The following is a 57,671-nucleotide window of genomic DNA, read 5'->3' on the forward strand; positions in this document are numbered from 1 at the left end:
GGCTTAGGTGGCGTGATCGTACCCTTTATCGGGATTAAGCTGATCGACATGATCGTCCATCTGTGGATTTAGATATGATCATCGTAGCGGGCATATCGAGATAACTCGAAGATTGCTTTACGTGGAAGATATCAAGGGAAGGATTGAGGAATTATGAATAATCCATTGCAGCAATCATCACCGGCGCCTCATACTAAGGCGGGTTCCGCCCGTGTCTCCCTGGGCATTGCCGTAAGAACGAGTCTTGTATTTATCGTGTTATGTGGAGTTCTCTATCCGCTGGTTACGACAGGAGCGGCGCAGCTGCTCATGCCGAAGCAAGCCGGCGGCAGCTTGGTCACGGATTCCGGCGGAAAGGTGGTCGGATCGGAATTGATCGGCCAAAACTTTACGGAACCTCAATATTTTCACGGCAGGGTGTCCAGCATTGAATACAACGGAGCCGGCTCAGGCAGCAATAACTACGCACCTTCCAATCCGGATTTGATCGAACGAACGAAGGCTTCGATTGAAGCATGGAAGGAGAACAATCCGGACGTTCCGGTGAGCAAGGTGCCGATCGATCTGGTAACGAATTCCGGCTCCGGGTTGGATCCTCACATATCGCCTCAGGCAGCGAATATTCAGATTCCGCGGATCAGCAAGCTGACCGGAATCACGGAAGCGGAGCTGAAGCAGTTAGTAGAGGAGCATACGGAGGGACGGGATTTGGGCGTGTTCGGCGAACCGCGCGTCAATGTGTTGACGCTGAACCTGGCTCTTGCCGAGCTTCTTGATTGATTATGGACCCATTTCGGAGAAAATCGCCGGAGGAAATCTTAAGGTCGATTGCGAAGCTCCACCATGGGAGACTCAAGGTATATATCGGGGCTGTGAGCGGTTCGGGAAAAACCTATCATATGCTTCGCGAAGGACAGACTCTGAGGCTGCAAGGCATCGATGTCGTCATATGTGCCGTATCCACGATGCAGCGTCCGGAAACGGTGGAGCAGGTCCGGAATCTGGAGCGGGTGCCCAGCATTCATTGGGTGGAGGACGGCGTAGAAAAGAAGGATCTTGATCTGGATCTGCTGGTGCAGCGCAACCCGGAGGTGGTGCTTGTTGATGGGCTTGCTCATCGGAACCGGAAGGGAGCGCGGCATGCCACGCGACTGGATGACATCCGATTCCTGTTAAGTCGGGGGATCAGCGTCATCACGACGGTCAATGTGTATGAGCTGGAGGACGTGCAGGGCATTGCCTCCAAGCTGACGGGCATTAAAGCCAGCCATACGGTACCGGCCGATACGCTGGAGAGCGCCGATGAGGTGGTGCTCATTGACGTAACGCCCGAAACGATGCTGGAACGGGCACAGGATGGCCTGCTTGGAGGCGGCAGCGTATGGAAGCAGGGCAATCTGGCCGTGCTCCGGGAGTTGACGCTCCGTCTTGTTGCTGAAGGAGTGAGCCATTCGCTGGAGCGGTACCGCAAGGAACACGGACTCGTTGGTCCATCTGGAGCCCTTGAGCGAATACTGGTGTCCACCCAGTACCATTGGAACGGGTCTATCTATATGCGACGCGGGCAGCAGATCGCGAAGCGATTAAACGGCGAGCTGTTGGCCGTCACGTTTGTGAAACCGGGATTGGAGCTTACCAAAGAACAGGCTGCCTTTAAGCGTTCCATGGTTAAGCTCGCGGTGCGGATTGGTGCCAAGCTGGAGGAACTTCCCCTCCGTTCCCGGAGGAAGCTGGCTGACGTGCTTGTTCAGTATGCGGTGGAGCACCATGTTACACGCATTGTTCTTGGCCATTCGAAGCAGACGCGCATGCAAGAGCTGTGGCAGGGCTCGATCCTTCAGGATCTGCTGAAGAAGACGCGTGGGATGGATATTTTTATGGTGGCGGATCGGGCGGCACATGACGGAGAGCGGATCATCCCGGCTCGGCTCCATCCGCAGCGGCTCCCTTCCGAATCGTTCCATCGCTTGAATGAACAAGAGCTGGACCGGAAGATGGAGCAGGTCAAGCGGGGGCGGTTTAAAGTCTATATCGGGGCTGCCCCGGGTGTGGGCAAGACGTATGCGATGCTGCGCGAAGGCAACGATCTACTGAAGAAGGGATTGACGGTTCTGGCTGGATTGCTGGAGACGCACGGCCGGAAGGATACACGGGCACAGGTAGCTGATCTGGAGGTTCTTCCGCGAAAAAGGGTGGACTACCGGGGATCGCTCCTTGAGGAGATGGATACCGATGAGATCATTCGCCGCAGACCGGACGTGGTCCTCGTGGATGAGCTGGCGCATACGAACGTGCCTGGGAGCAAGTACAAGAAACGGTATAAAGATGTGCTGGACATTCTGTCGACCGGCATTTCCGTCATTACGACCGTGAACGTGCAGCATCTGGAGAGCTTGAATGATGCTGTCGAGCAGATTACAGGCGTCCGCGTCCGCGAGACGATACCGGATCATATTCTGCAATTGGCCGATGAGGTCCAACTCGTCGATGTGACGCCGGAGTCTCTGCAGCAGCGGATGAAGGACGGGAACATTTATGCGAAGGAGAAGGTGCATCAGGCACTCAGCCATTTTTTCAAGACGGGAAACCTTATTGCCCTAAGAGAGCTTGCCTTAAGGGAAATTGCCGATGATGTGGACGAGAGACTGGAATCCTGGCAGCGCAGCGGCTCGCTTCGGGGGCCGTGGCGGCGCGAGGAGGTTATCTATGTCATGGTTGGCAGGGGCCCGCAAGCGGAGCGGCTCATTCGACGCGGCTTCCGGATCGCTCATCGGCTAAAGGCGAACTGGTATGTGGCGTTTCCTCTGGAACGTCATCACAGTCTGTCCCATGACGACGAGCAGCGCCTGACGGCGATTCAGACATTAACGGAGCGACTTGGGGGAACCTTCATGATGCTGCCGGTAAAAAGGGGGCCAGCGCACGCCATTTCTTCTCAATTGGTCGCCGCAGCCGATGAGGCGAAAGCCACCCAGCTGATTATCGGCCAGCCGCAGATGGCCGGATGGAAGCTGTGCGCTCAGAGGAGAATGATCCGGGGCCTGCTAAGAAGCGCAAGGCATATGGATGTGCTCGTAGTTGCGGATTACGATCCGCATATTTGATGGTTGAACTGCCGGGAGCTGAATGCTTTGAGAGCACCGGTGAGTCAGGAAACGGTGGAAATGCTGAAAGTGCAGGAAGTGCAGGAAACGCGGAAAACGCAGGAATTGCAGGAATCGCAGTAAACGCGGATAACGCAACATTCCGGAAACAAGAACGCAGAGAACCCAACAAATGCGGAAGCGGAAAAACTCAAGCAATACGAGCGGGAAAATACTAGCGCAAATGACACGGATAACACCAAAAAGGGGCTGTCCCAAAAGTAAGTTTGCTCACTCGATAACAGCTTGATAGGTGAAAAAGCAGGGGGAATAAAAGAATGGCGGTGCCAGGGAGGTCATCCCTGCACCGCCATTTCTGTACCTCATCCGCAAATATCCTGTATTAAACAATCAACTCTGGAACCTCTTTTAGATTTGCAATATTCCTATATGCCCCTAGACGATTCCCACTATAGGGCTCGTACGGATTTGATTCCGTTCCGTCAAAAAGTAGGCGGAGTAGAAACTGCTATTAGCAACGTTTCGCCTTCCCAGATATTCTTATAACTATGGGGGATTCTGGCATCATAATAGATGCTGTCCCCTTCTTCGAGCCTATAACGTTCATTGCCCAGTACAAACTCCAAACGCCCGGAGTGAACAAATAGAAATTCCTCGCCATCACTATGGCCGACGCTGACGTCGCCGTAAGCTGCTCCTTCCTCCAGCACTCCCCATATCGGCCCCATTTTGTTGCTGCTTCCTTGGCTGAGCGCGTACCAGGTAATGCGGGAGCCTTCGGAATGCACCAAAGGTTTACGCTCATTTTTTCTAACGACAATGCTTCGATTCTCCTCACCAAACAAATCCGTAAAATTCACGTTTAATGCATTCGCTATGCGCTTCAGAACGCTGATGGACGGATTCGCCTTATCGCGTTCAATTTCACTGAGAAAAGACAAGGATATGGAGGCTGCATGGGCTACCTTCTTAAGCGTTAATTTCTGTTTTTTTCGTGTACTTCGAATTGCTTCTCCGATCGAATTCATGTGCCAGTCTCCTAAATTTCGAAATTATTTCGCTGACAGCGAAATTTACTATTTTATAATATGTGTAAATATGAGCAATATCAAGCTCTTTTACTAGGGCGGAATTACGGTGTAAAAACGTTGATTTGGCGCTATTATTGGACTAAGATTTAATCAAGGTTGACGATCGAATTTCACCCGGGTATCTGCACATCGTTCACTCAACAGAATAATTTTCATTTACAGCGAAACTTTTGAAGGTAACAAGATACTGATCACATGATTGCAACAGAAAACCGTTCCTTGTTACTCGAATTCATAGAAACGTGTCAGAAGGACGAAAGGGGCATAAAAGAATGACTACCGAAATTCCCAAAGTCTATCAAGTAGGTGATGTTACCGTTACGCGTGTCACGGAAATGATGCTTGGCGGTATTCCGCCAGAAGTGTATTTTCCGGGATCGTGGGACCGCATGTTCCTGGAGGAGAATCGGGACTCTCTTCCGTCTGGCCTGATCGATGGCAATTCTCAGCTTATCGTTAGCATTGGAACATGGGTGGTGAAAACCACGAACCATACGATCCTAATCGATACAGCTACAGGGAACGATAAAAATCTGCCTCTTAATCCGGACCTTGCCAATCTCCAGCTCCCTTATCTCAAGCGGCTGAAGGAGGCGGGGGTTACGCCGGAGGAAGTGGACTACGTTCTGCTGACGCATCTTCACGTGGACCATGTTGGTTGGAATACGAAGCTTGTGGACGGAAAATGGGTGCCGACTTTCCCAAATGCCAAATACGTATTTCCCCTCGCGGAGCAAGAATATTACTCCAGCGAGGCCAGCCACAACAAAGCAAACGAAGTAAACTTTAACGTTTACGAAGAAAGCGTATTGCCCGTTGTCGAAGCTGGCTTAACGCAAACCATCGGCCCTGAGGGCGGGCATTTTCTTGAAATTTTCAAATTCATTCCGACACCCGGCCACAGTATCGGCCAAATGTCCATCAGTCTCAAATCTGACGGAGAAGAAGCTTTGTTTGGCGCCGATGTGATGCACCATCCGTTCCAGGTTTTTAATCCGGACTGGAACTCCATGTACTGCGAATTTACCGATCAAGCCCGTATTTCACGGCTTCGGGTACTGGAATACATCGCGGATCGCCCGGTCATTTATTTCAGCACGCATTTTCCGGAAAGCGCGGCGGGATACGTGACTCGAAACGGCGACGGCTACAAGTGGGACTTTATTTAATACGACTTGACGCAAACAAAATACGAAAGGTGCTGAGCTTATGACAAACCATGATTTTCTTAACGATGTAACCATCTTGACCGAAGACCTTCGTATCGCGAGCGATACACCCGGGATTGAGCTTTATGTACGAAATAAACGGCCAGCCTCCATGAATACCTTCTCTAACGAAAAAACAATCGTGATGGTTCATGGCGCTACCTATCCAATAGGCAGTCTGTATGACGTGGAGCTAGACGGTTTCTCTTTCCTAGACTTCCTTGCCAGCCATGGCTATGATGTTTACGCTGTGGACGTTCGCGGCTACGGCAGCTCGACAAGGCCGCCTGAGATGGAGCAGCCTGCCGACCTTAATCCTCCGTTGGTCCGTACGGAAACGGGAGTCCGAGATTTTGGCACAGCAGTGGACTACGTTTTGAAACGCCGAAATTTAACGAAAGTCAATGTTTTGGGAATGTCTTGGGGAGGAACGGTTGCGGGAGCTTATACCAGTCAAAACAACGATAAAGTAAACAAGCTTTCGCTTGTTGCCCCACAATGGTTGAGCTCTAAACCGGTTCCTATCGATACCGGCGGTCCGCTTGGTTCATATCGCTTTGTTGCTGCCGGCGGCACGAAGGAACGATGGCTAAGCGCCGCGCCAGAACATAAGCGCGGCGATTTGATTCCGGATGGCTGGTTTGAACAATGGGTCAAAGCAACTCTTGCTTCCGACCCGGGGAGCCTAACCGATCATCCTGAGCATATTCGGGCGACCAATGGCCCTATCCTGGATATTCGCGAATACTGGACGGCAGGTAAAGCTTTCTATGAGCCAAAAGAAATCACTGTTCCCGTCCTTCTTGTCCATGCGGAGTGGGATATCGATGTGCCCCTTGAATTGGCTCAGAATTTCTTCACTTCCCTGACAGGAGCTGCCTATCGCCGCTGGGTCGAAATCGGAGAAGGAACGCATATGGTTTTGCTGGAGAAAAACAGGCTTCAGGCTTTTCAAGCCATCTGCGGTTTCTTGGATGAAACGTACGCGCCAGCGAAGTAAATATGCCACTGCAAGAGCGGGTTTTAGTTTTATCGCTTGCCTAATTTAGAGGCCCGCGGCATTGTCGCCTCGGGCTCTTTATTCACCGAATTTACAAAAGACGGAGAGGAACTTAATACAATGAGCCACACCGCAATAACAACAACGAAAGCACCTGCAGCTATCGGTCCTTATTCGCAAGCCATCGCTTTTGGAGATGCCATCTATACGTCGGGCATGCTTCCGATTGATGCTGAAGGAAATCTCAAAGAAGGCATCGTGGACCAAACCCATCAAATATTAAAGAACCTGCGGGCCGTCTTAGCCAAGGCTGGATTTTCTTTGGAAGACGTTGTAAAAACATCCGTTTTCATGACGGATTTAGAGCAATTTCAACAGATGAATGAAGCGTACAGCCAATATTTCATTGATCATCACCCTGCCAGAACAACCGTAGAAGTGTCCAGACTACCAAGAGATGCTGGGATTGAAATCGAGCTTATCGCAGTTAAACGCATTTAAATCTGCCCATTATCCGTATTTCTTTGAAAGAAGGCGCATCTGCTTGCGATCTTATTTGCTTCTCTTGTTTTGTGCAACACTTTACGGGAGCAATTTCGTATTAGGCTCGCTGCTACTGCAAGCATTTCCCGCCTTGCACCTGTCGGCATACCGACTTATGGTTTCATCGGTGTTCCTGCTTATATATTTGATTGCAACCCATCGCTTGACGAAGATTACGTTCCGTGACTCCGTTTATTTGGTACCATTCGCTCTTATCGGGATGCTGCTGCACCAAGTTTCTTTCTTTACGGGACTTCGGACAACGGACGCAACGACGGCTTCGCTCATCTTATCGTTAGCTCCGATTTTCACAGCGCTGTTTGCCCGCTTATTTTTGAGGGAACCGTTTACGATACGTATGACCGCAGGCTCGATTGTTGCCCTTGCCGGCGTCTTCTTCGTTGTTGGACATGGCGGAAGCTTAGGCATTGACATCACCGAAGGCATCTGGATCATGTTTATCTGTATGTTGGCATTATCGGGATCTATTATCCTAATGAAAAAACTGACCGAACGTATGGAATCGTTTGTCGCAACCGTGTACACCACAGTGCTGGGGTGTATTACCGTATACCCGGTAGCGGTCTGGAGCGAGCCTCACGTGCAGGTGGAGCCTGGCTTTTGGTGGTGGGTTCTCTTAATCGGATCAGCGCTGCTTATTCAAGGCTTATGCGCGATCATCTGGAATGCACAGATCCGCAAGGTGGGGGCTGCTAAAGCCTCCCTGTTTCTGAATTTGCAGCCGTTTGTCGCCATGGTTTTAGGTTATATCACGCTCGGCACCCCGGTTTCCTTAACGCAAGTGGGAGGATCTGTTCTAATTATTTGCGGCGTAGTTCTAGCTACCTTACAGGGGTACAAAACAAGGAAAACGCCTGACGATAAGCTGGAATTATCCCCTGCGGAGAGGTAATGGCCTATTCTTAAAAATTTATAGGTACGAAAGCAACATTATCGAAGCGAGCTAGAAGGCGGCAATTGACCAAAATACAGAAATGGTGGTGCCAGGGATGACCTCCCTGGCACCACCATTCTTTTATTCCCCTGCTTTTTCACTAATCAAGCTGTCTTATCGAGTGAACAAACTTACTTTTGGGACAGCCCCTTTTTTCTATGCTGCCAAACTGACAAATAGCTGATTCGCAGGCTTGTCCTATTCCCCCGACAGCGTGCGGTCGCCGGTCAAATATTTCTCGGTCAAGATGGAGAGCAGGCGAATGCCGACTTCATTCTCTCCGCCTTCGGGAATGATCAGGTCGGCGTATTTCTTGGAGGGTTCAATGAACGCCTCATGCATCGGCTTGACGGTTGTCAGATACTGATTGTGAATCGACTGGATGGTCCGGCCGCGGTCTTCGATATCGCGTACGACCCGGCGAAGCAGGCGTACATCGGGATCGGTATCCACAAACACTTTAATGTGAAGCAGCTTGCGCAGATTCTCATCGGACAGCACGTGAAGGCCTTCAATGATGACGATGTTGTTCGGCTTCAGTTCGAGGGTCTGATCCGTGAAGCGGGCATGGGCAGTAAAATCATACACTGGTGCGAATGCGGGTTGTCCGCTTTTCAAAATGCCGAGATGTTCGACGAGCAGCTCGTTGTCAAAGGCGAACGGATGATCATAGTTAATCGCTTCGCGTTCCTCGAAACTGAGTTCCTTATGATCCTTGTAATAGTTATCCTGCGAAATGAAAGTCACTTTATCTGAACCAAGACGGTCAATGACAGAGCGGGCAACCGTCGTTTTGCCCGATCCGGTGCCGCCGGCGATACCAATTATGAGCATGGCGAATCCATAACCCTCCCTAGAGTTTGCAATTTTATTATTGTAGCACAGCATGCGCTTATTTTCACTATGGGGACATAGAGCAAAAGATGGGATTTCCCGTATGTTCTTTATTCTTACCACGGAATAGCGAACCGAATCTGTATGTCTTATCATAGAGGATAGATTAACCATTGAATTTTTTCGGAGGGATGATCATGCATTATACGGCAATTTACCCATGCAAGCCCGTTATATACAAGCAGCAGGGAGAGCATCAGGGGAGCGTCGATTGGGACCGTTATGAAGCAGTGGCCTTAAGTGATACCGTGACCGGGCTTGCTACGAAAGAAGCGACCGAGGTTCGCGCCTGCTGGAGCTCCGAATGCTTCTATGTACGGTTTGTTTGCCAAGATTCTCATATCGTATCGGAGTATCAGCATCGGGATGATCCGCTGTATGAACAGGATGTCGTGGAACTGTTTATCGACGAAGCAGGAACGGGAACGGAATATATCGAGCTTGAGGTTAGTCCGAACAATGTGATATTCGACGCCCTGATCCGTAATGATGGAGGGAAGTCGATCACAAGCAGCGATATTCATTGGGATCTTACCGGTCTTCAAACCTCGGTAGAACATGACGGTAAGGGAAATTTGGTTTATGAAATTCGCATCCCGGCTGCGAACTTCAAGAACGCTCCGCAAGCGGGACGAAGCTGGGGCGTGAATTTTTACCGCATTGATGAGGACACCCAAGGAAACCGGGAGTATCAGGCATGGAGCCCGACCGGTGAGGTGAACTACCATATTCCTTCGCGTTTTGGGAAGCTGGAGTTTGTCGATGTCATTTAGCATATCAATGTAACCGGAATGCCGCATCGGTGGATTTTCATATCCGCTGTGCGGCATTCTTGTGTTTGCGAAGAGAATCATGTTGCAAATAAGATCATCCTGTATTATCATTCACTTACCGACCGGTAAGTAGAATTTTGAGGGGCTGTTCAGATCAAGATGAGTAATCCATCAACGTACGAGGTTATTTTAGATACAAGCTATCGCTTGTTTGCGGAACAAGGTTTTGAGAAAACGAGCATGGCGATGATCGCCAAGGAACTGGATGTATCCAAGCCTGCGCTTTATTATCACTTTTCTTCGAAGGAAGCTCTTATTGACAAGCTTTTTGAAGAGATTTGCCGCAGCATCGGCTTTCATGTTTATTTTCAACTGGAGAATTATACGGTGGAGAATTTCGGCGCGAGGCTTACCTATGACGGATTGAACATGATTCATAAGCAACAGGAAGATGAGCACTACACTCGAATTATGAATCAGTATCAGGCCTTGGGTTATCGCAATCCTAAATATGCACGGCAGCTAATCGGCATTCTGGAAGGGTTCACTTCCGGCTTTACGGAGCTGCTGCAGCATGGAGTTTCCATTGGAGCTTTGCCAGAGGGCAATATGGGAGTTCAGGCACAGATGCTAACGATGATCATTGACAGCTTGGATAACTTCATGAGTTACGGTCTTGAGTACGATTATGAGGTGATCTGGACGCAAGTGGTCAACCAGGTGATGTCAGGAGCTGGCGGGAAATGAGCTCTAAGACAACGCGTTTAACCGCACTCGATTATGCTCGCGCCTGGGCTATCTTTGGCATGATTATTGTCAATTATAAACTTGCCATGGAGGTGGGGGATCATGGAGCAATTTGGCTGCACACCATCGCCGGTCTTTTTGAAGGAAGAGCTTCTGCATTGTTCGTGGTGCTGGCTGGCATCGGAGTGTCCTTAATGACTGCGAAAGCCAGGTTATCCCGGGACCAACACATGATTCGAGAGAATCGGAAGACATTGGTGAGGAGAGCCGTATTTCTGTTTATTGCCGGGACAGTTCTGCTGCTGACCGGATGGAGCGCCGATATATTGCACTATTATGCGGTATTTTTGCTTCTGGCCGCGGTACTTATAACGGTATCGGACAGAACGCTCCTAATCCTGACTGGACTCGTTCTGATCGTATCGTCATCCATGTTGATCCTGCTGGATTACAGCAAGGGCTGGGACTCCGGTTTTCATCGATATGCCGACTTTTGGACCGGGGAAGGATTCATACTCAATTTGATGTTCAACGGATATCATCCTCTTTTTCCATGGAGCAGCTTTTTCCTCATCGGCATGTGGCTTGGAAGAAAGGGCTGGTGGGGCGGCAACCACAGACGGAAGCTCATGATTTATTCATTGTCCGGGGCGGTTATATTTGAGCTGTTATCGTATTTCCTCATTCACTGGACGTCCCCGTGGCTTGATGCCGATTCGGCGAGTTATCTGTTTACGACCAAGCCGATGCCGCCCACGCTGCTCTATGTATGTTCTGCCGCATGTCTGGCTGTTGCCGTGATTACGATCTGTTTTTATATCGTTGAGCGTTTTGAGAAGAACCGTCTGACAGGTTGGCTTATATGGACCGGGCAGCTCTCGCTCTCCCATTATCTCGGTCATATCTTCATTGGGTTGGGGCTGCTGGAAGCGGTCGGGTATTTGAACAATGGCCATCTGGGCTTTGCGGTTGCTTACGGCTGCGGTTACTTTGTGATGGCTGTCATCTTCTCTTGGGCATGGAGAAAGCGAGTGAAGCGAGGCCCCATGGAGCTGCTTATGCGAAAATGGTGTTAACTCTCCGGTAGGAGAGCGGGCTATCTCTATCCCACTTATCCCTGTATCGAATTAACTGATACCGCCATGAAATAGCTGTGCTTCAGCAGCCAGAAATTTCCCGGGGTGTTTTCATAAAAGAACCAAAACGAACATCTCAAGAGGGATTTTGTCCCTTTTTTTGCATGCCGCAGGACATGTTGTTTTCATTGCAGCGTTCTATATACTTTTTAGTATAGGGAAGCACTCCGCTTGGAGTAAGTGGACATGTAATAAACGGAGGTTATTGTATGAATGCTGTCATTGATGGACTGATGCTCGAGCTGGAGCAGCAGTTGGAGGAGAAGGTTGCCGAAGATCTTCGGGATCTGCTGGAGGAATATAAACAATTGGAGGGGGCTGCTCCTGCCCAGTTGCAGCTTTTCGAAGCGGAGTTCGGGATCAAGTTGCCGCAGGACTTTCGTTCGTTTTACAGTAAGAAGAACGGCAGCGGATACGGGTTTCACGTGCTCTATCCCGGTAACGAGGGGGATGGAGAATACCCGCCGTTTTACCTGATGAGCCTGGAAGAGATGAAGGAAGTCAAATCTTATTTTTGCGAGCGGGATGAACCACTGGATGCGTATTACAGTTCGGAGGAAATACAGCAGCTGGATCCGAAGATTAAACCGTATCTGTTTCACAAGGCTTGGTATCCATTTGCCACGATGGCAGGCGGGTCGCTGTATCTAATGCTGGATTTCGATCCGGCGGAGCCGGGAACGTCCGGGCAGATCATCATGTACGTGCATGATCCTGACTTTGTGTATTATATCGCGCCTTCCTTCATGGAACTGCTTCGGGCGTCCAATCGCAATTTGCGCACCGATATTGAAGAGGTGGACTACTGATGGAACGCCAGAAAGCGCTCTTGATGCTTACATACGATGTCGTTGTGCGTGATAATCAGAAGAAGAACTAGCGAGGGGGGTGGCAGCATGAAAGGCAGGCGGGTCCTCTGGGGAGTGATCATACTGGTGGCAGCCACGCTGTTGATACCCGGCTATTTTATTGCGCGCACGTATGGGCTTTTTCAGAATGAGGTGGTCCTGACCAAATACCAGCTGGCCGTTGATGTGGATGGTGAACAAGTGGATGTTTGGCCGCTGCTGGCCGGTTTCGCCGCAACTGATAAGCAAGGGGAACTTCGTCCGTTGTACTACAGGTTGGAAGGGTCGGATCTCAACATGCTGTATCAATTGGCATACGGGCAGTTCGAGGTGGAGGTTGCGGAGGACAATCCGTTCTTGGCAGGGCGGGTTCAGTATGGCCATCTGGAGAGCGACTATATCGAGACGCGAAAAGAGTATGTGAACGCAAAGGAATACCGGCAGGACATGATCTTTTATAATGACCGTAAAGAGCCCATATTTACATACGATCCGGACGCCAAAGCGGATGGGGATATGGTGAAAGAGATTATCACCGCAGGCATGACGCGTTCCAACGGCCGAGGAGGATCGGGAGTCGTCGAGGATAAGTATCTGAATGTCACCCGATTGTTCGAGGAGAAGCTGGGCATCAGCATGCGGGTTCAGGTGGATAAGGACCGCAGGCTGGCCACGATCCATATGGAGCGGCTTAAATAGAATGCAGATATCCAAAAAGCGAGGTGCTATACATATGCAGCATACAAAAATGACCCAAGAGGTGGACCTCACGATCTCGCACCATCAGATACAAGTCCGCTCACGGGACTTTGATGAGGATTTGTGCCAATGGGGAGAAACCAATATCAAGCAGGGCGTTGTCATTCATCCCGGTTATCTCACCTTTGATCCCATCCCTGACGATGCTTTCGGTGCTTGGGTGAAGCTGGCCTTGAAAGAAGCGTTCATCGAAGATCCGAACGCGCAGCGGCGGATGGTCGTGCCGTTTGATGTTCTGGATCCCGGGAAGCTGGAGCTGTTGTCCGTCATGTCGGACGCCGTTATTGAGCTGCCGCTGCAAAAGGGGCGATACGCACTGTATTTTGAGATTTGCGAGGATGAAGAAGTGTATTATCGTTTCACTTTTGTACATGAGGGAGAAGGGATTCATGCCCGGTATCTGATGGATGATGAATGGGGCGGCAAGGCTGGAGAAGCATTGTCGTTGGGGTATTGCTGACGGAATTTTGCGTTATAACAGGGACAAGGAAGGCCTAGTTAAGGTAAACGTTCTTCAGAGCTAACAGAAAATAAGAAGAGGCCGTCTCCGTGTTGGAGAGGGCCTCTTCTTTACCGCATGCTGTGCTGTCCCTGCTTTTGGAAAGATGGTGTGCAGGAGGCACAGGCTTTGAATGGAGTGGATCTATTATTTTGCAGCGGTCACCGTAATCTGGCCATGCTTGCTTTGATCTGCCTTCAGGTTCAGAACGTCTGTCAGGAAAGCAAGTGGAACATAGATGTGGCCTTTTTTCATTACAGGAGCCGAGCCCAGCGAACGTGGGGCCATTTTACCCAAAGTGTACGCATCCTTGTTCAGCTTCACCGCGCTCCAGACAGCTCCTTTGGAGATTTCGGTGGTTTTGCTCTTGCCGTTCCACTTGACATTGAATTGCAGCTGGCGCAGCACGGATACCTGAACCATGATCTTGCCGTTTTTATCTTTGTAATAAGCGCCTGATTTCACTACGGCTGCAGCAGGCTTTTTGTCTGATCCTTTACCCGGCAGCTTTATGGCAAATTCCGGTGTACCTGTGGATCCAGGGGCGATGCTGTATTTTTGGAATACGATATAGGCTTTTCCGTCCGCGACATAGAAGGATTGCTCCGCGTCTATGCCTTGAAATCCGTCTTCGTTCGCGAAGTATTGGTCCTGATCCGCGGCAATCGCGGTTTTGACAGCTTTATCCACGATGGATGTGTAATCTTTACCGAACAGGTCTTCGAGCGTCACGCGCTGTGCTTCGACTTCGTTCGTGAAGTTGTACGTATCCACACGAGGATCGCCATTGTTCATTCCGATGCCTTCGGTGATGACCTTAAGGGAAATCAAGCTGTCGTCTTTACCATCCGATGTGAGCTCATAATTGATGGTCAGCTGATAAGGGTGCATGGTATAGCCATTCTTTTGTGCATTTGCAGCCGCTTCCGCCGCTTCTTTCTCCCATTTGTCCATATCCTTGGAAGCATGGGATTCGATAATGTCATTCAACTGGTCTTGATATTTGGTGTCAGTCAGACCTTGGAATACAGGGATCTTAATATTGGTTTCCAGCCATTTTTCCTTGGATTGCAGTGTTTTGGATGTTACTAGTTGCGGGGCAACGGTTGGAGCGGTCACCCGATTCGTGCTCGCTGCAGCTTTGGTTTCGGCATGGACATGAGCGGATGGCAGACCCGAAGCGGAGATCATAAGGATGCCCGCTAATCCGGCAGCCGCCAGGGTTTTGGTTAATGGGGTTGTTGTTTTCATTGTTTTTTTCATTATATATTGCCTCCAGGTTTAGGGTTTAATATCTACAATTTGTGATCTGAAACGGAGAAGGCAGAATCGTTCTGGAGAAGCGAAGCGGTCCCCTTTGTCCCCGGATTTCCACTGACTCATAAAATTTCAAAAGAAAATCTGGGGGCAACAGGGATCGGAAGAACGATCTGCATTCCTAGTGATGAACGGCGGATCTATCGGATGTATTCGCTGCTGACGAGCTGGTCTGCGATTACTTCCGTTGGGATCGTAAATTCCACGACGCCCATATAGCCGGGTGCAACATCGTATTCATTAAAGCTGATGACCAGTTTGCCGTTTTGGTTGATGTAGAAGTTTTGGTCCTTGGCGATCGTTTGGAACAGATCCTCCGGTACATCGGACTCCACGCCGGGCTGCTCCACCCAGTAGATGTTGTCCGGATTATTCTGCATCTGCTGGCGCATCTGCTCCTTGATATTGTCACTGATGACTTGGATATAACGATCATCCTTGAACAGACTTGGCAGCGTGATCACCATCTGGTTCTTCTTGTCGATCGTATCGTATTTTCTGGATTCGGCAGAGCTTCCAGCAGATTCGACAATATAGCGCGAAAGCGTCAGCAGCTGTTCAGTGTCGGTGATTACTTCATAACCGCTAGCAAGACTCAGATGCGCGCCGCCTTCTTTATTTAGCAGGGCGACTTCGTCTTTGAAGTTCTCATACAGCTTTTTATTTTCTTCCAGGTATTTGTTATTCAGGGTTTGCTCAAGCTCTGTATTTCCTAAGTTGGCAATGCCGGGTGTTTCAATATGCACTTCCGTGTTATCGTCTTGCTCGGCATATTCACGGATGGTGATCACCTTGATGATATGGCCCAGAACCGGCACATCGGACATGGCCTGGGCAAAGGCAGGGCTGGTATTCACTCCGGCGAACAGTAGCATGCATGCAGCTGCGCTACTAGCGAGCCAGGGCAGCGCTCTATTTTTTTTTCTTCTGGTTGCTATGGTCTTGTTGACAATCGAGCTTAGTTCGTCAGGAATAGGAGTGCTCTCGTACTGCTCTTTCATCCTATTCAGCTTGTCATGCATTATCGTTGTGCCTCCTCTTGATCTTCCTCGCTTAAGTTCACCCGCAGTCTCTGTAGTCCTTGGTATAATCTCGTTTTCACCGTGCTGACGTTCTCGTTGAGCACTTCGGCAATTTCGTCAATCTTCATATCTTCAAAAAATCGGAGTATGATGACGACCCGATACTTGTCGGGTAATTCCTCCAAAGATTGGGCCAGATCCAGATTCGGATAGTGGTCATGGCTGCCGGGTAATATAACCTCCAGGTTCTCGTCATCCATGACATGGACTTTTTTCTGTTTTCTAATGAAATCCAGGGAGGTTGTTACAATAATTCGGAAAAACCAGCTTTTTATTGAACCCGTCTGCTTCAGCTTTTCCATGGATAAAAATGCTTTGTGGATCGCGTCCTGAACGATATCGAGGGCATCCTCTTTATTTCTAACGTAGCTGTATGCCAGCCGGTAGGCGCTGTCCTGATTTTCGGTTATACATTGAATAAGAAGCTTCTCAAGCTTCCGGCCGCCACTCATGTAAATATGACACTCCTTTGGGCCCGCGCGGGTAACCATCAATTGCAATTGACTTACGGAAGCAAGACGTGCGAGTCTTGTAAAAAGTTTGATTCTGCGAAAAAAAATTTAAAAAGTGTTTCTGTCTCATTATTCAGCCCATTCTTCCAGAATCGCAACAAGAAAAAGACCCCAGTTTTCACTGGGGTCTGGAACTCATGGTTATTCGTGCTCATATTTCTGGATAACAATCGCCGAATTATGTCCGCCGAAGCCAAAGGAATTCGACATGCCAATCCGGAGCTCGGCGTTTCTCGCCTGGTTCGGTACATAATCCAAATCGCATGCTGGATCGGGATGCTCCAGATTGATTGTCGGCGGTATGATGCCTTCTTGCAGAGATTTTACGAGTGCAATGGCCTCCACGCCGCCGCATGCGCCCAGCATATGTCCGGTCATCGACTTGTTGGCCGTTACCGGAATGCGATACGCCTCCTCGCCAAACACCTGCTTAATGGCCGCTGTCTCCGAACGGTCACCGATGACCGTGCTTGTGGCATGGGCGCTGATGATATCCACGTCGGCTGGAGAGAGGTTCGCCTCGGTCAGGGCCAGCTTCATCGCCCGTGCCGCGCCGTTGCCGTCCTCCGGTGTGGCGACCATATGATAGGCATCCGAGCTGGCGCCGTATCCGATGACCTCGCCCAGAATTTCAGCGCCTCTGCGTAAGGCATGGGAGAGGGATTCCAGAACGAGGATGCCGGCACCTTCCGCCATGACGAATCCATCCCGGTCTGTATCGAACGGCCGGCTGGCCCGGCCCGGTTCATCGTTACGGGAGGAAAGAGCGGTTGCATTCGCGAAGCTGGCTAGCGAGATGTCGGTCAATGCGGCTTCGGATCCTCCCGCGATGATGATGTCGGACCGGCCGGCTTGGATGTTAAAGAAAGCCTCGCCGATCGCCGTATTGCCGATCGAACATGCCGTAACCGGTGCCAGCGTGGAGCCCAGCGCCTTGTATTTAATGCTGATGAGCGCGGCCGCCATATTGGGAATCATCATGGGAACCAGTGTAGGACTGACCCGCTCGGGACCCCGCGACGACAGCGTGCCGCTCTGATTCATCAGGGTTTGGATGCCGCCGATGCCGGAGCCGACGTAGACCCCCATGCGCTCATGATCGATCTGATCAAGATCGAGTCCCGACTGACTTATAGCTTGATCCGCCGCTGCCAAGGCAAACTGGCAAAAGCGGTCCAAACGCCGAGCTTCCTTAACTCCAAACAGCGCGTTTGCGTCAAACTCCTTCACGGCACCCGCTATTTGTACCTTTTGTCTTGATGTGTCCAAATTTTCTATATGTGTAATACCGGACTCTCCCCGAACAAGCCGGGACCAGAACGTCTCAACATCATGGCCCAGCGGCGATATGACGCCCATACCGGTGATAACAACTCTTTCCATGGATCAACAGCCTCCTTAAGACTTTATAACTTGTCAATCTTAAGGTTATAATGTCACGTGTAGTATCCTATTACAAGATACCGTTTATCCTAGTATAAATACTGCTATCCTTAATGAGTGAAGGGGGCTTGTACAATGAATTCCCAGGTTAGGCTGCAAGCGTTGTCGGCATTCTTGAAAGGGCAGCGTGCCAAAATCTCACCCGAGTCGGTCGGACTTCCGCCCGGGACTAGACGGAGAACACCAGGCTTGCGCAGGGAAGAGGTCGCCCAGCTGGCGGGTGTCAGCACCACTTGGTACACCTGGCTCGAGCAGGGACGCGACATCCAGGTATCGTCGTCCGTGCTGGACTGCGTCGCCAATGCGCTTCAGCTAAATGCGGATGAGCGCAGATATCTGTATTCGCTGGCGCTGGAGAGCGGGGCGGAGCCTTATACGGTCAAACAAGAAGCGGTGCAGATCAGTCCGTCCCTGCAAAAAATCATCACCGAGCTGAAATATTGCCCCGTCATGATATCGGATCGGATGTGCAACATTGTGGGGTGGAACCGTGCAGCTGCATACGTGTTCCTTGATTTTGACCGCATTCCGCCCGAGGAGCGGAATATGATCCGGCTGCTCTTCACCCGCAGGGAGTTTCAACGGCTGGCGGTAAATTGGGAACAGTTCGCCAGCGGCTTCTTGTCGATGTTCCGGTCCTATTACGGTCAATACGTCGAGGATGAGTGGTATGACCGTTTTCTGGAGGAGATGAAGAACGGGCATCCCGATTTCAATCGGATGTGGGAGCAGAGCCAGGTCAGCTACGCCCCGGAAGTACATCTGGAGTTCAGGCATGCCAAGGCCGGGAAAATGGTATATGAGCTCACGTCGCTCAAAGTGTACGGAAATGATGACCTGCGGTGCAGCATCTATACCCCTGCCCCCGATTCGACTACGGAAGCGAAGCTGCGGCAGCTGATGGAGGAGAAGTAAGCGGAGGGGGGCTGGGTGGCGCAATCGAGGGAAGCGGCGGGGCTTGTACGTGAAGTAGAGGACCCGATTGCCGATTACACTTGCTGCACTAGAAGTATCGGACTCCAGTTCCGCTATATTGCGAGATAACGCCATAATTTCAAACTTAGAGGACACTAGGTACGTTATTGAGCTCGCTTACGGCATTTTTATGCTGTTTTGCACAAATAACAGATCCCATGTCCGTTCAGTATCTAAAAATGATGAATTTGTTCTAAATAACGTATTCTGTGTCCGTTAATGGTAAGAATCATTCTCCTCCTACCTAACTACCAGCAGGTTGCGGGACGTTCCGGTACCAGCCATCTTGCGCAGTTGAATCAGAGTTCTCCCCGTAAGTGAAGTACTTCAAGACTGCCCCAATTATTACACTCGTATAGCAAGTGTACCTCAAGTTGAACCGTATTACCCTCGAAAGCGGGAGTACCTTAAGTTGAACTGGATTGCCCTCGAAAGCGAGAGTACCTTGAGTTGAACTGGATTACCCTCGAAAGCGAGTACCTTAAGTTGAAACAGATTACACAAGTGAGAGTACTTCAACTGGTTCGAACCTTAGATCTTTTAGCCATACAAGCTTCATGTGCGTAAACAATTTGAAATTTTTCTAAACAACATTAACTTTCTCTAAGCACATTAAACTTCACCGAATAACAAAAGCCCCGTGTCCGCTCAGTGCCTCCGAAAAATCGCAAGTTCTTCAGTGGCCTCGTCCGCATAACGGGGCATTCTATTATTCAACATATGGTTATAGAGCGACACCTGGTGGCTGCCTAGGAGTTCCACAGGCATTCCGCTGTGCTCCACCTGTTGGGGCCGTATGCCCAGATCGAGGTCCTGATCTATGAGGAAGAATTGCCGCAGATCCGTCGAATGTCGCCTATCCGTGTACTTCTTGATCCGGCGATTACGCCCAGTCGCGCCGCAGCGTGAAGAGATCCTTCAGCTCATCGGTGGACAGCTCGGTAATCCAGCCCTCGCTGCTTGAGATCACCTGATCGCTCAGCTGCTGCTTGCTCTCCAGCATCTCATCGATTCGCTCTTCGAGCGTCCCCATGGAGATGAACTTGTACACCTGGACATCCTTGGTCTGTCCCATCCGATAAGCGCGGTCGGTAGCCTGATTCTCCACCGCAGGGTTCCACCAGCGGTCGAAATGGAACACATGATTCGCCGCGGTCAGATTCAGACCAACGCCGCCGGCCTTGATCGAGAGAATCATGACATTCGGTTGCTCTTCGGGCGGCAGCGTCTGGGATTGGAATTGCTCGATCATGCGGTCGCGAGTCCGCTTGGGCGTGCTGCCGTTCAAGTACAGCACGGGCTCCCCGAGCTCTTGATGGAGCACCTGCCGCATCATCTCACCCATACCGATATACTGGGTGAAGATCAGGCAGCGCTCGCCCTCTTCCCGCAGCTCCTTCACCATGGACAGCAGCCGCTCCAGCTTGGCTGAACGGTTGACGACAGCTTCGGTGTCGAGCAAGCCGCCGCCTCCCGGCAATTCCGGAAGCGGCTCCTTCGTAAGCAGAGCCGGATGATCGCAGAGCTGCTTGAATTGTGTAAGAGCTGCCAGGATGGCCCCTTTGCGCTCGATGCCCTCGAGCTTTTGCATGCGTTCCAGCAGGCTGTTCACGGTTTGATCGTAAAGCGCACCTTGCTCAGCTGTGAGATGGATATAGGTCTTCATCTCGTTTTTGTCCGGCAGGTCGAGCTGAATTGCAGGATCCTTCTTCTTGCGTCGAAGCATGAAGGGCTTGATCAGCTTCTGCAGATCAGCCGTGCGCTGTTCGCTCTTGTCTTTCTCGATGGCTTGGATGAACCGGAGATTGAACGCGCGCAGGCTGCCGAGATATCCGGGATTGATGAAGTCATAGATGGACCACAATTCGGACAGCCGGTTCTCAATCGGTGTGCCGGTTAGCGCGACGCGGTGTCTTGCCGGGAAACTTCGCACGGCGGCGGATTGCTTGGTGTCGGCATTTTTGATATTTTGGGCCTCGTCGATGCCGATCGCTTCCCACTTCATGTCTCTTAACATTTCTTGATCGAGCGTGGCCGTCGCATAGGAAGTAAGGATAATATCGGCTTGGTAAGCCTCTTTATAGAAATCCTCGCTGCTGCTTCGTTTGCCGCCGTAGTGAAGCATGACCTGGAGCGACGGGGCAAACCGTTCAAGCTCCTTCTGCCAATTGCCCAGCACCGAGGTGGGACAGATCAGCAGGGAAGGGAGGCGTCGCTCTTCCCGCTGCATCGCCGTCTCCTTCACGTGCAGCAGGTAGGCGATAAACTGCACGGTTTTGCCAAGACCCATGTCATCGGCAAGGCATGCACCAAGCCCGTAACGCCGCAAAAAGGCAAGCCAGGCAAAGCCGTCATGCTGATAAGTCCGCAGCTCGGCCTTCAGCCCAGCCGGGACAGGAAGGTTCGGCCATTCGCTTTGTCGGCCGAGCTGGCCGATAAGCTTCACGAGGTGCTCGTTCAGCTCCACCTCAAGCTTGATCCGTTCCGGATCCCGCGCTTCCTCCGCATCCTGCTGAGTCTGCTCCGGCTCATCGTTGTTCCCGAGCAGATGCAGGTGCAGAATATCCTGGAACGATAGGCCTTCCTCACGATCTACGCCCGCCATCATCTGGCGGATTTGGGCGACCAGAGCGGGATCCAGCGGAATCCACTGGCCCCGGAACCGTACCAGCCGTTCGTTCCGGGCAACAAGCTCCGCGAATTCCGCCTCGGAAAGAGTAGCTTCGCCGATGGCGATCCGCCAATCGAAATTGACCAGCGCATCCAGACCGAACAGGGAACCGCCGCTGCTTCGCTCGGCGTTCTCGCCCTCGCCCGAGCGTACCTTCGCCCGCAGTTTGGGTTTCTTCTTGCTGGCGGCTTCCCACCAAGCGGGCAGCAGGACCAGCCAACCTGACTGGAGCAGCCGCTGGCTGTCAACGGTCAGGAACTGCCATGCAGCCTCGTCGGACAGAGGCGTACCGAGTGCGTCTTCAGCTGGAGCGTGAAGCACCCTTGCCGGCAGTGCTGCCTGCAAGCCTTGGAGCCAGCCGGGGGACCGCTCCTTGATATGGGGTGTCCATGTCTCTGGCCATGATCCATATGCCTGCCCGTCTTCAGCCAGACGAACGGCTGCAAGCGATGCAGCGTCTTGCTTGTCTTGCAATACAAGCCGAAGGCGCCATGCGGCTTCTTCTTCGTCAGGCTCCAACAATTGCAGCAGCGGTCGGAATGGAGCGGTATCCGGCCGCCATCCGATGGCGATCAGCCATGACTTGTCGTCCATGCCCTCGGCTGCCGTGCGGTTCGGCGAGAAGAGAAGAGGGTATTCTCTGCGCAGGTCAGCCGCCGCCTCTTCGCTGCCGTAACACTGATCTTGAACGGCGGCAGAGAACGCCGCCTGTAAGCCCTCATTCCATATCTCGTCTGCATTCAGCAGGGAAAGACGGGACAACTCTTCCGCTGTGAACGCCTCCGGATCCCAAATCCATTGCAGCTTGCCTGATTTGAAGGCACTCAGGCTGGGCGCGTATTGCTTGTCCTGAATGCAAGCTGCCAGCGAAGGAGCAATTTCAATGAAGGGAAGACAATCCTCGTCCCATACCCATTCAATATGCTCGAGCAGTCGTCCATCCGCAAAAAACGGTATGACCTGCTCGGAAGGTAGGATGACCACTTCCATATCCTGAACGGATTGAACGGTGAGCTCTGTTCCGTAGAAGGAAGCTTCGTGCCACGCAAATAAACGGTGCTTCAGGTATTGTCCGGACACGTAACCCCGCATGACGGTAGAGCCGTATATGACGGCATCTCCGTATTCGCTTAACGCCATGTGGACCGTGATGGTTTCTGTGTGTCTGCTCATGATATCAGCTTTCCTCTCCGCAGCTCTTCCTGGAATGCACGAAGCCGGCTGTTTCGTACGGACAATGAGATAATGAACAGATCCCAGCGCTCCTGCTGCTTGAGCTTTTTATATAGCTTGGCCAACCGTTTGAGCAGCTTGACCGCTGCTTTATAGCCGGCTCGGTTCTTATGAAGGATGTACCGCTCGACGGCCTGATGGTAAAAAGGCAGCAGCAGCTCGGGCGCATTCTTCTCAATCGGCGCGAGCTCGCTGACCCGGAGCTCCAGCGGCTCCCGGCCTGTGCTTAATTGGTAGTCGATCCATTCCCGCCATCTGCCGTGCGTGATCAAGGCATTCTGATAGATGTCCTTCGCATAAGGAAGCATGTCGGCAAGACTGCTCCACATCTGTTCAGCCTCCTCGGGCAGGTGCTCTATGACGGCATCCCAATAGAACTGATAGCTGCTGAGATGCTCGTTGCGGTGACTGCCAAGCAGCGGGCCGATCTCCGGGAGCCAGTGAGCCAAGCGTTCCCATTGTTGCCAGGAATGCAGCATGTCGAAGAAGCCTAGGACGGAAGCCGGGGACAGACTGCTAACCTTGTCTGCTTCCTTGATCAGGCTCCAAGACGTTTTGTCTTGTCCGAGGTAGAAGGACATTAAGCCCTGCGCCATATACCACGAGGCACGCGAGAGGGTGCTGCCGAATTCGGCTTCGGCTGCCTGTAACTGCTCTAACTCTGCCTGGATTAAGCTGTTGTCCTTTTTGGCAAACGGATAGATCCAGTACATCCAGAGCTGTATATAGACCTGGGCGTAAAATTTGCGGTTCCGCGGCTCGCTCAGCATGCTCCGCCGGACATGCGAAATGGTCTCGGTCAGTCGCTGCTTGAATGCCTCTCCATGTTCGCTGCTCTCAAGCCCTTCATGGAAGATGCGCTCGATTCTGGCCAGGATATGATCCGCTGCTACCTGCGTATGATAGCCGATGTAGGATCCGGAGGAATTCCAGGCACTAGCGGGCTGCTTGACCAGCTTCTCGAGAATAAAGAGATGAGCATGAAGCTCGTATAATGATCCCATTTCCGGCGGCATCGGCGGTTTGATGTGATGGAGGGAGGCCAGTGCATTTTTGGCGTAAAATGAGTTCTGCGTATTAGCTCCCAGCGAAGCCGTGCAAACTTCGAACAGCTCATGCCATGCGGAGATCGGCAGCTCGGGCAAATGGTCCGCCTTGACTCTCCATTTTGATGCTCCGGCAGACGGCCGTTCTTGCGCTGGGCTGAAGTCGGACTCCTTTCGGTCATACGTAGAGGTGGGAGCATACGTGGTGGAATGGGCATTAACTAGGGCGTGAATGGAACGACCCTGAAGCTGGGCATAGTCAAGCAGAACAGCCACCATATGCTTGCAGCCTTCATTAACGGGACAACTGCATGTGCTGTCACTCAGCGAATGAAGATGGAGCTGGATACGGTAAGTTTCCGTTCCATCAACGGCAGCCTCAATTATCCCGGAAGCCTCTGTCAACTCGCTTGTGTGAACACGACCTTGCTTGTAATATTGAAACCCCCGTTTAATAGTCAAATCGCTGAAGTAACCGGCGGTTTGTTGAATGAGCGTCTGCCACTGTATATCATCTAACGTTTGGTTTGGGTTCATTATTGGACTCTCCTAAGAGAAATAATTCTAAGTATCCATTTAATCTATCATATTCGCATAGATGAAGAAACAAGCCGGGACAGCTTTGCACTGGAAAAGCCCGGCAACAGGCTGCTGAACGGGCTTTTTTATGGGTGGAGCAATATGTTGGCATCCTAAGCCTAATATTGAATCGTAAACCGTCCGATCTGATCGCATTCCTCGGCGAACCAGACCTCGCCGCCGGAATCCACGGTAATGCCATGTGGTTCCGCGGAGGGGGTAGGGATCGGGTACTCGGTAATGTCCCCGTTACAGGTAATTCGTCCGATTTGATTGGCTCCCCATTCGGTAAACCATAGATCTTCGCAAACCCCCGCCGTGATGGCATGGGGTCTGGCATTCCTGGACGGGAGCTTGAATTCAGTGAATTCCCCGGCCGTTGTGATCCGACCGATTTGATTGCCGTTGATTTGAACAAACCATAGGGCGCCATCGGCACCTGCCGTGATGCCGACCGGGCCGGATTGCTCTGTTGGAAAGCGGAATTCGGTAATCTCTCCGTCCACCGTAATCCGTCCGATGCAGTTGTTCTGGTTTTCCGTAAACCACAACGCGCCGTCCGGACCGGCTGTAATATAGGAAGGGTACGCCCCTTTGCATGGTAAGTCATATTCCGCGATAACGCCTGCCGGCGTTATATTTCCGATTCGGTTGCCGGTTAGCTCGGTGAACCATATGCCTCCATCCGGACCTTCCGTCAGGCCGTAAGGAGACGAGTTGGCTTCAGGTAGTTCGAATTCCGTAAATGTTCCTTCCACTGTCATTCTTCCGATTTTATTCGCTTTGTACTCCGTGAACCAGAGGTCACCGGTATGGGTAGACAGGATGGACATGACCCCTGCATCCGGAGTCGGCACTTCGAACGTGCGCATATCCCCATCCTTGGTGAGCCGTCCAATCCGGTTTCCTTTTTGTTCCGTGAACCATATGGTCCCATCTTGTCCTGTCGTAATACCATAAGGTCCCGACTCCCGATTCGCTGTCTTGTACTCCTGTGTTATGATCTGCATGCAAACATGCCTCCCTTGTTTAGAAAAGTTGTTAGGAATGCTTTAAGACGGACTCTTCATTTGTCTGAGCGTATCCAAGTCTCACGTTCCGGATTCCTGGAATTGCGTAAGGTTCTCCTGGATTCGGTGCTGTCATGGATGATCCATCCTCTCATATTAGGTTTTTAAATAAAAAAGCCTCCCACTCCGAGATTTCGGAATAGGAGGCTGAATACGGACAAAAGAAGATACCGGCTTCATGAATAAAGAAGCTTCAAGCATCTACCCGTCACATATAAAAAAAGCCGCACGAATCCTATCCCGAAAACCTCGTATCGAAATCGAAGTGTTTTCCAAATGCTTGGGACAGGATTAGTAGATCATTGGCTTTTAGTTCACCCTTTCATTTCTGGTTGCCTAGACTTTACCACAGGAGATTCAGTAGTTTCAATCCTAAATGATCTGAAGTTTACATTCACAACCGCCGGTTTCTTTTCTCATCGATGTAAAGCTCGACAGCTGTTATGGCGCGAATCAGAAGTTTAATGAGCAGATACAATGCATACAAACCAAGCAGCATAAAAAGTCCGTTTATGATTAAGATCAACATGGGCCATAAATGAAACATGGAACTGGAACTACCTATACTCATATGGCTCGCCTCCCTTCTACATTTTCCTTGCAGGGTTCTCCTGGAACCGGAATGATAACCTCGAACTATTTATTCCATAATATAACAATCATATCTGATTCTAACATAACATAAGGAGCGTAGTCATGATTTTTGCCATTGAATGGGGTGAATGATTGGATGCCTGGCAGGAAGGGGACGACAGAGGAAGTATTTTCATTATTTGTTGATATGGACTAACCAATCCCGGTCACGATGCGTTAAAGTGTATAAGGATTCATATTTTCAGCTAAGGAGATTTAAAGACATGACAACCCAGAAATGGACAAAACTGGCGGCAAGCGGCGCAATAGCGGCCACAATGCTGTTAAGCTCGATGGTACAGGCTCAAGCTGAGGCTGGGCACAAGAAGGAATTGGGATTAAATGTTAATCATTATGTTGTCACGATGGACGTTAAACCTGTCATCGTGAATGGTACGGCGCTGGTCCCTTTGAACACGGTGAGGGAATATTTGAAGCCTATGCACCTCCGCTGGAATAACAAGAACAAAACGCTAACTGTCAACACAGGCACCGATCAAGTCACCCTAAAGATGGGGAGCAAGGAAGCCAAGGGAAAGGGGAAGATCTACACCTTGTCTGTTCCCGCTCAACTAAAGGATGGGCGCGTCATGGTTCCTGCTCGATGGATGGCGGAGCTGTATGGTGCACAGGTAAGCTTGGATACAAAGGCCGGGATGGTCTACATCTATACACCGGAGGTTGACGTGTCGACGGCTGAGGAGAACCGGGATGTGAAGCTGTATCCGGTAAGCGCAACGAAATACGGCAGATATGAAGGAATGGTGGTCGAGGTCGAAGGAAGGAAGCAGGTCTTTAAGGACTGGAACGGCGGAGATGGTATGCGTAAACCCGTCATTCAATATCAGGATGTTACAGGCGATGGCAAGCCGGAAGTTGTGGTGTTCTATGTGAACGGGACCGGCACGGGTCTTTACATGGGGGAGATGCATGTAGTCGACGCCGAGACTCTGAAGGAAATTCCTATCGAATCATTGGAACAGGCGGTATTGAGCCATGTGCAATCCAACATTGAGAAGTATGCAGACCACTTTGTGATCAAACTTTTGATCGACGGGAAGGAGTATGTCGAAAGGATCGAGGATGATTCCAAGGATAAAAGCTACCTATATGATAAGGTTGGCTTCGGGGCCGTCGTCAGACACAAACTAGCGGAAGGCCAGCTTGTTACGGAAGCTGCGGGAAGCATCAGCCCTGCCGGCTTCGCTGGCGATCTCCATATAACATACCGATTTCAAGAAAAGTTGAACCGATTTGTGGTGGATAGCATTGAATATAGTAGTCTGGAAGAATGGGGGAAGTAACGGTTTATTGATGTGGAACTTTAGATCTACATATAAACGCATATCTGATAAGACGTTATGAACATGGACTAGAAGCATAAATCTTGATAGAATGATGTGCTTCGCTAATCAAAAGGGTGCTACGGCGCCCTTTTTTTGCTTTTTTAATGTCCAGTCCATCCCATTTATTTCCTCCACACTCTCCAAAAAGGAACCAGAGAGAATGGCGCATATAGAACCTATGCAAGAAGAATTCATCCTCTTTCATAGGTCTTTATTACCATTTACTTGAGTCTTAAGATTCCTCTAAGATAGTTAATAAACCTGACACATTTTTGCTAGGGGAAGAGAGTGATTTCGTAAGTAAACGCATTCAATGTTAAGTAATATAACAAGTCCATACCATGAGGGCTTTGAACGAGGTGTTTTTATGCAGCAATGGCTTGGGAAATCGCTAAAGCATAAATTGTCGTTACTTATTATTATCGCTACGCTGGTGCCGCTGCTGTTTCTCGGTATTTTCTCTTTTAACATAGCCAAGAGTCTGACGGAGGAGAAGGCCAAGATCACAGGAATGAATACACTTCGACAGCTGGAAGCTTACCTGGATACGATGGTCAAAGACGTGGAGAACATCTCGCTGTTTCTCATCGGGCATACCGGTGTTCAAGCCTATCTGAAGACCGAACAGAGCAACTATGTCCAGCAGACGACGGTTATTAATTTTTTGACGAATCTGGCCTTTTCCAAAGATTATATCGCCAACATCATTGTCGAACCGCTCGGCAGCAAAGATGCGATCTCGCACAAGTCCTTGGTTCGCTCCGAGTTCCGGAATATTACCGAAGTGGTCCCCGATTATTACGAGCATCATCCCAAATGGTGGTCCTTTGTACATCGGCAGTGGACTTTTGAAGGCGTTAGGAAAGTCATTACGTTGGCCAGACCGATCCGGAGCACGGATAAATATAAGCCGATCGGGAATCTGCAGATCAACCTGGATCAGGGCGTCATTGCCAATCAATTCCGGCAGGCCGTCCTGGAGAAGACCGGGTTTGTCCTTCTTCTTGATGAGAATAACCGGATTATCGCCGGTCCGCCGGATATGGAGACCAATCTTACACTTGCAGACAATTATCCTTCGATTGGAGAGTTTGAGGGGCTCAGCGGAAATATAGACTATGGCGAGGGGAGCAACAAGAAGACCATTCTCTATAAGAAAATGTCCAGCGTGAACTGGAAACTGGTCGGCATCATACCCTCACAGGAATACCGTTCCCAGAACCAATACTTTATCAAATTGACGGCGGTTGCCGTCACCGTGGCTATACTGCTTGCCATTATACTGGTTCTTTTCCTGATCCAGAAAATTACGAATCCGCTGTCCGTGCTAACAAAGTTTCTCAAGAATTCAAGCCCGGAAGAGCCGCTGCCTGCTCTCCCGGTTAAGACGGTCGATGAGGTCGGGCAGCTCATTATCAGTTACAACCGGCTCAGCTCCCGGATTGTGAAGCTTACCGATGAAGTGAAATTGAATGAGTCGCTGAAGAAGGAGGCGGATATGCATGCGCTGCAGGTGCAGATTAATCCGCATTTCCTCTACAATACGCTGTCATCCATCCATTGGTTGGCACTGATGAACCAGGATGTGAAAATCGCCGAGATGGTGGGATCGCTCAGCGATTTCCTGAGGTTCAGTCTCAATAACGGGCAGGAATATTGCACGATTCAGCAGGAAATTATGCATGTCCGTCATTACGTGAATATCCAAACCATCCGCTATCCGGAAAAGTTCAAGTTTGAGGTTCATGTGGAGGAAGAGCTGTATCAGCACACCATGTTAAAGCTGCTGCTGCAGCCGTTGGTTGAAAACTCCATGCTGCACGGTATTTTGAGCCGTGACGGGATGGGGACGATTACGATTCGCGGGCACCGCGAGCCTAAAGGGATCCGCTTCGTGGTGGAGGATGATGGCATCGGAATGACGACGGATCGCCTGAAGTGGCTTCAGGATCAGCTGGTTGAGAATCCGCTGCAGTACGAGAAGGGGCAGACCCCGCGGGGAAGCTACGGGCTGCGCAATGTCCATAAACGGCTTCTCCTTCATTACGGCAAGGATGCGGGCTTGCGTGTGGAGAGTACGGAAGGAGTCGGAACACGTGTGATGTTTACGATACCTGATTTACCTGAAATTCAACAATCTGAATTATCCAATAAAGGGGATGGCGACATTGAAGGTATTGATCGTTGATGATGAAGTGATCATTCGAAATGGTCTGAGTACAGTGATCAATTGGGCCGATAACGGCTTTACGGTGCTGACGCCCGCGGCTTCAGCGGAGGAAGCCCTTCAGCGTATTCCTGTTGAAATGCCCGAAATTATTTTTACCGATATTCGCATGACAGGCTTGAGCGGACTGGATATGGCACATGAAGTCAAGCAGCAGTATCCCGAGATCGAAATCATTGTTATATCAGGATATGATGAATTTTCATATGCGCAGCAGGCGATGCGGGAAGGCGTAAGTGACTATTTGCTGAAGACGAGCAGGCCCGGGGAAATTATTGAGGCTGCTGTCCAAGCCAGGGAACGGCTGTTACAGCGCAGGCTTACACAAGCGAAGGGAAGGGCGCAGGAGTTGGTAGTCAGCCGGGGTTTCCTGAGAAGGCTGCTTGCTTCCGGCACTCCGCTGGACGAGCATGCCGAGGCCGAATTGTGTGAGCGATACCCGGAGCTGCGTTTGGAATCGAACGGCTCGGTGCTGCAGATCTGGATACTGTCGGTATATCCGCTGCATCCAGAAGAAGAGGAACAATCGAACGTTAGCGAGCTGCATCGATTAATCGGCACGGAGTTGGCCGAAGTGCTGCAATGTGCGTGGCTGGAGTGGAACGGCTCCCTGCTTCTGTTGGTGCGGGCAGAGCCGAGTAATGGCTGGGGGCGGGTAGATTCCGCTCTGCGGAAAATGGAATCCATGCACGCCTGCCGCATCAAGGCTGCCAGCGGCCAACGGGTCGCAAACGCCAGGGAGCTGCACATTGCGCTGGCTACCGCGGTAGAGGCCAGCTCCTACGAGTGGCTGCTGCAATCGGAACGGCATATCCGCTATGAAGATATCGAAGGACGTACAGGCATCCGCACGGTCTGTTCGATGGAAGAAGAAACCAAGCTGTCATCCCTGCTGCGTTCGGGAGAATCCGCCGACTTGCAGGCATGGGTGACGGATTTGCTGCGGCGCATCCAAAGTCAGGACCAGGCAACGCCCGGCTCGGTTCAGGCTTACCTACATTCCCTGATCGTCTCGGCACAGCGCTGGCTTATACGGGCTGCAACGTCTATCGGCTATACCAGTCCGGTGAAAGTGGAAGAGACGTACGATATCCGCGAGTTGACCAAGAATCCGGAGAAGGTGCTGGTCGATTCGCTCGGGCTCATCATGAAGGAGTACCGTGATATGGTGTCGACGACAAGTCCCGTCCAGCGAGCGATCTCCTTCATTCATGAGCATCTGGGACAGAGTTTGTCTCTCCAACAAGTGGCCAAGCATGTTCATATGAACCCCAACTATTTCAGCGAGATATTCAAGAAGGAAACCGGGCAGAATTATATCGAATTCGTGACCCAGGCGAAACTGCGAAAAGCGATGCACCTGCTGCGGGAAACGCCAGCCAAAATCAGTGAAATCGCGAATGAAATCGGCTATGAGGATATTAAGTATTTTAACCGCCTGTTCAAGAAATGGACGGGACAAACCCCGTCGGAGTATCGGGCAAATCCTGAATTTTGTCCCTCTATCGACTGAATTATATCCCCTATGTAAGCGTTATATCCTTTTATATACTTGGACTAATCATCTAAGACGTTTCATCATTTTCGTATATTAAAAAAGGGGGATTGACCATGAGACCAAAACGTAAAATAGGTCTTGTTCTGCTGATGATGTCACTGGTCCTTGCAGCTTGCGGAGGCGGGCAAAGCAAAGAGCAGGCGGGAGGAAATGAGAGTAATCAAGAGAAGGTCAAGCTGACAATCTGGCATAACTTTGCCGGTGATGACCTGCGTGCAAAATCAGTTCGAAGCTTTATCGATCAGTTTGCTCAGGACCATCCTGAAGTTACGCTCGATGCACAAGCGATTCCGCCGGACGGTTACCGTCAACGTCTGAGTACGGTTGCGGCTGCGAATGAAATGCCGGATGTATTCTTCGTATATGCTGGAAGCCAGTCAGCTGAGCTTCATCAGGCGAAACTGCTTCAGCCGATTACAGAGGTGCTCGATGCGCATTCGGATTGGAAGAATAAATTCCTGCCGGGAGCGTTTGATCCATACGAGTTCGAGGACGGCCAGATCTACTCTGCTCCACTAGGCATGTCCGCAACTTCAATTCTCTACTACAACAAAGCATTGTTTGACAAACATAACGTAAAAGTTCCAACGACTTGGGAAGAAATGATGGCGGCGGTTAAAACGTTCAATGATAACGGCATTACGCCGATCGCACTCGGAAACAAAGCGCCATGGGTTGCGCAATCCACCATTATCGGATCGATTGCCGACCGTGTGACAGGCACCGAATGGTTCAAGAAAGCGGCAGCACAGGATGGCGCGAAATTTACCGATCCTGAGTTTATCGAAGCGCTTGGATATTTCAAAGAGCTGGTAGATAACAAAGCCTTCCAGGAAGGTGCGAACAGCATCGACAACACGCAAGCCGAGCAGTATTTCATCCAAGGAAATGCAGCGATGATGATCAGCGGTGCATGGACACTCACGAACCTGGCGGCTTCTTCATCGGAGGAGCAAATGAAGGATATTGAAGTGACGACATTGCCTTCGATCCCGGGCGGTAAAGGTGAGGCTAACACCATCTCCGGCGGAGCTGGCGGCGGTCTGGCCCTTAGCAGCAGAACGGAAGGGAAAGCGAAAGAATTGGCGCTGGAACTGATTTATGCGGTCAGCGGACCAGAAGCGCAAAAAGCGATTGCCGAGAGCAACTCCATGGTAATGTACGATACCGAAATCGATCAGGCCAAAGTTACTTCCTTGTACTACAAAGCCTTTAACCTGGTGAAATCCACAAGCATTACGCCGGTATACGATGCTTATCTGTCTGCAGAAGCGGCTGAAGTCATCAACAACGGTCTGCAGGAAATTATGATGGGCGGCCCCGTCGAAGGTGTGGCCCAGAAGCTACAGGATGCGCAAGCCAGATCCGCTACTCCATAAGAAACCGTTCATCACTGCACAAGGATTAGGAGGGAGGAGGCTGCCATGCCTACAGCGATGAGAAGCAAAGGATTTATAGCCATAGCTCTTCTTCCTGCGCTTCTGTTGTTTCTGATATTTGTCATTATTCCGGTCTTCTGGTCAGCTTACTACGGATTTTTCAGTTGGAAAGGGTTCGGAGACGCCACATTTATCGGCCTTGATAATTATAAAGAGATGTTCAAGGATCCGATCTTCTGGCGGGCGCTTCGAAACAACCTGATTCTGGTCGTATCATCCATTATCGGTCAGGTTCCAATCGCGTTGATTCTGGCTATTGTATTGTTCAAGAATTCGTTCTTCTCCAGGTTCATTCGGTCTGCCGTATTCATGCCGATGGTTCTCTCCACGGTTGTTGTCGGTCTCATCTGGGGTTATATTTATCATCCTCAGTTCGGAATCGCCAACTATGTGCTGGAGATGCTCGGTCTGGAGTCATGGACCCGTGCCTGGCTGTCCGATCCAAAAGTCAACATGCTGGCGATATCAATCCCGATTAACTGGGCGAACATCGGCCCTTATCTGGTCATCTTTATCGCAGCACTGCAAAATATTTCACCGGAGATCCATGATGCGGCCAAAATCGATGGGTCCACCGGTTGGAACAAGCTAATGCAAATCACGCTGCCGATGATCTGGAGCACGGTTGTCGTAACCATTGTGCTATGCATCTCGGGAAGCCTGAAAGCTTTTGACCATGTCATCGTCATGACGGGTGGCGGACCGGCGCAATCGACCGAGCTGCTAGCCACTTATATGTACAACAGCACGTTCAGCGTGTACCGTTACGGTTACGGCTCCGCCGTCTCCACGATGATTATGATCGTCAGCGCCATTCTTATCGCGCTTAACTATTTCGCAACGCGCAGAAAGTCAAGTTAACATGAAGGAGGGAGCGATGTGAATTTACAGACGACCGGGACCGGAAGCGCCTCAGGGAAACGCGTCATCACGAAGGGGTTAACCGGGTTCGTAAAATTGCTGCTGATTGTGTATGCGATTCTTACGCTCTATCCCTTGTACTGGCTTTTTACGAGCGCGTTTAAATCGAATCAGGATTTCTTCACCAACCCTTACGGCTTGCCGAAGGAGTGGATGACCGAGAATTTATTCCGGGCATGGGAGCTTGGAAATATGGGCAGAGCGATGCTGAATTCAACGGTTGTGACGATTACAGCTGTCGTTCTGACCATCCTGCTCAGTGTACTTGCGGCATATGTATTGTCCAGATTCGAGTTTCGGTTCAAAAAGCTGGTGGTCGTGTTGTTTACGACCGGGCTGCTGATTCCGATTCATAGTACGCTGGTGCCCCTATTTATTATGATGAAAAATATCGGCCTGCTCGACACGTACGGTGCGCTCATTCTGCCTTATACGGCATTTGAGCTGCCAATCGCGATCTTCTTGGCGATGGCTTACATGTCATCCATTCCAAGAGAGATTGAAGAAGCGGCCATGATTGACGGCAGCGGCTGGTGGGGAATTTTCGGCAGAATGATTCTTCCGCTCTGTACGCCGATCGTGGCAACGATATCGATTCTGGCATTCCTTCGATTCTGGAATGACTTCTCCTTCGCACTCGTATTTATCAATACGCAAGCGCTGAAGACGCTGCCGCTAAGTCTGTCCTTGTTCTCGGACGGCTTCGGCACGGATTACAGCTTGACGATGGGAGCGATGGCGATCGCAGTCATTCCAACGATCGTGGCCTACTTGATCTTGCAGGAGCAGATCATGAAGGGTATGGTGGCAGGGTCCATCAAAGGTTAGATCTTTGGTCTTAAGGAAATTCAATATTCTTAAAAGAAAGGCCTCTTCCGGTCAACGGAAGGGGTTTTTCGTATTATTAGGTCAACCAGGATTATCAGGTTGGTCTAATTCCGTAGTGCGGTTTGTTTAAGTACTGAAGTTGGCAAAGTTTTCGCTTCTCCCTCGAAAATATTCATGCACGATTTTCGGCTACGCCATGCCGGCATATCCAATATAATAGGAAGACAAGGACAAAGAGAGCATGAGATGATGGCTTGCAAGCGATAGCCACAGTGTACGTATATGAGATCGAGGGAGGAACCCCAAGTGATATCGGCTGCGAATCAACAGGAGTATTATCAGGCATTAGTGGAAAAGAAATCGGAGTACGAGGGCGTTTTTTATGTGGGCGTGAAGACCACGGGGGTGTTCTGCCGCCCGACATGTCCGGCCCGAAAACCAAAAATGGAAAATTGTGAATTTTACGAGACGGCTCAAGAAGCGCTGCTTGCTTCCTTCAGGCCCTGTAAACGATGCCGTCCGCTATCACACCCCAATCAGGTGTCCGACCTGGTCCGGCTGCTCGTTGAGGCGGTGGAAGAAAATCCGGAGAAAAGGTGGACCAACCAGGATTTTCAGAAGCTGTCCGTGGATGCTTCGACGGCGAGACGCCAATTCAAGAAGCGGTTCGGGATGACCTTCGTCGAATATGCACGGGCACGGCGGATGGGACTTGCCCTGAAGCAAATCCGGGAGGGGCATGCCGTCATCGATGCGCAGCTGTCGACCGGCTACGAGTCCAGCAGTGGCTTTAGGGATGCTTTTTCGCGCATTATGGGCGCAGCGCCTACTCGATCGGGGAATAACAAGATCTTAAAAGCATCGTGGCTCGACACGCGCCTTGGACCGATGATGGCCATCGCGGATGAGGAGGCGCTGTATTTGCTCGAATTCGTGGACCGCCGGGGCTTGGAGCGTGAGGTTGAACGTCTCCGGCAGAGAACCAAGTCGGCCATCATTCCGGGTTATACAGCTCCGATCCGTTCGATCGAACTTGAACTCGGCACGTATTTTGACGGGGAATTAACGGAATTCAAGACGCCTTTGTTTCTATTAGGATCGCCGTTTCAAAAAGAAGTATGGGATCAGTTACTGCAGATTCCACCTGGACAGACGTCTTCGTATGGCGAGCTCGCAGCAACGATGGGAAGGCCTACCGCCTATCGTGCCGTTGCTCAAGCGAATGGCGCCAACCAGCTCGCGATTGTCATTCCATGCCATCGGGTGATCAATACGAGCGGCGAATTGGGCGGATATGGCGGAGGATTGTCACGCAAGCAGTGGCTGCTGCATCATGAGAAACCGATGAGTGCTGCAACCATACATGAATAGCAGACGTTCGTCATTAACCAAGCAGATGGATTATTGCCTCCATCCTGCGGGTGACGATTAGCTATAAAGTAGCCTCGGGATGCAGGAGTCTTATGCTATAATTTGGATTGTCCCTATGTGGTTTCTAAAGATACTCTGTTTCTGAAACGGGACGTTTGTTATATCGATTCCTGTACACCGAAAGCGTGTTGGATCACGAACTCAACTATTTTATGCTAAGACCGTATGGTTTGCCGTCAGTTTCATATGGCTGCTCCCGTACGTGGTAGAGATCAAGCCCCGGGAGTGGAATCGCAGTCATCTGATTTGGGTAGGCGTCTATTTCGCGCTTGTCTTTGCTGCCTCCGGGGCCGCGATAATATGAATGGATGTGGCCGGAAAAAGAGTTCTGGAAAATATATCGAGTTATGAATACGCAAAGCAGCCAAGCTCCTGCCTTTAAGGATGAGCATGGGCTGCTTTTTTATTACTTCATTATATAGTAGAAAAAATTCAGCGGGGGCCTTTTGCTTGTTCCGGCCTGGCCGGTACCGTTGCCGTTGCCCGGAACTTGACCGGGGACACGCCATAGTTGGCCCGGAATACCCGGTGAAAATAGGAATAGCTAGCAAAGCCGCAGGTTTCCGCGATTTCCTCCAGCGTCATGGTGCTGTATTTCATGCGCTCGACGGCTGCATTCAACCTGATCTCCAGGGCGTACTGGATCATCGTTTTTCCGTAATATTCCTTGAACAGTTTAACGGCACGGGATAAACTGAGTCCCACATGGGAAGCAGCCTCCTCCAGCTTGAAGGTGATGGTGGCATGTTCCTCTACGAATCGCTTCAGCCGCAGGGCGGTGAAGGCAAGACGATCGGTCGGCTTGATCTCGGTAATGGCCCGGTCCAGGCAGAGGCAGAGACTCCGCAGCAGGTAGTCGGTCAGCTCCCCGATTTCCCCCTCAAGTCCGCGCCGCTTCTCCAGCAGCATCTGTCTCCACAAGCCCAGCAAATGATCGTCGAGCCCGACATGGCTGACGACAGGGCGGGGGATGCGGTTCCACCAATCATCAATCCAGGTGCCGTCGCAAAATATAAAATAATCCCCGCTGGACACGCGGCCATCCTCGCCGTCTTCCTTCACCCGCAGCTCGTATTCATCGCCGGGCTTCAGCAGCAGCAGGTCGCCTGCCTGCACGTGGTGCTCGATGCCGTTACAGTAGATTTCGCAGGAGCCTTCGGTTTGGAGACGGAACAGATAGGTCGTCAAGCCACCCCGATGGCTGTTGCTGAACTGCTGAAAGTGATAGGAATAGTCGCAGATGAGCAGTCTTGCTTCCATCATGGTAACAACCCCCAGTAAAAATGTAAGCAGATAGTTCATGTTGCAGCAATATTGTTTATGTTCATTTTAGCCTATTTGCATGTATGATAGTAGCAGATAGAGCAGTAACTCATTTTTGGAATCGAGGTGCGCTATAATGAGAAGAATGAACATTGGTTTGCAAATGTATACGCTGCGCGATGAGACAGCACAGGATTTCCGCGGTACGCTTCGCAAAGTGGCTGAATTAGGTTATGAAGGGGTGGAATTTGCAGGGTATGGAGACATTCCAGCCGAGGAAATGAAAACGCTTCTTCAAGAACTTGGCCTGAAAGCGATCGGCAGTCATGTAGGCCTGCACCTTCTTCGTGCAGATCTGCAGAAGGAAATTGATTACCTGAAAACCATTGGCGCTAAATATATGATGTGTCCATATGTGGCCGAAGAAGATCGTAAAGATGCCGACGATTGGAAGAACCTTTTCTCCTTCCTGGAGGAAGTAGGGGCTGAAGCGCGCAAGCAGGGCCTGATCTTTGGTTATCATAACCATGCATTCGAATTCGAAGCCGAGGTCGATGGCCAGTTCGTATTTGATGCGATGTATTCCGCAACGACGCCGGAAGCCGTGCAAGTGGAAATGGACGTATGCTGGGTACAATTCGCCGGACAAGATCCGCTTGCTTACATTCCAAAATATGCAGGCCGTCTTCCGCTGCTTCACCTGAAAGATTTTAGTAAGGATTCAGAAGGCAACATGAAAACGCTGGAGCTGAGTCAAGGCTCGGTTAACCTGCCGGGCGTCATTCAAGCTGCATCCGATGCAGGCACGGAATGGTTGATCGTCGAGCAGGACGTATGTCAGAATCCGCCGCTGCAAAGCGTGGAGAACAGCATGAACTGGCTGAAGCAGAACTACCTGAACCAATTTTAATCTATTTGCACAAAGGAGACTTTCAATGAGTAAAATTAAAGTGGCTGTGTTTGGCTGCGGCGCAATCGCCCAGCGCAGACATATTCCTGAATACGCGAACAATGCTAACGTGGAACTGGTTGCTTTTGCCGATCCGGTAAAGGAACGCGCCGAAGAGATGGCAGCCCAGTATGGCGGTAAAGCTTATACAGACTATCAAGAACTGCTGAAGAACGAGAAGCTCGATGCCGTTAGCGTATGTACGCCGAACTATCTGCATGCTCCAATGAGCATCGCGGCTGCGAATGCCGGTCTTCATGTGCTGGTGGAGAAGCCGATGGCAACAACGGCTGAAGAAGGAGAGCAAATGATCGAGGCAGCCCGCAAAAATGGGGTTTACCTCATGGTAGGCCACAACCAGCGTCTCATGCCTCCGCACGTGAAAGCGAAGGAAATCCTGGATTCCGGCAAGCTCGGCAAGGTGCTTACCTTCCGTACTTCCTTCGGCCACGGCGGTCCGGAGAGCTGGAGCCTCGATGGTCGCGACAGCTGGTTCTTCCGCAAAGAAGAAGCGATTATGGGCGCTATGGGTGACCTCGGCGTGCATAAATCCGACTTTATCCGTTATTTGCTGAACGATGAAATCGCGGAAGTGGCGGGTTTCATCGGAACGGTTCATAAAGACGGAACCGATGTGGACGACAACGCGACTTGCATCGTTCGCATGAAGAGCGGGGCCGTAGGCACACTGATGGCGAGCTGGACGCATTACAGAGCCGGCGATAACGGAACGGTATTATGGTGCGAGAAGGGCGCCATGATGATCGGTACCGTTAACGGTGATGAAGTGGTTGTTGAGCTGACCGACGGTACGGTGGAAACCTACAAGGTCGGCGCCATGGCAACCAATGAGAAGCAGGTTCCGAGCGGCGTCATCGACACTTTTGTCGAATCCATTCTTACGAATACGCCTCCAAGCATTTCCGGTGAGGAAGGACTGCGTTCCTTGAACGTGATCCTGGGTGCATTCGAATCCCAAGAGACCGGTAAAATTGTGAAGCTGTAATATGATATTCAGGGAGAGCCGTCTGCGGACGGCTCTTTTTCTGTTGTGTGTGGAGCACCCTTGTACAGCTTAAAAACGAACCAGATTGTTGATTCGGACAGGCATGCCGGTTGCGATGGCGCGGTTGGCTGCAATTCCTGTCAGTATGGATCTCGCTCCATCGATATGGTTGGCCGCACGGGCGTACGGATCTTCCACGGGCTCTCCGAACAAATCATTCAGAAGAACCGGGTCGCCTCCACCATGCCCGCCTTTTTTCTCTTCGACATGAACCTCATAAGGGGCATCCAACATTGGAAGCACCCGCAGCGTTTTTCCGATTAACGCGCCTTCCTGATTCTTGTCGCCCAGCGAATTCACGTAGGATTGTTCAACAATGTTCATCTCGATCCGGCCTTTGGTGCCGTTAATTGCGATGCGATAGCCTTCCCACGGCTGATAGGCCACCAGTGAATACGTTAAAATGGCTTTGTTCTGATACCGCACGAGAACGCCCATCGTATCTTCAATATTAATGCCGTCGCCGAAAACGCTCTGGTCCCGCTGATAGCCATCTTCCGGCTCAGCATCCAGATACATGGCTTTGAGATGCGCATCGGAATCCAGATGGAGCGCGAAAGGATCCTCCTTCGCAACCTGGTTGCCGGTGGCACGATTGTAAAATTGCGTTACGCCCCGTGTTTCGGCATTCTCTCTACCATAGTACATGAGATCTCCAAATGCGAAAACGGTTTCAGGATGCGAGCCGATCCAGAAATTGACTAAGTCGAAGTGATGGGTGGATTTATGGACGAGCAGTCCGCCGCTGTTCCGCTTGTCCCGGTGCCAACGCCGGAAGTAATCCGCTCCGTGGCGGGTATTCAGCAGCCATTCGAAGTGAACCGAGGTCACCTGGCCGATGGTATCATTCATGATTAGCTCCCGTACCTTGGTATGATGGGGAGCGTAACGGTAGTTAAAGGTGACCCTGATATTTTGTCCGGTCCGCTTGACGGCATCCAGGATGGCTTGGCATTTCTCCTCGTCGATCGTTATTGGCTTCTCGGTCACGACATCGCATCCAAGCTCCATCGCGCGGATAATGTACTTGTGATGGGTCCGGTCGATGCTCGTGACAATGACGAAGTCGGGCTTCTCGTTCTCGATCATCTGGTCGAATTGGTCCGCGGTGTATGTAGGAACCTCGGCGTATTTATATTTTTCCCGCAGCAGCTGATTCGCGTAATTCATGCGAGTCTGGTTGATATCGCAAAAGGCAGCAAGCTCGGATTTGTCACGGAAATTCTGGGCTAGGGCGCCATAAAAAAATTCGGCTCGGCCGCCGGTTCCGACCAAAACATAACGTTTCTTGTCAATCATCTCTATCGCCTCCTTGAATATAGCTATAGCCTATAACAAAGAAGTACTTCTTTCGCCGCATTTTATGTTTAATCGCTTTCGAACACCGCTTATTTTGCTATAATCCAAGCAAAGGGGGCAGCGACATGACGAAGCCGTTTCGAGCGGACTACCACGATCCCAGCGGATATTTGGACATTGAATATGACCGCCGCATTGGATATTTCTCCATGACGGTTGACCATCTTCATGATCATTACGAGTTGTACTACCTGTTATCGGGTGAGCGCATATACTTCATTAAGGACCGTTCCTACCGGGTCAGAGCCGGGGATCTCGTTTTCGTGGACCGGAATGCCGTTCATAAGACGCTGGACAGCGGCCGGCCCGATCATGACCGGGTTGTCCTTTATATAAGTCCGGAGTTGTTTGCGGAATTGACCGTATCCCCCGACCTGGCCGAAGGACTGAAGGAGCCGTTCGGCTGGGATGTTCCGATTCTAAGGCTTTCTTCACCGGCATGTGAAGTCATGGAGCGAATGGTCGGTGAAATGGTGGAGGAGATGGTCCGTCCCCAGGCGGGGAGCAGCTGGCTGCTGCGGCACCGGACGGTTGAATTGCTGCTCTTCGCCTACCGTAACCAGCATCTGGGAACGGTTCGCTCCGCCGATACCGAGCCGGTTCTTCATCCGAAGACCCAGGCGGTCGTCCGGTATCTTAACGACAACTACCAGAAGGCCTTAACGTTGCCCGAGATAGCGGAGGCGTTCCGAATCAGTCCGCACTATCTCAGCCGGCTGTTCAAACAGACAACGGGGTTTACCTTTAGCGATTATCTTAATCTGCTTCGGGTCAAGGAAGCGCAGCGGCTGTTGCGGGAGAGTGATGATCCCATCACGGATATCGCCATGCGCTCGGGATTCAGCAACTTCTCCCACTTTGGTAAGATGTTCAAGCGGGCGGTTCAGATGTCGCCGAGGCAATATCGGCAGCAGTATCGAATGCGAAGTTAGGGGGATATGGCTATGTCTTCTTTCTGGCTCACTAGAAAAAGCTGAATTGAAATAGATAGTCTCTATTTTACTACAGCGAGGAGCTAGCCCTGATTTTGTGTATGACTCAGATTTTCTGCGCTTCCTGCCGAATGAGGTCGCGCAGCGTGCGTATTGCACCAATGAAAAAGATTATGCGCGTGCCGTCGCGCCTATTCGAGAGTCTGTTATTTTTGGGCCGCCGGTCGGGTGCGGGAGCATGACAACCAATCAAATCTATGCGAGAAGGGGTAATAGAGGCTGTAGCCCTAGTCCCTAATAGTGGCACCACATTCATCGAGTTGGATCAGCCCTTGACGGTGGTGCTTTTTGGTGTGCATATGGTATCTTGGAATTGAACGGAAAACGCCATGTTTGATAGATTCGTTGAGAGGATCGACAGTCAAAATGAAAACAAAAATACAAGAGTTGCCGCTGTCGCCGGGCGTATATCTCATGAGAGATTCACGGGGAACGGTCATTTACGTTGGCAAATCCAAAAGTCTCAAGAAGCGAGTACAATCGTATTTTTACAACAATAAATCGCACTCCCCAAAAGTGAAGAAGCTGGTTCAGCATATCAAAGACCTGGAGCATATCGTCACCGACACGGAGTTTGAGGCGTTCATGCTGGAATGCAGGCTCATTCAGGACTTAAAGCCGATGTATAACCGCAAGATGAAAAATCCGCTAGGTTACAGTTATATCGTATTGCGGCAAAAGCGAGATTGGCGCTGGCTGGAAATTACAGATACACTGGATGAAGGCGGTCACGACTGCTCTCGTTTTTTCGGCCCCTATACAGCCAGCAGACATAGTCTTGAACATGCAGTGCAAAAGGTTAAGGAATGCTGTAAAATCGCCTGTAATCATACACCTGCCGCTTCTTCGGCAAATACTCCCTGCTTAAATTATTCGATTGGCCTCTGTCTTGGTAAGTGTCTTGGCGGCGAAACCGGGCGGCAATTTGATGAAATCATGGATCGATTCATTGCTCTGCTTCAGGGGGACGACCGAAGTTTATATGATGGAATGGAGCGCAACATGCTCGACGCCGCAGAGCGTTTCGATTTTGAGCAGGCTGCAAAATACAGGGACGGCATGGAGGCGGTGAACTTTCTCTTAAGTAAACGGCATGTGATCGAGTTCGCCGAAGAGAATCACAGCATCGTTGTCTACGAGTATCTAGACGAAGATACGATCAAGTTATTTCTGATTAAGGGGAACGTTGTGCTGCACAGCGAGCGATGCTCTGTGGCTACCACAGTGGACATGGAATCGTTGAGGCAGAGGGTCAAAGCCTTGATTCTCAGCTATTTCACGAGGGATATGGAATGCGATGCTACCGAGGTTACCCGGGAAGATATCGATGCTGCACAAATCATCTACAGCTATTTGCAGAGCAGCGCTTGCCGTTATCTTGTTATTCAGGATCCATGGATCGAAGACGGTGGGGAGGCTGATATGGAGGCTGCACTGCGGGATTTTTTGAATCATTATATTATGTCATCTTAATTTGATCATGAACCGGGTTGCTACAGCCCGGTTTTTTTGTTACCAAAAAATCAAAAAAAAGTTTGGAATGCCGATATAAATATAAAAGAAATAATTTTCTGGAAAATTTGTAATAAAGATGGAGTGATGGAAGTGGCTATTATTGGCATTGATTTAGGAACCTCGAACAGTTTAGTTACTTGTTTTATAGAAGATGAATGTGTAATCATTCCAAATGCGATGGGAGAAAAACTGACCCCGTCTGTGGTGAGTGTACTTGAGACAGGTGAAATCATAACTGGCAGTGCAGCGAAGGAGCGGTTAATAACTCATCCACATATGAGCGCTGCTGTTTTTAAGCGTCATATCGGTACAGGAAAAAAGTATGATCTGGGCAGTTATCAATTTTCACCAACGGAGCTTTCTTCTCTTGTGCTTAAATCACTTAAAGCCGATGCAGAAAACTATTTGGGAACGGAAGTTACTGAGGCAGTGATAAGTGTACCAGCCTATTTTAATGATCATCAAAGAAGGGCTACGAAGGAAGCTGGGGTTTTGGCGGGTCTGAAGGTCGAACGATTGATTAATGAGCCTACGGCGGCGGCTGTAGCTTATGGTTTAAATGATTTGGAAGAAGAAAAGCAAGTGCTTATCTTTGACTTAGGTGGAGGAACGTTTGACGTTTCGGTTTTAGATATGATGGAGGATGTCATGGAAGTAAGGGCTGTTGCAGGAGATAATTGGTTGGGCGGTGAAGACTTCGACGATTGTCTGATTCGATATTTCCTGGAGAAGCACAACATGAAGTTAGACAGGACAGCTCACAAAACCTACTCTATGCTCCGTAAACAGGCAGAGAATTGTAAAAAGGCTCTTTCACAATCAGATGTTGGCGAGATGTCATGCATGATTAATGGAATGAATTATACATCGCGGATTACGAGTAATGAATTTGAAAAGATGGTAATGGATTTACTCGCAAAATTTAAGAAACCACTAAAGCAGGCATTAATGGATTCCTCCGTTCACCCAGATGAATTAGACCATGTAATTTTAGTCGGTGGTTCGACTAAGATGCCTGTTATTCGCGCATTTGTATCTAAATTATTCGGCAAATTTCCTCTTAGCCATTTAAACCCGGATGAAGTTGTAGGCATTGGAGCCGGAATTTATGCAGCGATGAAGGAACGTCATCAGAATCTCCGCGAAACGGTGCTTACCGATGTTTGTCCGTATACCTTAGGAATTGGACTTGCAGGCGATCGGTTTGCTCCGTTAATTGAGAGGAATACAGTCATTCCTTACAGTAAAGTGAGTGAGTTCTGCAATGCTTATGACCATCAGACTCAGATTACCGTCAGCATTTATCAAGGAGAAAGCCGCAATACCGAGAATAATTTGTTACTTGGGGATCTTGAACTGGATATACCACCGGCTCCTGCAGGACACTCGGTAATTGATGTTAGATTCACCTATGATATCAATGGTTTATTGGAGGTCGAGGTTTATTCCCACGTAACCCGGGAAAAGAAATCAAAGGTTATTATCAATAGTTCTATTAGCATGACCGAGGAAGAAATAAGTCAGCGATTGCGTGAACTTGAACAATTAAAAATCCACCCACGTGAGAACAGTAAACATCAATTTTTGTTAGCGCTTGGGGAACGGTTGTTTGAGGAAAATTTATCAGATATACGAATTACCATTGCCCGTGAACTAGAGAATTTCGAGAAAATTTTAGATCAACAGAACCCTCTAGAAATTAAAAGAGCGGCACAGCGACTCGAACGATTTTTAAGAAGCGTGGAGGAGTGGCCATTTGAATAAATCGTGGAGTATTCTGGAAATCAGGCCCACAAAAAATAAAAAAGAAATTCGACGTGCCTACACAAGATTATTAAAAAAATATCATCCGGAAGATAACCCGGACGGGTTCATGAGGCTTCGGGCTGCATATGAACAGGCTATGAAGTGGGCTGAACAGCTTGATAAAGCTCCTTCCAATGATACTCATTCAGCGCTCTTTGGTTCTGAAGCTGACTTCATAACGAAAGAAGAACAAAAGGTTATTACGGATGAAGTCAATGGAGAACAGGAAGAACAAGAACGAATTATCATTACGGATGAAGTCGAGGTAAGCGACTTTTATGAAGAGATGCGTGCCATCTATGATGATATTTTTAAACGCAGGGATATAAATAGCTGGACTTCACTTTTTTTACATCAATCCTTGGTGGTAAGCGAGCGATTATCCGAAGTTGCCATACAATTTTTTATAGAGAACCCTCACCTGCCGCATGACATATGGTTATACCTGGACAGCGAATTGTCTTTCAGCAAACTTTCATGGTTCCCTTGGAAGGATATGATTCAATATGACCTGGGGCTCACTTTTCAATACTTGGATCCTAATCTTGCTGTTGATTACGAGAAGTATGCTGATTTAAGATTTCAAGCTTTTTTGGCTATCCGTGATATGAAATACTTAGAGGGCATAGATTATGCTATGCAGGCTATGGAAATATACAATAGAGACCCGGTATTGTATAAGTTATTAGGCGTATCTTACTATGTTTTGGGTGATTATGATCGCGTTGAAATAACTTTTTCCAGGGTATTAAAATTCATTCCCAATGATGTAGATGCCTTTGTATATCGGGGTTATGCATATTATCAAAACGGCGATTATGAAAAAGCGAAGCAGGATTTTAATCAAGCTTTATCCAGAGATCAGGACAACATTGAGGCACGGAGAGGCCTAGGCCTGATTCTTAAGGAAATAAAGGCACGAAACCAAACGGTGGATGATAAGTGTTTTGACCAAATTTATGCAATGGATCTGGAGCTGGACTATTCTAAATGTAGTGAAAGTATGTTCTTTTTTCCGGATCTTCCTGAGAAAGAAAGTTATTTAACCTTTATAAGGAGGAACCTTTCTCTCCTTTTTCAGATCTTAGTGTTTAGCGGCATATTACTGTTTCTATTAACTGGGATATACACTATGATTTTTGAAATAGGAGATGTATTGCTGTCAATGATCTTGATCATTGTCTTAATTATTGGAGTAATAAAAGTGGTATTACTAGTAAATCAATTAGAGAGGTAAGTTATTCGATGATTCATCAAAAGTTATGGAATCTCTCTTTAAGCATGACTTCTGTATTTGGAGCAAAGCATGATTTAGAGATCATTTCTATGAAGCAGGGTTTTTGGGAGAACATCAAGAATAACGAGTTAGAGCTTGATCCCGAAATAATTTTTGGCGTTCCTGAATCACAAGGGCTAGAGAAAGCGTTAAGAAAAGAAGAAACAAGTCAATTTCTAGGCCGTTTTGGTGTTTCAAGTCACAAGACATTTAAAGTGAAGATCGAGGAGCTGCTTCAGGGTAGCGAACTGAATGTCTTATTTGATTCAATAAGGGGCTCACTTCTTGTTATGCCATTGCAGGAAAGAGCTAAGCTGCTAAAAAGTATCCAACATGAACAAGAAAAATACATACGATATTCTGTTGTGGCTCAGTATGACAAAACGTTGCTCGCTTGTGGCATTAGAGGTTTCGATATTGCAAATGGTACGAGTCTGTGCCGCTTATCTGCATATTTGGGATATATAGAGGAAGAAGAAATGTTTAACTGGTTGGAACAAATCGCTTCTCTTGCAAATACATACTTTGGAAGTTTTAAAGAATATGCACTGTCAAGCACGGTAGGAGGATTATTCTGGGTTGGCAGTGGAAACGTAGATGATGCCTTCTTGAAAAATTATTATAACTGTTTACAGCATCCATATAGTTACTGGAAGCACCTCACATGGGATCAATGCCAGTAAATATGGGTAGTCGGATAAACAATGATGCAGATAACCAAGAGATCCATTCCTACCTTGGAATTGGGGATCTTGGTTTTTCTATTGCTTTTAAAAAAATCCGAAGTTTTGTTCAAATCATGAGTGCCGCAGGCATCTTTCTTCTATAGGCCCTATAAATAACCGTTCAAAGAGAGGAGGAGAGGGAACTTATGCTGGAAACCACGGCAGATGGGACCACTATCGAGACGATGGAGGACCGCATCTTAACAGAGCGGGCGAAGGCAGGAGATACGGAAGCCTTCGGGGAGCTTGTTCGCCGCCATCGTACCTCGGCTCGTAGCTGGGCGCGTTCCATGACCCGGGATACCCATATGGCAGAGGACATCGTGCAGGATTCGTTAATCAAGGCGTTCCTGCACGTCGGACAACTGATCGATTCATCCAGATTCATGGGCTGGCTGCGGGCCATTGTCCGCAGGCAGGCCCAGATGAAGCTGCGACGCGGCGGTCCTTATCGAATCGAACAGCCATTCACCAGCCTGAAGCCATCCCAAACGATGGATTCCGCGAACATCGATTGGGGCGATGTGGATCATATTTTACAATTTCTGTCTGTGAAGCTAACGCACAAACAGAATGAGTTGAATCCGGAGACGTTGTACTTACGCAAGGAAACGATTGAAATGATCCAGTCCTTCCTGCACGGCTTAAGCCGCAAGGAACGCGGCATTTTTGAAGCTTATTTTTTTAAACAATGGTCTCCTGATGAGATCGCCGCGATGTTCCAGACGACAACCCAGTCGGTCTATACCTACATCTATAGGGCCAAACGCAAGGTGCGTGAGGAGCATTCCCGCATGCTGATCCCTGCTTCTTCAGGGAAACCGGATCAGGAGGAGAATGGAGGAAACAGCTGGGTGAAAAAGTTGCCATTGCCTAGAACTAGAACGAGGAAAACGGCGTCTTCACTCATCGATACCGTATCCATGATGCTGGACATGACGAATCATACATATAGTGTGAGCGACCTGATTGGACGCTCCGGTTCTGCTTTTCGTTTGCGGATTTCCGGATTGTCGACCTATGCTGACGGTGCGTTTGTGTTCGATTGGCAGGAGGTATTAAGGCAGCTGTTTGATGGGATGGGATATGAGACTGCATTTGTGAGTGGTCAGCTTCCGGATGAAGGTATCGTCCCGCTGGTCCCCGTAGCCTCCTCCTTTCCTTTTGCCAAATCAAGGAGTCCTGAGGTTATGAACTTTGTCAGGGAATACTTGATTGCGGGAACGCCGGTGATGTTTTTTGATACCTACGTTCAGAAGCCTTTTACGTTTGAATGGAGCCTGATTTACGGTTACGATGACGGTCGGCAGGAGCTTTATGTGACGGACCCGTCGGCTCCTTACATGAAAACCATAACGTACGAAGAGCTGACAACAAGCAGCTTGCGTTTTTTGTGCGGAATTAAAAAGAGACCCGAACAGGTAAATGACACAGGGCAGATTGCATCGTCTTCTATGGCGGAGCAGCTAAGCCGTATCGCCAGAGTCGCTGTAGAGGGTGACGGTTATTCGCCGCGTACCCCATTTCCTTATTATGTGCAGGGTTTGGCGGCTTATGATGCCTGGAGGGATCACCTGAAGCGGGGTGAAGCGCATATCAATCTGCATGGGATGAGCTATTTGATTCGCGTGTATGGGGATGCCCGGAGGCATGCCGTGACGTATCTTCGCGATCTCAAGGACCGATGGAGTGCGCAAAGGGGCTGCCATGAAACGGCTGATAGTGGAATAGTCCATGATTCAACGATATCGTCTGAGTATCAGATAAATGAAGCCTATGATCATCTCATAACATGTTATGAAGAGTCGGCAAAGATGTGGACGGAACTGGAGACGCTCTTCCCGTTTCCTTGCGGCACCGGAAGTTCTGACCCGGAAGCGATCGTGGCGGCAAGCGATCTTTTGAAACGGGCTCATGAACAGGAAAGGGAAGCCATGCGAAGTTTGCAATTCGTGATTGATAATATAAGGAGGGATCATAAGTGACAACATCAACTGAGCTTCGCCTCATCACAGAAGCGAATGGATATGATCTTAAATATGTGCAAACGGTGATTCAATCATTCGAAGTTTTCAGGCCAGACGTCAAAGTGGTGCTGGTCCAGGCGGAGGACAGCTATGGCGTGATGGAACAATTCCATCACGAAGGGGCTGATCTGCTGCATATCCGTGAGGGTGGTTATTCTACTCAGTTACGTAAAGGTGTTGTTCAAGATTTGCTGCCTTATCTGAGGAATGATCCGGTGCTGAAGATGGATGATTTTTATCAGGGAGCATTGACGCAGCCGATGTGGGGGGGCCAGCTAGCTGTGCTGCCGGTTGTGGATGTCGCAGTACCCCAAATTTTTTATAACAAAAAATGGTTTGCCGAAGCGAATGTACCCTTTCCTACGAATGAATGGACAGAGGATCAATTTCTTGATGCTGCGGTCCGCTTGACGCGGCACGGAGAGAACGGGGATGAATCACGGTATGGTTTTTACATTTATCCGGATGTGGAATTTTTGGAGCCGTTTCTTATGCGCAGGGGAGGGCGGCATTTGTCGGACGACGGTTCTGTGGGTAGGGGCTATACGGATAGCGAGATCGCGCACGCCACGTATCAATGGATTGTGGACCTTTATCGGAAGCATCGAGTGGCTCCTCCGCCGGGAGTCCAGGTTGACAACATATTCCATTCAAAACGTTTTGCCATGATCTATGACTTTAGCTGGCATAACGGGATAGCCTACGATCCCGAGTTAAGTGAAGCCTATGGCGTGGTAGGATTGCCTCATGCACAGGGCGGCAGGGATATTTATACGATGTACTCGACAGGCTACGGCATTCCTGTCACGTCCAAGTATTCTGAGCTGGCATGGGAATTGCTGAAAGAATTAGCACTGCCTTCTTCGGAGGAAGCGAGGCGTGCTTATTGGGGCGTGCCCATCACAAGAACATTGGCTAAGGAACTTGGACGTATCGATAACCCTTGGTGGGGTCCGGCCCTGTATGCCATGGAGCGAATCGATAAGAATGCTTATCTCTCCAATCAGGTCTGGAACCTGTCAAGGCAGCAAATTAATCGGGATATTGAGCGGATGATCAAGGGAGAAGCCGGCGTCGAGGAAACGTTATCCCGCTGGGCGGAGATTGTATCGTAGGAATCTATCAGTTACAGAGAACTGTGGAATTGAATCTTTATCACATAAGCCTCTATCCAACACGGATAGAGGCTTTGGTTTACTTATTTATTTTCAAAAGAGAGTCCTGGGAACACAGTATAATTATCGACATCAAAGAGCTTGGCTCTCTTCATCGATTTAATTTTGCCTTGAGCATTTAGCCGTTATTGAAAAATCGCCCCATCGGCATCTCCCTCGTAAAAGTGATGCCCCAATACTTATATTTCACTTCGATCCGAGTGATGGGCTCATCGCTATAAAGACGGACGCCGTAATTAAGCGGAATGCGCGATCCTTGATCGAGTACAGCTCTCTTCTCATCCGGCCTGAGCTCGAGTTGAATCGGTATCTCCCGAATATCGACGAATTCGATATCGGGATCTTCATCAAGGCCTTCGCCGCCGACCAGATGAAGGGAATAACTGATGCCCAGTTCAGCCTTGGCGGGCTTCATGCCGTCGTTCACCCGCACGTCCAGCAGCTCCACATCGGCGAATCCTTCATTAATCACCTCGAAGATCACGGTATTTTCATCCGCGAAGGATGTGAATCCACCCACCTTGATTGGCGTGGGACGAAGGAACAGCAGGAATAGAACGAAGGCCGAGAAGAGTAAACCCAGGCCTAAATAGCCGAGCCGGCGGAGAGGTTTGGATTTTGGTTTCATGGTAGACAATCTTCCTTCTCTATATTAAGTGGACAGCTTCACAACCGATTTGCCTGCCTCAATATCAGCTTTCATCGCTAAGAGATAATTCCGGGTGCGCTCGTTCATCTCATTCCAGTTTACGAATTTGGAGAAGTAGACAAAGGAGTAGATATTGCGGAAGTCGATGAAAAATGGAATTCGCTCGATCCAATCCTCACTCAGCGTATTCTCTTGGAGGTAGCCGGATAAGAACGAGTCGAAGAATCTGGCGACAAATTCGGCTTTTCCGCTTTCAGGCACAGTCTGAACCGCATGATAGATGGCAATAGCGATATCGTAGGCAAACCAATGACAGGAGACATCCCCGAAATCGAAAAAGATAATCTCCCCGTTATGTACGTGAAAGTTGTTATGGTGAAGGTCATTGTGAACGATGCCGTAGCCTTCCTGATCCTGTGGGAGGGACTTCAATTCCTTAAGATACTGCTTCCACTGCGATTGGACTCTTTCACCTGCAGCCTCCGGGAACGCATCGGTAAAGATTACATGGTCATTCCATTGGGGAAAGGCCATTCGGTGCACGAGTGAGGAAGCGGTGGCGTCCTTTTTGCCGAGTTTATGCATACGGCCCATCCCTCGTCCCCACTGCTTGATCATTGCGAAATCCGATGTCAAATCCGTTAACTGGCTGCCCGGAGCCTTCGTAAAAGCAATGACATAATATCGCTTCGACTCATAAGTTATCTCTTCAATAAGTAGATCCTGAGCGGATCGAACCGACTCGGCCATGTTCAGCCCATGCTCGGCGAGATAGGCCATCCACGTTAGCTCGCGAATGATCGAGGCTTTGCGGTATTTGGATGCGTCCAAAAATTTAATAATGAAGCGGCGTCCGTCTTCACCGTTGTATTCAAATACATTCTGATCGAATCCCCCAAGTAACTTCAGCGAATAAGTACCTCGGCCGAATCGTTCGGCCCCTTGATCCAAGACAGCCTGATCCATGGAAAGTCCCCTTTATCGTATTCTCGATATGCCCGTCTGACTGACATACCGGATAAGTTACAGGTATTCACTACCAACTACAAGTCTACCGAAGATGGTGATCGGTTGCAAAAAGGGGTGGACACATGAAAAAAGGGCGCTCCCGAAGGAGCGCCCCTTTTAATCTATGATCTGCCTTCAAACGTCTGCGCCAGTATACGGAAGTCCAGCTCCGCCGTGCTGGACAGCACGACATCCGCGTGCGGGAAATGCGCGGCATTGCCGATTGCCACGGCGAACATACCGGCGCCCTTGATGGCATCAACGCCGGATGCGGCATCCTCCACCCCGATGCAGTCAGCAGGCTCTACGCCAAGCTCTGCGGCAGCAGTGAGGAAGATCTCCGGGTCCGGCTTGTTGTTCTTCAGCTTGGTTACATCGACAATCACGTCGAACTGGTCCATGACCCCAAGCCGTGTAAGCACGGCGATGGCGTTTTTGCTGGCGGACGCGATGCCGGTCTTCAGGCCGGCCGACCGGATGTCTGCCACAAACTCCGTAATGGCGGGCAGCAGGTCGGCTGGCGTAATCGTTTCGATCAGCTCGACATACAGCTTATTTTTGCGGTCGGCCAGCTGTACCAGCTCTTCATCCGAATAGCTTACAGGCTTCTCCGCTTGGCTTAACAGCAGCTTTAAGGAGTCCATGCGGGATACCCCTTTGAGATTCTCGTTGAACTCTCGCGTGAAGGGAATGCCCAGCTCGGTTGCCGTGGCTTTCCATGCCTGATAATGATACTCCGCCGTATCGGTAATGACGCCGTCCAAGTCAAAGATGACAGCTTTCAACTTACGTGTTTCGTTCATGTTTTTACAGCTCCTTTTTGAGAAATCAGAAAGTATAAAATCGATGCATGGGACCTCTCTGATAACGCAAGAAAAATGACGGCTTACCGCAGTCTGTCTTCATGGAATATATATCGATAGATCGTTTTCTTCGTAAACCGGGAGTGATGCCATACGTATAGGTAGGGCATCACCCCACGGCCTAAACCTAATTACTTGCTCTGAAGCGCATGTTTCACAGATTTCCCTTCTTCAAGCGTTACGGCTTTGTCGTACAGCTTGATCTCGATGGAATCCCCTTCAACAATCTCCAGGGTCACGCCGTCCTTCTCGATGGATACGCCGATGAGGCGGCCGCGGAAGTTCAGGCGGAAGGCATACTTCTCCCAGTCCTGCGGAATGGCCGGGGAGAGGGAAAGTCCGCTTTCCTTCAGGCGCATGCCGGCAAAGCCGTAGACGATGGACATCCAGGTACCGCCCATGTTAGCCATGTGCAGGCCGTCCTTCGTGTTGCCGTGCGTATTGTCCAGATCCAGGCGTGCCGTCTCGATGAAATACTCATACGCCTTGTCCATGCTGCCGATCTTCGAAGCCATGATGCTGAAGATGCAGGAGGACAGGGACGAATCATGCGTCGTGATGCCTTCATAGTAGTCATACGAACGCTGGATCGTTTCCAAGCTTTGCTCGTCTTCCAGCAGGAAGTGAGCAAGCACTGTATCCGCCTGTTTACACACTTGGTAACGGTAAATGGTCAGCGGATGGTAGTTCAGCAGCAGCGGATATTTGTCCTCCGGCGTGTTGTCGAAGTCCCATACCGCCTTGCGGAGGAACGTATCATCCTGCGGGTTAATGCCGAGTGCCTCGTCGTACGGTAGCAGCATAGCGTCCGCCGCTTTGGCCCATGCCATGATCTCGTCTTCCGTGATGCCAAGCCGGTCACAGAGGGACTTGAAGCCCTGAGCATCATAGGATTTCAGGATAGAGCAGCTTTTGGCAGCCCATTTCAGGTTATGCTTCGCCATGACATTGGTGTAATAGTTGTTATTCACGCAGCAGGTATATTCATCCGGCCCCGTAACCTCATCGATATGGAAGGCGCCGTTATAATAGTGGCCGATGTCGGCCCACAAGCGGGCGGTTTCGATCAACACCTCGGCCCCATAGGACATGAGGAAATCCCGATCCTGTTCGGCGAGATAATACTGAATATAGCTGTAGGCAATGTCTGCGCTGATATGGTATTGCGCCGTTCCCGATGGGAAGAAGGAGGAACATTCCGTTCCAGAGATCGTGCGCCACGGGAACAGGGCGCCTTGCCGGTGACCCATTTCCCTAGCTCTGTCTCTCGCTTGCTCCAGCGTGGAATAGCGATACAGCAGCAGCTGGAGCGCAATGTCCGGCTGCGTCATCAGAAAGACAGGGAACATGTAAATTTCCGTGTCCCAGAAATAGTGACCTTCATAGCCTTCGCCGCTCAGTCCTTTTGCAGATATGTTGCTGTGCTTGTCCCGACCGGCGGATTGCAGCAGCTGGAACAGGTTGAAGCGGATGCCTTCCTGCAGCTGGTCATCGTTCTGAATCAGCACATCGGCCGACTTCCAGTAGTTATTCAGATACTCGGTCTGCTCAGCCAGCAAGTCCTCAAACGAGGTATCCTTCAACTCCTCCTGCAGCTGGATTCCACGTTCGATCATGTCCTGCCCGTGACGAAGACTGTCGGTATACAGATTGTATTTCGTAAAGTGGATCGGTCCGGTCAATGGAATAGTAGCTGTGAATGTAACCTCTCCGGTTCCGGCTTCGAGCTGAACGTCGGCGTCGGCATCCAACTGGTGACGGGTCACACAAGCTGCACGCAGCTTGGAGGCCATCGTCTCATCAACAACATAGGCGTCGCTGCCCTTCACACCGGCATCGATGACGGTCATCCGTTCCGCATGCCCTGCGCCGACCCGGGGATCATTGGCATTGGTGTAGTTCTTCACTTTGCCGTTCACGGTGGAGACGATGCGAACCTGACCGTTGAAATTAACCGGTTCGATCCGTACATGGATGGCAAACAATTCCCGGTGTGTGAAGGACACCAGACGGCGGAAGGTCAGCTTGATCTCTTTGCCTTCAGGCGATTTCCACTGTACGATTCGCTCCGAATACCCCTTGTCCATATGCAAGTGGCGCTCATGTGAAGTGATCGTGCCGTGATCAAGGCGGAAAGGTTCTTTTTCTTCACCTAAATAGATCAGGACCGTTTGGGCATCAATATTGTTAACGAGTTTTTGCTGTGTATCGGGAAAGGCGAAGAGCTTCTCGCCGTAAGGGATGTCAATCACGTCGTGGAAAGCGTTCAGATAGGTGCCGCGAATGGTGGACAAACTCTCTCCGTAGCCTTCTTCGAAGTTGCCACGCACACCCAAGTAACCGTTTCCGAGTGCAAAAATACTTTCCATATTCAGCAACGCTTGCTGTGACAAATCAGGATTTGATATATTCCAGGTCATGGTCTACACTTCCTTCCTAGCATGGTTATGCTTGAATTCTAGAGCTAATCGGGGTTATGTTATACTAAAATATCAAGGTTTTTATCAATATTTTTAGGTGGTGTGGAAATAATGAAAGAGCCTTCACGCTCGGGAAACCGTCCGTTTTATCTGTCTTCCCGTATGCATTATTTGCGCGAGAATTTTATCCATCCCCCATTTGATTATGAGCACGAGCTGCTGGAAGCGATCCGCTTCGGCGATGAGAATAGAGCCATGGATATGCTTCGTAAGATTAACGAGCTGGAAGCGGCTGTGCTGGCGACGTATCCGCTTCGGTCGAAGAAGAATGCCTTGATTGCTTCCTGTACCTTATTTACCCGCGCAATCATCCGGGGCGGCGTGGATCCTGAGATTGCTTTTCACTTAAGCGATACGCTGATCCTTGAGATCGAGAAAATGACCGATGTGGAGCGGCTGGTTCATTTTGAGTATGAAATGCTGGTGCAGTTTGTTTCGATGATTCGCTCCGAGAAAGAGGATGTGTCCTTCTCTCACATTGTGAACCTGGCGATCTATTACATTAGGGAGCATATTTTTGAGGAACTGACCTTGCAGAGAGTTGCGGAATATTTGAAAGTCCACCCAAGCTATCTATCCGATCGCTTTAAGCGGGAGACGGGCGTATCCATTACAACCTTTATTAATCGGCGGAAGATTGAGGAGTCCAAACATTTGCTGGCTAATACGAACCAGTCAATATCCGAAATCGCGTTTACGTTCAAGTTTTGCAGCCAGAGTTATTATACGCAATTGTTCAAGAATTTTACGGGGATGACGCCGAGAAAATTCCGGATAAGCGGGACGGCGCGATAAAGGATGATCCCAACGAGAAGAGAGAGACACGGCTCATGAAGAAACTAAAGCAGAAGATACTTCACTTAAGTCTGGAGAAGAAACTGATCGCGGCGTTCTCCGCCTTTATCATCGTTCCCCTCCTGCTGATCGGCGGCATCGTATCCTGGGTATACGTGGAGAATAACCGGAGTACGATGATTGATGCCGCCGTGGAGAACAACAAACAAATTATTAAAAATATCGACACCTCCCTGCAACCGCTGCTGCGACTGTCCATGTTTCCGATTCAGGATTCCACGGTGTATGCCATTATGCGCAAGGATTACGGCAAGGTGACGTATCCATTGCTTGAACGGGGGCAGGATTTCGATAAAGTGAACGGCTTGATCCAGAGCGGGATCATGCTGTATTCGGATTTGATTGACTCCGTTGTCATCTATCACGAGAACAGTCAGTCGATTATTGGCCGAAGCAACAGGGAATATATGAACTTCGCTTATTTCAAGGAGCAGTTTACCCGTGAGCCTTTTGTCCAGAAGATCAGAGGAGCCCATGGTCGCCTTGTCCCTGTAGGGATTCGTCAGGAGCGGCTGCTGTCAGCCAAGGGAATTCCGGTCGTGTCGGTTGGCCGGGCCATCATGGATCCGTACACGAAGGAGGATCTTGGGTTTATCCTCTTTAACATTTCGGTGGATAAACTCAAGACGCTGTGGAGCGATACGGCATTTTCCGAGAATACGAATTTCTATCTGATCGATGAAGCCGATCATATCGTGCATAGCGTCCACCCCGAGGAAATCGGGCTGTCGGCATCCGAAGTATTGGGGAATGATTTTCAATATAACGCAGACGGCGAAGTGAACACGAAGATCAATCGGGATACCTACATGATTTCTTCTTCCTCTTCTTTGGCTAATTGGAAGGCGGTTACGGTCATTCCGAAGAAGGATTTGTTCTCGATTGTCTATCTTATGGTTGCCATCTTAATCGCCGCATTGATTCTGCTGCTCGTGCTGTCCATCCTGATCTCGGCACGCATTGCGACCACGATCATGAAACCGCTGGCGGTGCTGAACAGCAAAATGAAGCTTGTCTCCCAAGGTCAGCTTGACGTAAGCTTTGATACGAGACAGCACGGCGAAATCGGTGTGATCAGCCATACCGTAGACCAGATGCTGCAGGAAATTCGCGATTTAATCGAGCGGATCTATGTGGAGGAAGAGGAGAAGCGGAATCTAGAGATGAATGCGCTGCAGTCGCAGATTCGTCCGCATTTTATATATAACACGCTGAACGTCATCAAGTGGATGGCCAAGATTCAGGGGGCAACCGGCATTGAAGAAGCGCTTCAGGCTTTCTCTTCGGTCATCAAGTTTACGGTGAAGAAGGAAGGCGACTACGTGACCATTGCGGAGGAAGTCCAATTCATGGAGAATTATACGAAAATTCTCGATTTCCGCTATTTTAATAAATTTGATGTCACGTATGAGGTGGATCCGGCCGTAATGAATCATAGGACCTTGAAGTTTCTGCTTCAGCCCCTTGTGGAGAACGCAGTTTTCCATGGCTTCGAAGGTATCGATTACAAGGGAAGCCTTGTGATATCGATTTATGAGGAACTGGATGCGCTCATCATGAAAGTAAGTGATAACGGACGCGGTTTTCCGGAGGGTGGACAAGCGAAGGTGGAGCAGGGCGGTCCGCAGGATACCTTCAACTCGATCGGATTGAACAATATACGGAACCGGATATCCCTTCATTTTGGGCCGGAATACGGCTTGTGGATCAAGAGGGGAGAGCATGGCGGAACCGTGGCATGGCTTCGGCTTCCGATCATCACAGAAGAAACAGGGTGATAAGCAAGTGCGAATAC

49 protein-coding genes (2 of these 49 cut by a window edge) are annotated in these 57,671 nt (G+C 49.9%); 33 read left to right on the forward strand and 16 right to left on the reverse strand.

Going from position 1 to position 57,671, the window contains the following annotated elements; translation table 11 throughout:
* The 3 genes from kdpB to MHH48_RS02430 all read left to right on the forward strand — a co-directional run.
* Positions 1–72, forward strand: partial view of a potassium-transporting ATPase subunit KdpB gene (kdpB, locus tag MHH48_RS02420; protein WP_076322440.1) — the end only. Its footprint begins 1,962 nt before the window's first position; 72 of the gene's 2,034 nt are visible here — the last part of the coding sequence; the start codon falls outside the window, past its left edge; its stop codon occupies positions 70–72.
* Positions 73–153: 81 nt separating this feature from the next.
* Positions 154–780, forward strand: coding sequence for a potassium-transporting ATPase subunit KdpC (gene kdpC / locus MHH48_RS02425; RefSeq protein ID WP_076322439.1), 627 nt, complete (start codon positions 154–156; stop codon positions 778–780).
* Positions 781–782: 2 nt separating this feature from the next.
* Positions 783–3,104, forward strand: a complete 2,322-nt coding sequence (locus MHH48_RS02430) for a histidine kinase (RefSeq protein WP_076322683.1) — start codon at positions 783–785, stop codon at positions 3,102–3,104.
* Positions 3,105–3,586: 482 nt separating this feature from the next.
* Here the strand turns inward: MHH48_RS02430 and MHH48_RS02435 are convergent, their stop codons facing one another.
* Positions 3,587–4,132, reverse strand: a complete 546-nt coding sequence (locus MHH48_RS02435; RefSeq protein ID WP_076322438.1) for an XRE family transcriptional regulator — start codon at positions 4,130–4,132, stop codon at positions 3,587–3,589.
* 335 nt (positions 4,133–4,467) lie between these two features.
* On the opposite strand from MHH48_RS02435, the gene MHH48_RS02440 reads away from it, so the two are divergent.
* From MHH48_RS02440 to MHH48_RS02455, 4 genes are all read left to right on the forward strand, one after another.
* Entirely contained in the window at positions 4,468–5,364 is an 897-nt protein-coding gene (locus MHH48_RS02440) for an MBL fold metallo-hydrolase (RefSeq protein ID WP_076322437.1), read from the forward strand.
* Positions 5,365–5,404: 40 nt separating this feature from the next.
* Positions 5,405–6,403, forward strand: coding sequence for an alpha/beta hydrolase (locus MHH48_RS02445; RefSeq protein ID WP_076322436.1), 999 nt, complete (start codon positions 5,405–5,407; stop codon positions 6,401–6,403).
* 120 nt (positions 6,404–6,523) lie between these two features.
* Entirely contained in the window at positions 6,524–6,904 is a 381-nt protein-coding gene (locus MHH48_RS02450) for a RidA family protein (RefSeq protein ID WP_076322435.1), read from the forward strand.
* Positions 6,905–6,947: 43 nt separating this feature from the next.
* Entirely contained in the window at positions 6,948–7,859 is a 912-nt protein-coding gene (locus MHH48_RS02455) for a DMT family transporter (RefSeq protein ID WP_076322434.1), read from the forward strand.
* Between the two features lie 240 nt (positions 7,860–8,099).
* On the opposite strand, the gene udk is transcribed toward MHH48_RS02455, so the two are convergent.
* Positions 8,100–8,735: a uridine kinase gene (udk, locus tag MHH48_RS02460; RefSeq protein ID WP_076322433.1), complete on the reverse strand. Its 636-nt coding sequence runs from the start codon at positions 8,733–8,735 to the stop codon at positions 8,100–8,102.
* Between the two features lie 197 nt (positions 8,736–8,932).
* Between udk and MHH48_RS02465 the strand changes: the two genes are divergently transcribed.
* The 6 genes from MHH48_RS02465 (at position 8,933) to comJ (ending at position 13,518) form a co-directional block, all read left to right on the forward strand.
* Positions 8,933–9,568 carry a carbohydrate-binding family 9-like protein gene (locus MHH48_RS02465; protein ID WP_076322432.1) on the forward strand — a complete coding sequence of 212 codons (636 nt, stop codon included), beginning with the start codon at positions 8,933–8,935 and terminating at the stop codon, positions 9,566–9,568.
* Between the two features lie 159 nt (positions 9,569–9,727).
* Positions 9,728–10,315 (forward strand): TetR/AcrR family transcriptional regulator, encoded by a 588-nt coding sequence (locus MHH48_RS02470; protein ID WP_076322431.1) that lies wholly within the window; start codon positions 9,728–9,730, stop codon positions 10,313–10,315.
* Positions 10,312–11,391 carry a heparan-alpha-glucosaminide N-acetyltransferase domain-containing protein gene (locus MHH48_RS02475; RefSeq protein WP_076322430.1) on the forward strand — a complete coding sequence of 360 codons (1,080 nt, stop codon included), beginning with the start codon at positions 10,312–10,314 and terminating at the stop codon, positions 11,389–11,391. Before MHH48_RS02470 ends, MHH48_RS02475 begins: the two co-directional genes overlap by 4 nt.
* A 269-nt stretch (positions 11,392–11,660) precedes the next feature.
* Positions 11,661–12,260 (forward strand): SMI1/KNR4 family protein, encoded by a 600-nt coding sequence (locus MHH48_RS02480; RefSeq protein WP_076322429.1) that lies wholly within the window; start codon positions 11,661–11,663, stop codon positions 12,258–12,260.
* An 87-nt stretch (positions 12,261–12,347) separates the two neighbouring features.
* Positions 12,348–12,998 carry a hypothetical protein gene (locus MHH48_RS02485; protein WP_076322428.1) on the forward strand — a complete coding sequence of 217 codons (651 nt, stop codon included), beginning with the start codon at positions 12,348–12,350 and terminating at the stop codon, positions 12,996–12,998.
* 34 nt (positions 12,999–13,032) lie between these two features.
* Complete coding sequence (gene comJ / locus MHH48_RS02490) at positions 13,033–13,518, forward strand: competence protein ComJ (RefSeq protein WP_076322682.1); 486 nt, start codon at positions 13,033–13,035, stop codon at positions 13,516–13,518.
* Positions 13,519–13,704: 186 nt separating this feature from the next.
* On the opposite strand, the gene MHH48_RS02495 is transcribed toward comJ, so the two are convergent.
* The 4 genes from MHH48_RS02495 to fabF all read right to left on the reverse strand — a co-directional run bounded on the left by MHH48_RS02495 (position 13,705) and on the right by fabF (position 17,851).
* A complete protein-coding gene (locus tag MHH48_RS02495) occupies positions 13,705–14,820 on the reverse strand; it encodes a DUF3298 domain-containing protein (RefSeq protein ID WP_076322427.1) in 1,116 nt (371 codons plus the stop codon).
* A gap of 194 nt (positions 14,821–15,014) precedes the next feature.
* The gene (locus MHH48_RS02500; protein WP_076322426.1) at positions 15,015–15,896 is read right to left on the reverse strand and encodes a DUF3298 domain-containing protein; all 882 of its coding nucleotides are present in this window, start codon (positions 15,894–15,896) and stop codon (positions 15,015–15,017) included.
* The gene (locus MHH48_RS02505; protein WP_076322425.1) at positions 15,896–16,408 is read right to left on the reverse strand and encodes an RNA polymerase sigma factor; all 513 of its coding nucleotides are present in this window, start codon (positions 16,406–16,408) and stop codon (positions 15,896–15,898) included. The genes MHH48_RS02500 and MHH48_RS02505 overlap by 1 nt, the downstream gene beginning before the upstream one ends.
* Before the next feature lie 201 nt (positions 16,409–16,609).
* Complete coding sequence (gene fabF, locus MHH48_RS02510) at positions 16,610–17,851, reverse strand: beta-ketoacyl-ACP synthase II (RefSeq protein ID WP_076322424.1); 1,242 nt, start codon at positions 17,849–17,851, stop codon at positions 16,610–16,612.
* Between the two features lie 135 nt (positions 17,852–17,986).
* Here fabF and MHH48_RS02515 point away from each other — a divergent pair, with 135 nt between their 5' ends.
* The gene (locus tag MHH48_RS02515) at positions 17,987–18,826 is read left to right on the forward strand and encodes a helix-turn-helix transcriptional regulator (protein ID WP_076322423.1); all 840 of its coding nucleotides are present in this window, start codon (positions 17,987–17,989) and stop codon (positions 18,824–18,826) included.
* A gap of 943 nt (positions 18,827–19,769) precedes the next feature.
* Here the strand turns inward: MHH48_RS02515 and MHH48_RS02520 are convergent.
* The 4 genes from MHH48_RS02520 to MHH48_RS02535 form a co-directional block, all read right to left on the reverse strand.
* A complete protein-coding gene (locus tag MHH48_RS02520) occupies positions 19,770–22,730 on the reverse strand; it encodes a DEAD/DEAH box helicase (protein ID WP_076322422.1) in 2,961 nt (986 codons plus the stop codon).
* Positions 22,727–24,373 carry an SWIM zinc finger family protein gene (locus MHH48_RS02525; RefSeq protein WP_076322421.1) on the reverse strand — a complete coding sequence of 549 codons (1,647 nt, stop codon included), beginning with the start codon at positions 24,371–24,373 and terminating at the stop codon, positions 22,727–22,729. Before MHH48_RS02525 ends, MHH48_RS02520 begins: the two co-directional genes overlap by 4 nt.
* A gap of 161 nt (positions 24,374–24,534) precedes the next feature.
* On the reverse strand, positions 24,535–25,425 hold the full coding sequence (gene vgb(C), locus MHH48_RS02530; protein ID WP_076322420.1) for a streptogramin B lyase Vgb(C): 891 nt from the start codon (positions 25,423–25,425) through the stop codon (positions 24,535–24,537).
* A 454-nt stretch (positions 25,426–25,879) separates the two neighbouring features.
* Positions 25,880–26,056 carry a hypothetical protein gene (locus MHH48_RS02535; protein ID WP_179090624.1) on the reverse strand — a complete coding sequence of 59 codons (177 nt, stop codon included), beginning with the start codon at positions 26,054–26,056 and terminating at the stop codon, positions 25,880–25,882.
* Between the two features lie 286 nt (positions 26,057–26,342).
* Between MHH48_RS02535 and MHH48_RS02540 the strand changes: the two genes are divergently transcribed.
* From MHH48_RS02540 to MHH48_RS02570, 7 genes are all read left to right on the forward strand, one after another.
* Entirely contained in the window at positions 26,343–27,422 is a 1,080-nt protein-coding gene (locus MHH48_RS02540; RefSeq protein WP_076322419.1) for a copper amine oxidase N-terminal domain-containing protein, read from the forward strand.
* A gap of 409 nt (positions 27,423–27,831) precedes the next feature.
* Positions 27,832–29,652, forward strand: coding sequence for a sensor histidine kinase (locus MHH48_RS02545; protein ID WP_076322418.1), 1,821 nt, complete (start codon positions 27,832–27,834; stop codon positions 29,650–29,652).
* Positions 29,624–31,204: a helix-turn-helix domain-containing protein gene (locus MHH48_RS02550; protein WP_340390223.1), complete on the forward strand. Its 1,581-nt coding sequence runs from the start codon at positions 29,624–29,626 to the stop codon at positions 31,202–31,204. Before MHH48_RS02545 ends, MHH48_RS02550 begins: the two co-directional genes overlap by 29 nt.
* 98 nt (positions 31,205–31,302) lie before the next feature.
* Positions 31,303–32,628, forward strand: coding sequence for an extracellular solute-binding protein (locus tag MHH48_RS02555; RefSeq protein ID WP_076322416.1), 1,326 nt, complete (start codon positions 31,303–31,305; stop codon positions 32,626–32,628).
* A 45-nt stretch (positions 32,629–32,673) separates the two neighbouring features.
* Complete coding sequence (locus MHH48_RS02560; protein ID WP_076322415.1) at positions 32,674–33,549, forward strand: sugar ABC transporter permease; 876 nt, start codon at positions 32,674–32,676, stop codon at positions 33,547–33,549.
* Between the two features lie 18 nt (positions 33,550–33,567).
* Positions 33,568–34,437 carry a carbohydrate ABC transporter permease gene (locus MHH48_RS02565; protein ID WP_071219105.1) on the forward strand — a complete coding sequence of 290 codons (870 nt, stop codon included), beginning with the start codon at positions 33,568–33,570 and terminating at the stop codon, positions 34,435–34,437.
* Between the two features lie 306 nt (positions 34,438–34,743).
* The gene (locus MHH48_RS02570) at positions 34,744–35,808 is read left to right on the forward strand and encodes a trifunctional transcriptional activator/DNA repair protein Ada/methylated-DNA--[protein]-cysteine S-methyltransferase (protein WP_076322414.1); all 1,065 of its coding nucleotides are present in this window, start codon (positions 34,744–34,746) and stop codon (positions 35,806–35,808) included.
* A 492-nt stretch (positions 35,809–36,300) separates the two neighbouring features.
* Here MHH48_RS02570 and MHH48_RS02575 read toward each other — a convergent pair whose 3' ends face one another.
* Positions 36,301–37,128: an AraC family transcriptional regulator gene (locus MHH48_RS02575; RefSeq protein ID WP_076322681.1), complete on the reverse strand. Its 828-nt coding sequence runs from the start codon at positions 37,126–37,128 to the stop codon at positions 36,301–36,303.
* Positions 37,129–37,267: 139 nt separating this feature from the next.
* Here MHH48_RS02575 and MHH48_RS02580 point away from each other — a divergent pair, with 139 nt between their 5' ends.
* Together MHH48_RS02580 and MHH48_RS02585 are read left to right on the forward strand one after the other, a co-directional pair.
* Positions 37,268–38,041 carry a sugar phosphate isomerase/epimerase gene (locus MHH48_RS02580; RefSeq protein WP_076322413.1) on the forward strand — a complete coding sequence of 258 codons (774 nt, stop codon included), beginning with the start codon at positions 37,268–37,270 and terminating at the stop codon, positions 38,039–38,041.
* Positions 38,042–38,066: 25 nt separating this feature from the next.
* Positions 38,067–39,086 carry a Gfo/Idh/MocA family oxidoreductase gene (locus MHH48_RS02585; RefSeq protein WP_076322412.1) on the forward strand — a complete coding sequence of 340 codons (1,020 nt, stop codon included), beginning with the start codon at positions 38,067–38,069 and terminating at the stop codon, positions 39,084–39,086.
* 69 nt (positions 39,087–39,155) lie between these two features.
* Here the strand turns inward: MHH48_RS02585 and MHH48_RS02590 are convergent, their stop codons facing one another.
* Positions 39,156–40,445: a Gfo/Idh/MocA family oxidoreductase gene (locus tag MHH48_RS02590; RefSeq protein WP_076322411.1), complete on the reverse strand. Its 1,290-nt coding sequence runs from the start codon at positions 40,443–40,445 to the stop codon at positions 39,156–39,158.
* Positions 40,446–40,570: 125 nt separating this feature from the next.
* On the opposite strand from MHH48_RS02590, the gene MHH48_RS02595 reads away from it, so the two are divergent.
* The 7 genes from MHH48_RS02595 (at position 40,571) to MHH48_RS02625 (ending at position 49,961) form a co-directional block, all read left to right on the forward strand.
* Positions 40,571–41,437, forward strand: coding sequence for an AraC family transcriptional regulator (locus MHH48_RS02595; protein WP_076322410.1), 867 nt, complete (start codon positions 40,571–40,573; stop codon positions 41,435–41,437).
* Positions 41,438–41,863: 426 nt separating this feature from the next.
* On the forward strand, positions 41,864–42,970 hold the full coding sequence (locus MHH48_RS02600; RefSeq protein ID WP_076322409.1) for a GIY-YIG nuclease family protein: 1,107 nt from the start codon (positions 41,864–41,866) through the stop codon (positions 42,968–42,970).
* Between the two features lie 132 nt (positions 42,971–43,102).
* Positions 43,103–44,776: a molecular chaperone HscC gene (locus tag MHH48_RS02605; RefSeq protein ID WP_144023450.1), complete on the forward strand. Its 1,674-nt coding sequence runs from the start codon at positions 43,103–43,105 to the stop codon at positions 44,774–44,776.
* Positions 44,769–46,055: a J domain-containing protein gene (locus MHH48_RS02610; protein WP_076322407.1), complete on the forward strand. Its 1,287-nt coding sequence runs from the start codon at positions 44,769–44,771 to the stop codon at positions 46,053–46,055. Before MHH48_RS02605 ends, MHH48_RS02610 begins: the two co-directional genes overlap by 8 nt.
* Positions 46,056–46,063: 8 nt before the next feature.
* Entirely contained in the window at positions 46,064–46,777 is a 714-nt protein-coding gene (locus MHH48_RS02615) for a DUF1266 domain-containing protein (RefSeq protein WP_076322406.1), read from the forward strand.
* Positions 46,778–46,965: 188 nt separating this feature from the next.
* A complete protein-coding gene (locus tag MHH48_RS02620) occupies positions 46,966–48,804 on the forward strand; it encodes a sigma-70 family RNA polymerase sigma factor (RefSeq protein WP_076322405.1) in 1,839 nt (612 codons plus the stop codon).
* Positions 48,801–49,961, forward strand: a complete 1,161-nt coding sequence (locus MHH48_RS02625; protein WP_076322404.1) for an extracellular solute-binding protein — start codon at positions 48,801–48,803, stop codon at positions 49,959–49,961. Before MHH48_RS02620 ends, MHH48_RS02625 begins: the two co-directional genes overlap by 4 nt.
* Positions 49,962–50,139: 178 nt before the next feature.
* On the opposite strand, the gene MHH48_RS02630 is transcribed toward MHH48_RS02625, so the two are convergent.
* The 4 genes from MHH48_RS02630 to MHH48_RS02645 all read right to left on the reverse strand — a co-directional run bounded on the left by MHH48_RS02630 (position 50,140) and on the right by MHH48_RS02645 (position 54,961).
* Positions 50,140–50,649 (reverse strand): hypothetical protein, encoded by a 510-nt coding sequence (locus tag MHH48_RS02630; protein ID WP_076322403.1) that lies wholly within the window; start codon positions 50,647–50,649, stop codon positions 50,140–50,142.
* A 24-nt stretch (positions 50,650–50,673) separates the two neighbouring features.
* On the reverse strand, positions 50,674–51,636 hold the full coding sequence (locus MHH48_RS02635) for a phosphotransferase (protein ID WP_076322402.1): 963 nt from the start codon (positions 51,634–51,636) through the stop codon (positions 50,674–50,676).
* 164 nt (positions 51,637–51,800) lie between these two features.
* Positions 51,801–52,481: a beta-phosphoglucomutase gene (gene pgmB, locus MHH48_RS02640; protein ID WP_076322401.1), complete on the reverse strand. Its 681-nt coding sequence runs from the start codon at positions 52,479–52,481 to the stop codon at positions 51,801–51,803.
* Positions 52,482–52,672: 191 nt separating this feature from the next.
* On the reverse strand, positions 52,673–54,961 hold the full coding sequence (locus MHH48_RS02645; protein ID WP_076322400.1) for a glycosyl hydrolase family 65 protein: 2,289 nt from the start codon (positions 54,959–54,961) through the stop codon (positions 52,673–52,675).
* Positions 54,962–55,072: 111 nt separating this feature from the next.
* Between MHH48_RS02645 and MHH48_RS02650 the strand changes: the two genes are divergently transcribed.
* The 3 genes in view from MHH48_RS02650 to MHH48_RS02660 are tightly spaced (at most 35 nt apart) and all read left to right on the forward strand, a layout consistent with a single transcriptional unit that may run on beyond the window.
* Positions 55,073–55,816, forward strand: coding sequence for an AraC family transcriptional regulator (locus MHH48_RS02650; protein WP_076322399.1), 744 nt, complete (start codon positions 55,073–55,075; stop codon positions 55,814–55,816).
* A 35-nt stretch (positions 55,817–55,851) separates the two neighbouring features.
* Positions 55,852–57,654, forward strand: coding sequence for a sensor histidine kinase (locus MHH48_RS02655; protein ID WP_076322398.1), 1,803 nt, complete (start codon positions 55,852–55,854; stop codon positions 57,652–57,654).
* Positions 57,655–57,661: 7 nt separating this feature from the next.
* Positions 57,662–57,671, forward strand: partial view of a response regulator gene (locus MHH48_RS02660; protein ID WP_076322680.1) — the beginning only. It continues 1,547 nt past the right edge of the window; only the first 10 of its 1,557 coding nucleotides appear in the window; its start codon is at positions 57,662–57,664; its stop codon lies off the right edge, out of view.

It is taken from the genome of Paenibacillus sp. FSL F4-0100, from assembly GCF_037993005.1.
In the GTDB taxonomy this organism is placed as follows: domain Bacteria; phylum Bacillota; class Bacilli; order Paenibacillales; family Paenibacillaceae; genus Paenibacillus_AQ.

Coding starts and splice junctions, on each gene's coding strand:
- MHH48_RS02535 (WP_179090624.1), bottom strand. CDS start 26,056: ATGAGTATAGGTAGTTCCAGTTCCATGTTTCATTTATGGCCCATGTTG.
- MHH48_RS02465 (WP_076322432.1), top strand. CDS start 8,933: ATGCATTATACGGCAATTTACCCATGCAAGCCCGTTATATACAAGCAG.
- MHH48_RS02515 (WP_076322423.1), top strand. CDS start 17,987: ATGAATTCCCAGGTTAGGCTGCAAGCGTTGTCGGCATTCTTGAAAGGG.
- MHH48_RS02595 (WP_076322410.1), top strand. CDS start 40,571: ATGACGAAGCCGTTTCGAGCGGACTACCACGATCCCAGCGGATATTTG.
- MHH48_RS02475 (WP_076322430.1), top strand. CDS start 10,312: ATGAGCTCTAAGACAACGCGTTTAACCGCACTCGATTATGCTCGCGCC.
- MHH48_RS02545 (WP_076322418.1), top strand. CDS start 27,832: ATGCAGCAATGGCTTGGGAAATCGCTAAAGCATAAATTGTCGTTACTT.
- MHH48_RS02495 (WP_076322427.1), bottom strand. CDS start 14,820: ATGAAAAAAACAATGAAAACAACAACCCCATTAACCAAAACCCTGGCG.
- MHH48_RS02450 (WP_076322435.1), top strand. CDS start 6,524: ATGAGCCACACCGCAATAACAACAACGAAAGCACCTGCAGCTATCGGT.
- MHH48_RS02500 (WP_076322426.1), bottom strand. CDS start 15,896: ATGCATGACAAGCTGAATAGGATGAAAGAGCAGTACGAGAGCACTCCT.
- MHH48_RS02650 (WP_076322399.1), top strand. CDS start 55,073: ATGAAAGAGCCTTCACGCTCGGGAAACCGTCCGTTTTATCTGTCTTCC.
- MHH48_RS02585 (WP_076322412.1), top strand. CDS start 38,067: ATGAGTAAAATTAAAGTGGCTGTGTTTGGCTGCGGCGCAATCGCCCAG.
- MHH48_RS02505 (WP_076322425.1), bottom strand. CDS start 16,408: ATGAGTGGCGGCCGGAAGCTTGAGAAGCTTCTTATTCAATGTATAACC.
- pgmB (WP_076322401.1), bottom strand. CDS start 52,481: ATGAACGAAACACGTAAGTTGAAAGCTGTCATCTTTGACTTGGACGGC.
- comJ (WP_076322682.1), top strand. CDS start 13,033: ATGCAGCATACAAAAATGACCCAAGAGGTGGACCTCACGATCTCGCAC.
- MHH48_RS02520 (WP_076322422.1), bottom strand. CDS start 22,730: ATGAGCAGACACACAGAAACCATCACGGTCCACATGGCGTTAAGCGAA.
- kdpC (WP_076322439.1), top strand. CDS start 154: ATGAATAATCCATTGCAGCAATCATCACCGGCGCCTCATACTAAGGCG.
- MHH48_RS02600 (WP_076322409.1), top strand. CDS start 41,864: ATGAAAACAAAAATACAAGAGTTGCCGCTGTCGCCGGGCGTATATCTC.
- MHH48_RS02590 (WP_076322411.1), bottom strand. CDS start 40,445: ATGATTGACAAGAAACGTTATGTTTTGGTCGGAACCGGCGGCCGAGCC.
- MHH48_RS02435 (WP_076322438.1), bottom strand. CDS start 4,132: ATGAATTCGATCGGAGAAGCAATTCGAAGTACACGAAAAAAACAGAAA.
- MHH48_RS02560 (WP_076322415.1), top strand. CDS start 32,674: ATGCCTACAGCGATGAGAAGCAAAGGATTTATAGCCATAGCTCTTCTT.
- MHH48_RS02540 (WP_076322419.1), top strand. CDS start 26,343: ATGACAACCCAGAAATGGACAAAACTGGCGGCAAGCGGCGCAATAGCG.
- MHH48_RS02470 (WP_076322431.1), top strand. CDS start 9,728: ATGAGTAATCCATCAACGTACGAGGTTATTTTAGATACAAGCTATCGC.
- MHH48_RS02430 (WP_076322683.1), top strand. CDS start 783: ATGGACCCATTTCGGAGAAAATCGCCGGAGGAAATCTTAAGGTCGATT.
- MHH48_RS02655 (WP_076322398.1), top strand. CDS start 55,852: ATGAAGAAACTAAAGCAGAAGATACTTCACTTAAGTCTGGAGAAGAAA.
- MHH48_RS02645 (WP_076322400.1), bottom strand. CDS start 54,961: ATGACCTGGAATATATCAAATCCTGATTTGTCACAGCAAGCGTTGCTG.
- udk (WP_076322433.1), bottom strand. CDS start 8,735: ATGCTCATAATTGGTATCGCCGGCGGCACCGGATCGGGCAAAACGACG.
- MHH48_RS02615 (WP_076322406.1), top strand. CDS start 46,064: ATGATTCATCAAAAGTTATGGAATCTCTCTTTAAGCATGACTTCTGTA.
- MHH48_RS02575 (WP_076322681.1), bottom strand. CDS start 37,128: ATGGAAGCAAGACTGCTCATCTGCGACTATTCCTATCACTTTCAGCAG.
- MHH48_RS02580 (WP_076322413.1), top strand. CDS start 37,268: ATGAGAAGAATGAACATTGGTTTGCAAATGTATACGCTGCGCGATGAG.
- MHH48_RS02440 (WP_076322437.1), top strand. CDS start 4,468: ATGACTACCGAAATTCCCAAAGTCTATCAAGTAGGTGATGTTACCGTT.
- MHH48_RS02550 (WP_340390223.1), top strand. CDS start 29,624: ATGGCGACATTGAAGGTATTGATCGTTGATGATGAAGTGATCATTCGA.
- MHH48_RS02630 (WP_076322403.1), bottom strand. CDS start 50,649: ATGAAACCAAAATCCAAACCTCTCCGCCGGCTCGGCTATTTAGGCCTG.
- MHH48_RS02635 (WP_076322402.1), bottom strand. CDS start 51,636: ATGGATCAGGCTGTCTTGGATCAAGGGGCCGAACGATTCGGCCGAGGT.
- MHH48_RS02485 (WP_076322428.1), top strand. CDS start 12,348: ATGAAAGGCAGGCGGGTCCTCTGGGGAGTGATCATACTGGTGGCAGCC.
- MHH48_RS02445 (WP_076322436.1), top strand. CDS start 5,405: ATGACAAACCATGATTTTCTTAACGATGTAACCATCTTGACCGAAGAC.
- fabF (WP_076322424.1), bottom strand. CDS start 17,851: ATGGAAAGAGTTGTTATCACCGGTATGGGCGTCATATCGCCGCTGGGC.
- MHH48_RS02480 (WP_076322429.1), top strand. CDS start 11,661: ATGAATGCTGTCATTGATGGACTGATGCTCGAGCTGGAGCAGCAGTTG.
- MHH48_RS02525 (WP_076322421.1), bottom strand. CDS start 24,373: ATGAACCCAAACCAAACGTTAGATGATATACAGTGGCAGACGCTCATT.
- MHH48_RS02620 (WP_076322405.1), top strand. CDS start 46,966: ATGCTGGAAACCACGGCAGATGGGACCACTATCGAGACGATGGAGGAC.
- MHH48_RS02555 (WP_076322416.1), top strand. CDS start 31,303: ATGAGACCAAAACGTAAAATAGGTCTTGTTCTGCTGATGATGTCACTG.